This is a genomic window from Longimicrobium sp. (assembly GCF_035474595.1).
Taxonomy (GTDB): domain Bacteria; phylum Gemmatimonadota; class Gemmatimonadetes; order Longimicrobiales; family Longimicrobiaceae; genus Longimicrobium.
Map to the genome: position 1 here is coordinate 113,011 of NZ_DATIND010000044.1, position 55,045 is coordinate 168,055.

The following is a 55,045-nucleotide window of genomic DNA, read 5'->3' on the forward strand; positions in this document are numbered from 1 at the left end:
ACGGAAAGGGGACGAGGACTACTTCTCCGGCTGAAGGTGTTCCCACGCGGCATCCTCCTCTTCGCGGTTCCAATCTTCGGCAAGGGCTGCCTCGCTCAGGAGCGCGGTAAGATTAGGGTCCTCTGCGGCCTCGTCCAGGATCGTGACGAGTGCGCGCCGCGGCTCCGGGAGGCTGACATCTTCCAGCAGTCGAACATGGCCGCCGGATTCGACAACTGCTTCAACGGTGCGCGGCATCATTTCCTCCCTCATCCGAGTTACCGTGCAAGAATACTTGCACATGAAAGATGCCATACCCAACGAGATTAGCCAAGTTCGGATGCCTTGCGCGCTTCCGGGGCATCCGGTATCCTCCGCGCCATGCCGAACCACGCCTGCACGATGCGGATGCGCTGTTGCTGGTGTCTCCTCCACGCGGAGGGGGCGGGCGGCGGCGTGCGCGCGAGGCGGCGAACCGGCATGATCCGGCGGGGGTAACAGCCCCGAGCCCCACGACGGCAATCCGGCCGCGGCTCCCTCAATCTGACGGAGCGGCGGCTTTTTTCTTTCGGCAGACCCGAGGAGATCCGAATGCCCGCCACGCAGGAGCGCCCGATCGCGCTCTTCCACGAGCACCCCGACTGGTTCCGCCCGCTCTTCACCGAGCTGGAGCGGCGCGGCACGCCCTTCGTCCGCATCCCAGCGGCCGAGCACCGCTACGATCCCGAGGCGGCGCCGCCGTACTCGCTGGTGTTCAACCGCATGAGCCCGTCGGCGTACCTGCGCGGGGCGGGGAACGCCATCTTCTACACCCAGAGCTGGCTGGACCACCTGGAGCGCAACGGCGTGCGCGTGGTGAACGGCCGCGGCGCGTACGCGGTGGAAACCAGCAAGGCGGTGCAGATCAACCTCCTCCGCCGTCTGGGGCTGCCGCATCCCAGGACGCGCGTCATCAACCACCCGTCGCAGGCGTTCGCCGCGGCCGAGGGGCTGCGCTACCCCATCGCCGTGAAGCCGAACATCGGCGGGAGCGGGGCGGGGGTGCGGCGCTTCGACTCGCCGGAGACTCTGCGGCAGGCGTCGGAGGACGGTTCGCTGGACCTGGGGATCGATTCCGTCGGCCTGGTGCAGGAGTTCGTGCCCGCCGAGGAGGGGCGCATCACCCGCGTGGAGGTGCTGGGGGGCAAGTTCCTGTACGGCATCCGCATCTACACCCCCGGCGACACCTTCGACCTGTGCCCCGCCGACGTCTGCCAGCGGGTGGACGGCGCCGAGCTGAACCGCATCGCCTGCGCGGTCGACGCGCCGAAGAACCGGCTGCGGGTGGAGGGCTACACCCCGCCCGCCGAGATCATCGGGCAGGTGGAGCGGATCATGGCCGAGGCGGGCATCGAGGTGGGCGGGGTAGAGTACTTCGTGGACTCGCGCGACGGGAAGCACTACTTCTACGACGTGAACGCGCTGTCGAACTTCGTGGCCGACGCGCCGCAGGTGGTGGGCTTCGACCCGTTCCAGCGGCTGGCCGACTACCTGGAAGCGGAGGCCCGCTGATGCGCTTCGGCTACTGGATGCCCGTGTTCGGCGGGTGGCTGCGCAACGTGGACGACGAGGGGATGGAGGCCAGCTGGGAGTACGTGAGCCGCCTGGCCCGCCGCGGCGAGGAGATCGGGTTCGACCTGACGCTGATCGCCGAGCTCTTCCTGAACGACATCAAGGGCGCCGACGCGCCCACGCTGGAGGCGTGGTCCACCGCGGCGGCGCTGGCGGCGGTCACGAAGACGCAGGAGATCATGGTGGCGGTGCGGCCGACGTTCCACCCGCCGGTGATCTTCGCCAAGCAGGCGGCCAACATCGACCGCATCAGTGGCGGGCGGCTGTCGCTGAACGTGGTCAGCAGCTGGTGGGCGACCGAGGCGCGGAAGTACGGCGTGCAGTTCGACGTGCACGACGACCGCTACGCCCGCACCCGCGAGTGGCTGGAGGTGGTGAACGGCGTGTGGTGCAGTCCGTCGTTCACGCACGAGGGGCGATACTACAAGGTGGATGAGGCCGTGCTGGAGCCCAAGCCCGCCTCGCGCCCGCGGCCGACGATCTACGCCGGCGGCGAATCTCCCGCGGCCAAGGAGATGATCTCGTCGATGTGCGACGGGTTCCTGACGCACGGCGACCCGCCGGAGAACATCGCGCCGAAGGTGGCCGACATGCGCGCCCGCCGCGAGGCGCTGGGGCTGCCGCCGATGGTGTTCGGCGCCGCGGGCTACGCCATCGTCCGTCCCACGGAAGCCGAGGCGAAGCGCGAGCGGGAGCGCATCACCGACGTGTCGAGCGGGAACGCGTACCACAGCTACCAGGACTGGCTGAACAACACGCAGCTGGAGCAACGGGTGAGCCTGGAGGACTACTCGGTTTCCAATCGCGGGCTGCGCACCGGCCTGGTCGGCACGCCGGAGCAGGTGGCCGAGCGGCTGATCGCGCTCGAAGAGGCGGGGCTGGACCTGGTCCTCCTCCAGTTCTCGCCGCAGCTGGAGGAGATGGAGCGCTTCGCCGAGGAGGTCATCCCCCTCGTGAACGGAAGCCACACCGAGGCCGTCGCGGCCTGAGGAAGGGAAGATCTCGTCGCGAATCCGGAACTCCAATTCGTGCATCCTCGCCGCATCAACCCGACGTCATCCTGAGGCCGTCCACACCGTAACCAGCGGCTACACAAGAGGTTGCAGGCCGAAGGGTCTATCGTGAGCGAAGGAATCGCACCGAAGCCCGGCGCGTTCCCCCCAACTCACGTGCGATACGGGCGATAGATCCTTCGGCCCGCGGGCGCTTGTGCGGGGTCGGGCGACGGCGTGGCTGGCCTCAGGATGACGTCTTCCTTGTGCGTCTTCCTTGTGCGTTCTTTCGATCTACACTCCGCAGCCGGCGGTGGCGAGCATTCGGGGGGTGGTGCCGCGGATGCGGTAGACGGTGCTCCAGTCGCCCTCGTAGTACTGCCCGTGCACCAGGATCTCGTACTGGCCGTCGCCGTCCAGGTCGTAGATGCCGCCCAGCGTGAAGGTGTTCAGGATCTCCTCCTCGCTCGTGCGGGGATGGTACTCCTCCTCCAGCATGATCGTCCGCGCCACGCCGCCCACCAGCTTGCGGACGATGACCAGCGAGTAGTCGCCGGCGCGGACGCGCGTCGACTCCCCGGCGGCCTGCGAGCGGGTGGCGCTGAGGACGGCCTCCTCCGTGCCGTCGCCGTCCAGGTCCGCGCGCAGGATGCCGGTGATGCGCACCACCGGGTTCCGGATCCCGTGCCGCACCAGCATCTCGCGCACGGCGTTCTGGTACGCGGGGAGGCTCGCGTCGCCGCGCGTGACGGGGCGCGGGCGCACGTTCCAGCTGCCGACCACCGCCACGTCCCCCACCCCCTCCTCCATCTTCGGCGTCAGCTCGACCAGGTAGGTGTCCGGGCACGGCTCCTCGATGGAGTTCGCGCGCGACCCCGTGGCCACGCCCCGCGCGGCGCCGTTCGCGAACACGCGGTAGCGCTCGCCGCCGCGCACCAGCGACGCGTTGTGCTCGGCGTCGCGCCAGGTGCCGTCCACCACCACGGCCAGCAGGCGGCCGCTCCCCACGTCCAGCACGGGCCGCACGCGCTGCGCGGCGGACGGCGTGGCGGCGAGCGTGAGCATCACGGCGGCAGCGATGGAGATGCGCATGGATGGATTCCGTGGAGGCGGAAACGAAAGCGGCCCCGGGCGCGGTGCCCGGGGCCGGTCTCTCGCGAGGATCACTCCGTGGGCGTCGGCCTGGCGGGGACGGAGCGGATGTACAGCCACACCGCGCGCATCTCGTCGTCCGTCATCAGCCCGCTGAGCGCCCAGGGCATGGGCGGGCGCAGCGCGGTGCCGTTGGGGCGCTTGCCAGTGCGCAGCGCGTTGAAGAAGTCCTGCTCCGTCCACTTCCCCACCTCGCCCGCGGCGGTCAGGTTGGCGGCGGGCGGCATCCCCGGGCCCTCGCCCTCGGCCGCGCCGTTCAGGTCCTTGCCGTGGCACCCCCGGCACCCGCCGATGGTGGCCAGGTACTGGCCGTACTCCACCGTCACGCCCGCCGCGGGCGGCTCGGCGCGAGGCGCGCCATGGGTGATGTGCTCGGCGGGGAAGAGGGGGAGCTTGCCGGCCAGGTACAGCGCCCGGCCCAGCGCCCGCACGTTGGTGGTGGGCAGCTCGCGGTCCACCGGCGGCAGGGTGCGGACGTAGGCGATCACCGCCTGCACGTCGGCGTCGCCCATCGCCCAGTAGTCGGCCGAGGGCATGATGGCCAGCGCGTGCCCGTCTGCGTCCACGCCGTGGCGGATGGCGCGCTCCAGCTGCCCGTCGCTGTAGCGGGCAAGGACGCCGCCTTTCCCCGCGGTCAGGTTGCTGGCGTACACCACGCCCAGCGGTCCCGCGTCCATGAACAGCTTGCCGCCCAGGTCGGCGCCGTGGCAGTCCACGCACTTGGCGATGGCCGTGGCCAGGTGCCGGCCGCGCTCCAGCGCCGCCGGGTTGCCCTGCCCGGTGCGCAGCGGCGCCACCGCCACCTCGTCGTACGCGCGGCGGAAGCGCACCTCGCTGGCGGCGTACACCACCAGCACGGCCAGCACGACCACGAGGGCGAGGGAGCCGACGCTAAGGCCGGTCCATTTCAACAGCTTGCGCATCGCGAATACTCCGGGGGATCGAGCGTGGGCCGGCACGCGCGCGGCGCCGGGGCGGGATGACGGGATGGAGATGGGGATGGCGGTGCCCCGCGCCGGGCTGGAGAGGCGCGGTTGGGGTACAGCGTAAACGGATGGCCTCGCCCCGTCAAGGGAGTCCCCTCCGCCGATCGCCATGCGGGGCCACGGGTTGCGGCCATTTCGTGCCGCCCCGGCACCGGAGGTTCCGCATGGCGATGGGGCGCATCGTCTCCTTCGTCACAAACCCTCACGCGCGCCCGTTCTTCGCGCTTTCATGGGCTCCCCACCGCTCTCCACCTTCCCCGGCTCCCCCCGCCGATGACGCTCCCGCTGAAGACGATCCGCACCGTCGCGGTCGCGCTGGCGATGGCGGCCGCCGCCTCGCGCGCGGCGGCGCAGGAGGCCGCGCTGGTGCTGACGGTGACCGCCTCGGAGACGCAGGCGCCGCTGCCTGGCGCGCAGGTGAAGCTCGACGGCCGCGGCGTGGCCGTCACCGACGCCGGGGGCACGGTGCGCGTGGCGATGGCGCCCGGCGCGCACCAGGTGGAGGTGAGCGCCATCGGCCGCCACGTGCAGACGCTGCGCGCCACTTTGGCCGCCGGGCGGACGGAGGACGTGGAGGTGCAGCTGATGCCCGACGCGGTGCCGCTGCGGCCGGTGACCGCGTCAGAAAGTCGAGGATGGGAACAGGACTTTCTCAGGAGGCCGGCCATGCCGTCGCTGGACCCCGCACCACCGTCTGCAGGCCGATGGATTTATCGCCCCCGCACGTGATGAGGATCCGCTCCACCGACGCGCCCGCCGCGCCGAGAATGCGGTCCCTGATCCGGCAGGCAGCCTGGAGATCGTTCGCAATACTCAATGGTCGCCCCAAGCGTGTGGATCGCGTGGAAGAGGGAAGATTAACGTCCCGCGCGTGCCGGGATCAGCTCCCCGATCCGCCGCCTTCCTCACGTTCCAGGTCCTGCATGCGCAGGCGGAGGAAGTCGTCCAGCGAGTCGTCGGGGACGCGGTAGATCTCGGCCAGGAAGCGGCGCGTCTCGGACTCGTTCCGCTGGAGCTGGCGCAGCATGGCGCCCAGGCGCTCCAGCGGCATCCCCAGCCGCCCCGCCGCGCCGGCCAGGCGCTCGTAGGCATCGCGGCGGGCCTGCCGCTCCTCGTTGGTCTCACCCTCGAACCATGGCTCGCGCACCAGCATCTCCCTCCGTCCCTTTCGCTGTCCCCTGTCCCCTGTCCCCTGTCCCCTGTCCCCTGTCCCCTGTCCCCTGCCCCCTGTCCCCTGCCCCCTGCCCCCTGCCCCCTGCCCCCTGCCGTTCAGCTCCGCGCCCACTCGCCGTACAGCGGGAAGCGCGAGCACATCTCCCGCACCTCGCCGCGCACGGCCGTGGCCACCTGCTCGTCGTCCGGCGCGGCGATCACGCGTTCGATGAGGCCGGCGATGGCGCGCATCTCCGCCTCGCCCAGGCCGCGCGTGGTGAGCGCGGGGGTGCCGATGCGGATGCCGCTGGTCACGAACGGCGACTCGGTCTCGCCGGGAACGGTGTTCTTGTTCACCGTGATCCCCGCGCGGTCCAGCGACTTCTCGGCCACCTTCCCCGTCACCCCCTTGTTGCGGAGGTCCACCAGCATCAGGTGGTTGTCGGTGCCGCCGGACACCAGGTTGAAGCCGCGCTCCATCAATCCCCCGGCCAGCGCCTTGGCGTTCGCGATCACGCGGCCCGAGTAGTCGGCGAAGTCCGGCCGCAGCGCCTCCTCGAACGCCACCGCCTTGGCGGCGATCACGTGCATCAGCGGGCCGCCCTGGATGCCGGGGAAGATCTGCTTGTCGATGGCCTTGCCGTGCTCCTCGCGCGCCAGGATCAGCCCGCCGCGGGGGCCGCGCAGCGTCTTGTGCGTGGTCGACGTCACCACGTCGGCATGGGGGACGGGGGAGGGGTGATGGCCGGTGGCGACGAGACCCGCGATGTGCGCCATGTCCACCATCAGCTTCGCCCCGCACTCGCGGGCGATCTCGGCGAACACCTCGAAGTCGATGATGCGCGGATAGGCGCTGGCGCCCGCGATGATCATCTTCGGCTTCACCTTCACCGCCTGGTCGCGCAGGGCGCCGTAGTCGATGCGGTGGTCGTCGGGGCGCACGCCGTAGGCCACGATGTTGTACAGGCGGCCGCTGAAGTTCACCGGCGAGCCGTGCGTCAGGTGGCCGCCCTCCGACAGGTTCATCCCCAGCACGGTGTCGCCGGGCTCCAGCAGCGCGAAGTAGGCGGCCATGTTGGCCTGCGCGCCGGAGTGCGCCTGCACGTTGGCGTGGTCGGCGCCGAAGAGCTGCAGCAGGCGGGAGATGGCCAGCCGCTCCACCTCGTCCACCACCTCGCAGCCGCCGTAGTAGCGCTTGCCGGGGAGCCCCTCGGCGTACTTGTTGGTCAGCACCGAGCCCATGGCCTGGAGCACCGCCTGCGAGGTGAAGTTCTCGCTGGCGATCATCTCCAGCTGGTTCTCCTGGCGTTCGGCCTCGGCCACCAGCAGCCGGTGGATCTCGGGATCGGCCTGCTTCAGGGCGTCCATCTATCGTCCTCGCACGGTCTCGCGTTCGTGGCTGGTCGGGATGGCGGAAGGTAACCGGACGGGTGCGAGAGTGCGAGAGTGCGGAAGTGCGGAAGTGCGGAAGTGCGGAAGTGCGGAAGTGCGGAAGTGCGGAAGTGCGGAAGTGCGAGAGTGCGAGAGTGCGAGGAGATCGGTCGTGAGCGCCGATGTCGCGGAGTGAGCCGAACACCCTCGCGCAGTTTGCGAGGCTTCCCGTGGTTGTTGCTGCGACTTCAGTCGCCGGTAAGTGGCCAGCCTCCGCACATGAGTCGGCGGCAGGCACCGATTCTTCCCTGAAACCTGCTTTGGGGGATGGAGATGCGGAGATGGCGCGACCGCGTCGGTATCTTCATCTCCATACGTTATCGGTATCGATGGATATGGATTTGTGGATTGGACATATGTGCGCGGCGCTGCTAATCTCCTAGCACCATCTGTTTGCGCGACCCACCCGCCTGTCATGGAGCCCCGCCCGATGCGCTTCTCCCGAAGCATCTTCCGTCTTCCGCTCGTCCTTGCTGCCGCGGCGGGGTGCGCGACCGCGGCCGTGCCCGCCGCCACCGCGCCCGAGGCGGGGAGCGGAGCGCCGTCCCGGCCGCTCGCCGTCACGGGCGGGCGGGGGATCGACCCGGCGAACATGGACACCACGTGCAAGGCGTGCCAGGACTTCTACCGCTACGCCAACGGCGGCTGGCTGGACGCGAACCCCATCCCCGCCGACCGCTCCACCTGGAGCAGCTACGACGAGGTGGGCGACCGCACCACGGCCACCCTCCGCCAGATCCTGGAAGACGCGGCCGCGACCGCCGCGTCGCGCCCGGGGACGCTGGAGGGGCGGCTGGGCACCTTCTACGCGGCCTGCATGGACACCGCGCGCGCCGAGGCCGACGGCGCCGCGCCGGTGCAGGGCGACCTGCGGCGCATCGCCGGGCTGCGCGACCGCGGCGCGATCCTGGGCGAGGTGGCGCGGCTGCAGCGCGCGGGGATGGGCATCCCCTTCGCCTTCTTCGCCACGACGGACGACCGCGACGCCACGCGCAACATCGCCTCGGTGTGGCAGAACGGGCTGACGCTTCCCACCGCCGAGTACTACCTGCGCGACGACTCGGCCTCGCGCGCGCTGCGCGACGACTACCGCCGCCACGTGGCGCGGATGCTGGTCCTTGCCGGCGCGCCGCAGGCCGCGTCCGACGCCGACGCCGCGCGGGTGCTGGAGATGGAGACGCAGCTCGCGCGCGCATCCATGACGCCGGTGCAGATGCGCGACCCCGAGGCCGTGTACCACAAGCTGGCGCCTGCCGGGCTGGCCGCGCTCACGCCGCACCTGGACTGGCCGGCCTTCCAGCGCGCGCTGGGCATCCCCGCCGCGGCGGAGGTGAACGTGGGCCAGCCCGAGTACCTGCGCGCCGTGGACCGCCTCCTGGCCGAGGCGCCGGTGGAGGCGTGGTCGGCGTACCTGCGCTGGCACGTGCTGAACTCCGTGGCCAGCTATCTGTCGAAGCCGCTCTCCGATGCGGACTTCGCCTTCGACCGGCACTTCTCCGGCGCGGCCCGGCGCGCGCCGCGGTGGCGCCGGTGCGTGGGGCTGACCAGCGGCGAGATGGGCCCGGCGCTCGGGCGGCTGTACGGCCAGCGCGTGTTCACCCCGGCGGCGCGGGCGCGCGCCGAGGGAATGATCGCCAACCTGCGCGCGGTGCTGCGCGAACGGATCTCCGGGCTGGAGTGGATGGGGCCGGAGACGCGCGCGCGGGCGCTGGAGAAGCTGGCCACGCTGGAGGCGCGGCTGGGCTACCCCGAAACCATCCCCGACTACAGTGCGCTGCGGATCGAGCCCGGCTCGCTCATCCCCGCCATTCGCGCGGTGGAGGCGTTCGAGACGGCGCGCAACTGGGCCAAGATCGGCCAGCCGGTGGACCGGTCGGAGTGGAGCACGGTGCCGCAGCGGGTGAGCGGGAGCTACAACCCGGTGCGCAACACGCTCACCTATCCCGCGGCCAAGTTCCAGCCGCCCTTCTTCGACCCCGAGGCCGACGACGCGGTGAACTACGGCGCGCTGGGAAGCACCATCGGCCACGAGATCTCGCACGGCTTCGACGACGAGGGACGGCAGTACGACGCCCAGGGCAACCTGCGCGACTGGTGGACGGCCGAGGACGCGGCGCGCTTCAACGCCCGCGCCGACCGGATGGTGGCGCAGTACAACGGCTACGTGGCGGTCGACACGGTGCACGTGAACGGGCGGCTGACGCTGGGCGAGAACATCGCCGACCTGGGCGGGGTCACGCTGTCGTACTACGCGCTGCAGCGGGCGCTGGCCGGCAAGCCGCGGCCGCTGATCGACGGGCTGACGCCGGAGCAACGCTTCTTCATCTCCTGGGCTCAGAACTGGCGCAACAACACGCGCGAGGCATCGGCCCGCACCTCGGTGCGCACCGACCCGCACGCGCCGGCGCGCTGGCGGGTGATCGGCCCGCTCTCCAACCTCCCCGAATTCGCGCGCGCTTTCGCCTGCAGGCCCGGCGACCCCATGGTGCGCCCCGACAGCGTCCGCGTGGAGCTGTGGTGATGGAGATGAGAAGAAGATGATGATGACGAGATTCGTCCGCGCTTCCGTGCTGGGTCTCGCGATCGCGGCGATGCCGGGCCGGGCGGCGGCGCAGGGGGATGCGGAAATCGCGTGGTCGATCGCCCCCACCGGCCGGATGGCGGCGGACACGCGGATGATCACCTTCCGCTACCCCGCGGAGGGTGGACGCACCGGGAGCACCGGCTCCGCGCGCTCGGTGGACGAGATGGCGGGGCTCGATGCGGCCGCGCTCGCCGGCCCGGCCGAATCCCCCGTGCGCTTCACCCTGGCGGGCGATCCGGGGCGGCTGGAGTGCGAGGGGACGGCGGGCGGCGGGCGGGGCTCCGGCCGGTGCGCGTACCAGCCGGCGCCGGGCTTCGCGGGGGAGATGGAGCGCCTCGGCGCGCCGCGTCCGTCGTCCGCCGACCAGCTGGAGCTGCTGATCCACGGGGTGGAGCTGGCTCAGATGCGCGAGCTGCGCCGCCTGGGCTATCGCGACCTGGAGCCGGACCGGCTCATCGCCATGCAGATCTTCTACGTCACCCTCGATTTCGCGCGCGAGGCGACGGCGTTCGGCGACCCGGACCGCTCGCTGGACGAGCTGGTGAGCCTGAAGCATGGCGGCGTTTCCCTCGCGTACCTTCGCGCCCTGCGCGAAGCGGGCTACACGCGCCTCACCTTCCGCCAGATCGAGGAGATGCACCGGCATCGCACCCGGTGATCTGAACAGATGGGGTTCACGCAGAGACGCGGAGCCGGGGAGAACTCTCCGCGGCTCCGCGTCTCTGTGTGCCAGGCAGTTTGAAGCGTCAGCCCCGCGCGCGGGCGGCGTCGCGCAACGCGGCGGCGAATCGCTCCCCTGCGGGCGGCAGGTCGTCGGCGCGGTGGCAGAGGGCGACGAGGGTGGTGCGGTCGGCCGGCCCGGTGAGCGCCGCGTAGGCCACGCCGCCCCAGCGCAGCCGCCGGAACGACGCCGGCGCCAGCGTCACCCCCAGCCCCGCCTCCACCAGGCCGACGATGGTGAGCCATTCGTGCGCCTGCTGCACGATCCGCGGCTCGAACCCCGCCGCCCGGCAGAGCGCCGCCACGCGGTCGTGCAGCCCCGGCGCCACCGCGCGGTGGAAGTGCACGAACGGCTCGTCCGCCAGCGCCGCCAGCGCGATCTCGTCGCTCCCGGCGAGCGCGTGGCCGGGCGGGAGGACGGCCACCAGCTCCTCGTCCATCAGCACCTCGCGCGCGATCCCCTCCTCCGGCGGTGGCTCGCGCGCCACCGACACGTCGATCGTCCCGTCGCGCAGCGCGGCGGCGTGCGCGGCGGACGGGAGCTCGCGCAGGCGCAGCTCCACGCCCGGCGCGGCGTCGCGGAAGGCGCGGATCGCGGTGGCCAGCAGCGCCGGCAGCGTGGACGCGGCGAAGCCGACCGCAAGCACGCCCGACTCGCCCCGCGCGGCGCGGCGGGCCTCGTCCATCCCCCGGTCCGCCTGCGCGATGAGCCGCCGCGCGTGGGCCAGCAGCACGCGCCCGGCCTCGGTGAGCTGCACGCGCGGGCGGCGGACCAGGAGCGGCGCGCCGACGACCGCCTCCAGCCGCTGGATCTGCTGCGTGAGCGGCGGCTGCTGGATCCCCAGCCGCTCCGCCGCGCGGCCGAAGTGCAGCTCCTCCGCGACCGCCACGAAGTAGCGCAGGTGGCGGAGCTCGGGCGTCCGGTTCATCGCGAGGGGATGGGATCGGCGGGCGTGAGGAACGGCGCGGATGCGGACCAACGTAGCCGCCGCCGCATCCCGGCGACAACAGCGCCGCGTCGGAGGGTCGGGGAACAGGAAAACGGAAAAAGGCGAGACGCGGCCGCGTCTCGCCTTCTTCTTCTGGTGCGCCCCGCGTTCCGCGCCAACGGGTCCCCCGGGGCGCGGGAGATCCACATCACCGCGCCCGGTCGTTCATCCTTCCCCCGCTCCCCGCGGCCGGCGAACCGGCGCCGGTCAGGCCTGCGGCGGGCCGGCCTCGTTCGGCACGCGGCGGCGCGTGCCGTCGTCGCGCATCAGCCCCCCGAAATACTGATGCTTCCCCTTCTCCGCGGCGCGAGCGGGCCGGTCGAACGGCGTGGCGCCGAACACCGAGTTCCACATGCGCTGCAGGAACGAGCCGCGCGGGTCGGCGCCGGGCGTCTGCACCGGGACCGCGTGCGAGGGTCCGAGCGGAAGCGCGTCGTCTTCGCGGGGCGAGAGGGCCTGCGGGTCGTTGGGCGTGGGCATGGTACCTCGTTCTCGAGAGGGCCTGCGCGGCCGCCGCGGAAGACGGCCGTCCACTCCATACCCCCCGATCCGGAAAGGGTCCGTTTCTGTTTACCGCACCCGCACGGTCACCCGCACCGGCGTGCCGTCCGGCGCGGGAAGCTCCAGGTGGCGCACGCGGCGCCAGGGCTGGCGGAGGTAGCCCTTGATGGCCATCGACTCGGTCATCACCCGCTCGTCGCGCGGCAGGGCGCGCAGCACCTCGTCGCTCATCAGCACCACCAGCTTGGCGCGCGGGCGGGTGATGGAAACGTTGAAGCGGTGCGGGTCGAGAAGGAATTCCGCCTCGCGCTCGGCGTACTCGCGGTCGGCCACGGCGTACGAGACCACGATCATCTCCCGCTCGTTCCCCTGCATCCGCTCCACGGTGTCGACCACGGGAAGCTCGCCGTACGCCCAGCCCAGCGTGGCCAGCTCGTGCAGGATGGCGCTGTTCTGCGCGCGGTGCGGCGAGAGAATGGCCAGCGCCTGCTCGCGGAACCCGTCGGCATCGTACGCCGCGCCGGTCGCGGGATCGCGCAGCCCCGCGCGCGCCAGCGTGGCGATCCGCGCCGCCAGCCGCGCCTCGAACGGGTTCCGCGCCGTCCCCCGGAAATCCGCGTACGTCAGGAAGACGACGGAGTCGCGCGCATCGAACACCATCTCCCACAGCAGCCGGTCGATGGGATCGGCGAGGTCGACGGACTCGGGCGCGGTGAGGAGGCGCCGCTCGGGGACCATCGACACCAGGCCCGGATAGAAGATGCGGCGCGGGTAGCCGACCAGGGCGGCGTTCATCCGCCGGCTCTCGCGCAGCGCCAGCCGCCCGAAGCGCGCGGCGAAGTGCGCGAACGCCGAGCCGAACAGCGTTTCCGCGTCGTCGTAGCTGCCGCGCACGATGGGCGCGAGCTGGCGGTCGTCGCCGCACACGATCACGCGCCCGCCGCGGCGGATGGACGAGAGGGCGATCAGCGCATCGGCCACCTTCATCTGCGACGCCTCGTCGATCACCACCACGTCGAACATGGGCGACACGGGGACGTCGGCCCCCGCGTCCTCGTCCGCCGCGTCGTTCGAGGCCGCGCGCATCCGCTTCCACAGCGACCACACGGTGGAGCCGACGACCACGGGAAGCGCGGTCTCGTCGGACTCGGCCAGGACCGCCTCCAGCCGCTCGTCGCTCACCAGCTCCACGCCGGCGTCGCCCGCCTCGCGGTCGGCCTCGCTCCCGCGCCCCTCCAGCTTCACCAGCCGCAGGGGGGATGGGATCAGCTCGCGGGCGACGCGGACCAGCACGTTGGCGATGGCGCGATGTGTGGCCGCGCTCACCAGGATGCGGAGCGGCTTCCCCGCGGCCCGCGCGGAGGCGGCCAGGCCCAGGAGCGTCCACGCCAGCAGGTACGTCTTCCCCGTTCCCGGCGGGCCCCAGATCACCGTCACCGCGCGCTCGAAGGCGGCGCGCCAGGCGGCCTCCTGCTCGGCGTTCAGCACCGGGCGCCCGGCGCGCGCCACCGTCTCCGCCCATCCCGCGTCCGCGTCCAGCGGCGCCAGCAGCCACTCGGGGGAGATGGCTCCGTCCAGCAGCCCGCGGACAAAGCGCGCCTCGCCGTGACCGTCGGCCAGGTGGCGGAGGGTGGAGACGACGCGGCGGGTGTTGAAGTCGGCCTCGGCGCGGTCCAGCACGCAGCGGAAGTCGAACTTCAGCAGCCCTTCCTTCTTCAACCGCTCGAACCCGTAGTCGCTGGCGAGCGTGACGCGCGGCGGATCGTGCGCCAGGTCGTACGCGGCCAGCTCCACCATCAGCTTGCGGCGCAGCCACGGCTTGCGGTCCGTTTCCGCCAGCATCTCGCCGTTGTCGTTGGTCAGGACCAGCGCGAACTCGCCGGGGCGGAACTTGGCCTCGCGGCACTCGGGGTCGAACTCGAACACCCACTCGCGGTCGCTCACGCGCTCCACCGGCTCCAGCCCGGTGATGCACTCGAAGCGGCGCGCCCGGTCGCGCGAGGGGAGCGTGTGCAGCGCGCGGATGGAGAGCGCCTCGGCCGCCGCCTCCAGCTCGGTGAAGATGCGCAGCGCCTCCAGCGTCGCATCCGGGATCGGCGTGGCCGACGTCGCGGGCGCGGGGCCGCCGCCCTCCATCCGCATCCGCGGGACGCGGGCGCGCGACGCCTGCTCGCGCACGCCGCGGACGACGGAATCCACCGCGTCGAGCTTGGCCGCCACCGTGCGCTCGATCTCCGCGCGCACCTCGTCCCCCGTCTCCTCGCCCCGCTCCGTGGCGTGCGGGCGGGCGCGCCAGACGTTGTGGATGCGCTCGAAGGCCACCTGGCTGCTGAGCGGCCACCCGTAGTCGGCGCGCGGATGCCAGGCGTGCGCCCGCTCCGCCGGCTTCAGCGCGGCCGAGACGGCGGCGAGGTCGAGGGCGTAGGCGACGGGGAGCGCGAAGAGCTCGGAGACGGCGTCCACGACGACGGTTCCCGGCGCGGCGGCGGCGGCGCGGAGCCCGGCCGAGGCGCCGGCGGTGGAGGGAAAGACGAGGCCGGCCAGCGCGGCGATCCCCGGCTGCGCGGCGGGGTCGGACATGTGGCGGTGCAGCACGCCGCGCAGCAGCTCCAGCTCCTGCCGGTCGTAGACGAAGACGTGCAGCGCCTTCTCCGCGCGCCCGCCGCCGTTCCCCGTGCCCAGCATGGCCACCGCCGTGTCGCGGAGGCGGGCCAGGAAGCCGCGCAGCATCTCCCCCTCGCCGCGCGCGGAGCCCTCGCGGCTGACGACGACGTCCGCCTGCGGGCGCGCCCCGGCCCGCTCCGCGCGGAAGCCGAGCGCGAACACCGTTCCGCTCACGGGGTCGCCCTCGGCGGAAAGAACCACGCGCACGCGCTCGCCGCCGCCCAGCAGGTGCGTCTGCTTCTCCTGCTCCACCAGCTTGCGGTAGGAGAGCGCCTGCGCCCGCTTCTTCAGGCTGGACTCGGCCGATTCAAGCGCGTGGCACCCGGTGTAGGTGTCGCCGCGGATGCCGCGCAGGTTCAGCTGCTTCACCGTGGTGATGCCGCGCCCGCGCAGCACCTGCCGGGCGAGCGGGGTGATGCCGGGAACGCGCGACACGTCGTCGGTCGCGTCGGCCTCGGCGCGGCAGTGCTGGAAGAAGCCGCACCCGGCGCACGCGGGCGACAGGTGCCACGCCGCCTCCTCGGCCCGCAGCGCGGCGATGCGGGGCAGCTCCTCGCGCAGGAAGCGCCCGACGTGGTGGCGGTACGCGGCCAGCGCGAAGCGCCGCGGTGCGCGCGAGCCGCGGTTCCACACCCACCCCCAGCGCGTGTCCACGCGCGCGTCCACCCCGGTGGCGCGGACGATCTCCTCCAGCACCATCGTGTAGAAGGCCACCTGCGCGAAGTGGTGCACCGCGCGCTCGCGCGAGAGCTTCACGTCGATCACTCCCAGCCGCAGCCGCCCGTCGGGCCACCGCCCGATGCGCACCAGGTCCGGCTGCGCGGCGGCGAAGTCCAGCGGCAGCGCGGGGTCGATCCCCCAGCGCGCGGCGAAGGCTTCGGGGTCGGGGATCTCGAGCCGGGGCTGCACCAGGAACTTCACCGGGCCGGGATCGCACAGCGTTTCCAGCACCGCCGCGAAGTCCAGCGGCCGCGCGTCGCCCGCCGGCGTGAAGCCGGCCACGCGCACCGCGTCCGGGCCGAAGCGGCGGGCCAGCGCGGCCGTCTTGCGGCGCTCGAACGCCTTCCCCGCCGCGCCCAGCAGCCCCATCCCCGGACGCACGTGCTGCGGCGGGGCGTCACCCGCGGGCGCCAGCTCCCACCGCAGCTTCCGCTCGCAGCGAAAGCGGAAGAACTGCGCGAGCTGGGTTCCCGTCAGGCGCATGGGCGTGGTTGCCGCGGGGCTGCTCATCGGCAGGATGGCGGTCCTTCGAAAGTGGGGCGGAAGACAGGTATCCTCCTCCGCGCCTGATAAACGCGAAAGCGGACGAAGTTCGCCGGAGCGATGCACATCCCCCCAAAAGACCGCAGCCCCGGCACCTGCGCCGGGGCTGCGGGGTCGGTCCGGCGATGCCGCGGCCGGAAGGGCCTACCAGAACCCGAAGGTGCCGGGGGCGCGGCTGGGGCGCGCGGTGGTCTCCCCCATCTGCTCGGGAAGCTGGTAGCTGCGCCCGTCGCGCGTGGCGAAGTAGATGTGCGACACCGAGCGGGCCAGCGTGTTGCCGTCGGCCCAGAAGGCGTAGAAGCCGGGGTCCGCGTTCACCGGGCCGCGCGCGTAGGTCTGGTTCATGGCCCCGGGGCTGATCCCCATCTCCCGCGTCCAGGTGAGCCCCTGGTCGGTGCTGCGCAGGTACACCATCGACCCGCCGGTGGTGTACGGCTGCGGCCCCGGGTCCATCGGCGCCACCACGCGCCAACTCCCGTCGCTCTCCAGGTACAGCGAGCCGTGGTCGTAGGCGTGGTCGCTGGCGGCCACGTCGCGGTACACCCACTCCGTGCCCGTCCACCGCGCCGTGTGCCACATGCGCGGCACCGCCGACGGGCCGGGAAGGTAGGTGCTGGTGGTCAGGTACAGGATCACCGGGTGCCCCTGCTCGTCGAACTTCAGGTCCTTCAGGTACACCAGCAGTCCCTCTGCCTGGTAGTCGCGCACCAGCGCCGGGTTCTTCGGCGTGGTCACCGGCAGCGTAACCGGCGCGCCCTGCACGGTGGTCCAGGTGGCGCCCAGGTCGCTGCTCTCCAGGTAGTACAGGTTGGTGCGCCCGTTCAGCCCCGTGGCGTTGGGGTGGAAGTCGAACACCGTGCCCACCCGCGAGCCCTGCGCCCAGCTCACCTGGTAGTCGCCCCGCTGGATCAGCGCCAGGCGCCGCGGCTCGGCCCAGGTGGAGCCGTCGGTGCTGCTGGAAACGTAGAGCGCGCGGTAGTTGTACTGCTGGTAGCGCGTGTGCAGCCACACGATTCCCTGCGGCGTGGCCCACGGCTGCGAGTACGAGAAGATGTCGCTGCGCACCCGCCGGAACGCCTCGGTCGAGTACGGGCAGGTGCTGCGGTAGATGTACGATTTGGCGAAGGTGCTGTCGGACGGGCTCTGCTCCAGCCCGTTCCCGTGCGCGTTGGCGAACACGTACAGGTACCCCTGCGCGTCCATCGACAGCGTGGGGTTGAAGTGCCCGTCGGTGGAGGTGCGCGTGAGCACCTTCGTGGGGCGCGGAACGGTGCCCGTGGCGTGGTCGTAGTACGACACCATGTCGGTCAGCTGCCCGCCCGAGTCGCCGCCATACGCGAAGAAGGTGCGCCGCGCGCGCGCCGAGTAGATGGCCATCGGCACGATCTGCTGCGGATAGGTGCCCAGCCCGCCGCTGTACTTCCAGCGGTACGGCCCGGTGACCTCCTCGTTGGAGTACCAGATCCCGCGGTAGCCGGTCTCGTGCGCGTGGATGGCGTTCAGGGTGTCGGTGCAGGGGGGCAGCCCCTGCTCGGCGGGGTCGGCGGGGGGCGTCGTGGAGGCGCCCGTGGGCTCGGCGCACGCCGCCACGGCGTACGCCAGCGCGCAGCAGGCCGCCGCGCGGAGAAGTCTGCGAGTCATCGGGGCAGGAACGGGGGAACCGCGGCGGGTGGCCGCGGGTGGGGAACGGACGACGGATGCGGGTGGTGAGTGCGGGCAAAGATGCCGCAGTTCCGGGGCATCGTCAAGGTCTGCAACAGGGCCGGAACGTCCGGATTCCGGCGGCCCCCGCCGCGGCTGGAAATCTCCCGCAAAAGCCTTGGGGGATGGGGATGGGAGGTACCCGGGCGGACCCGCATCGCCGCGCTTGCGTGCACGCGTGAGAATCGGTATCATTCAGGTCCGGATGAAATCGATTCTCATCTTCACCCGCAGTCCCGACCGATGCTGCTGAAGCGCATCTTCTCCCGCACCAGGGCAACCGCGGCGCCTGCGCGCTGCGCTGGCTGCCCGCTGGCCGCCTGCGCGAGCGGGTGCCAGGCCGCGGTGCTGCGGATGGAGTGCGACGACCACGAGGCGCACCGCCTGCGCGGGCTGGGGCTGTTCGAGGGGAGCTGCGTGCGCGTGCTGGACTCGCAGAACGGCATGCTGCTGGAGGTGAAGGGGTCGAAGCTGGCGCTGGGCCGCAAGCTGGCCGACGCCATCACCGTGCTCCCCTTCGGGGCCTGACGCCTTGGCGCGAAGCCTGTCGGCGCTGGAGCCGGGGGAGCGGGGAAGGGTGACGCAGGTCGGCGGCGACGCCGACGCCGCGCGCCGGCTGATGGACCTGGGGCTGATCCGGGGGACCACGGTGGAGGTGATCCGCCGGGCGCCGCTGGGAGACCCGATGGAAGTGCGCCTCCGCGGCTTCATGCTTACCCTGCGCCGCGCCGAGGCGGAGCACATCACGGTGGAGTAGATGGACCTGATCGAGGCCGGGGCGCCCCCGGCCACCCGCGCACCCTCGCCCGCCCAAGCGCGTGGCGGGGGTTTGCTGCATGTGGCCCTGGTCGGCAACCCCAACACGGGAAAGAGCACGCTCTTCAACGCGCTGACCGGCATGCGGCAGCGCGTGGGCAACTATTCCGGGGTGACCGTGGAGCGCGTCGAGGGCCGGTACCGCGACGCCGCCGGGCGCCCCGTGTCGGTGCTCGACCTTCCCGGCACCTACTCGCTCTCGGCCAACTCGCCGGACGAGGAGATCGCGCTGGCCGTGCTCCAGGGGCGCGCCGAGGGCGTCGACATGCCCGACGTGGTGGTCGTGGTGGTGGACGCGCAGAACCTGGAGCGCAACCTGTTCCTGGCCAGCCAGGTGCTGGAGCTGGGGCTTCCCGCCGTCATCGCGCTGAACCAGGTGGACGCCGCGCTGGCGGCCGGCATCCGCGTGGACCCGGTGGAGCTCACGCTGGAGCTGGGCGCCCCCGTCGTCGCCACGGTGGCCACCAGGGGCGAGGGGCTCGAGCTGCTGAAGCAGGCCGTCGGCAGGGCGGTGGATCTCCCTCCGGCGGAGCGCCACTTCGAGCTCCCGGCCGAGGCCGCCGCGGTGCTCCGCCCGCTGGAGGCGTGCCTCGTCGCCGGCGGGCTGAACCCGTCGGCCGCGGGGATGGAGGCGCTGCGGCTGCTGGCGGTGAACACCATCGGCCCGCACCTGGCGCACGTGGCCGGGCTGGCGGACGCCGTCGAGCGCGCGCGCGCCGGCGCCGAGGCCGCCGGCGTCTCGCCGCGCTCGCTGGAGGCCGAGGCGCGCTACGGCTGGATCGCCGACGTGGTCGAGCGCACGACGACGCGGACGGCGACGGGGAAGAAGACGCTCACCGACCGCATCGACGCGGTGGCCCTGCACCGCGTGTGGGGGCCGCTCGTCTTCGTGCTGCTGATGGCGCTCGTCTTCCAGAGCATCTTCTCGTGGGCCGAGCCGCTCATCGGCCTGGTCGAGGGGCTGTTCAACGGGCTGGGGAGCGCCGTCGGATCGATGCTCCCGGCGGGCGACCTGCGCTCGCTGGTGGTCGACGGCGTGATCGCGGGGGTGGGCTCGGTGCTGGTCTTCCTCCCCCAGATCACCATCCTCTTCCTCTTCATCGGCATCCTGGAGGACAGCGGGTACATGGCCCGCGCGGCCTTCATCATGGACCGCTTCATGAGGAGCGTGGGGCTGCACGGGCGCTCCTTCATCCCCCTCCTCTCGGGCTACGCCTGCGCGGTGCCGGGGGTGATGAGCACGCGGACGATCGAGAACCCCAAGGACCGGCTGGCGACCATCCTGGTCCTGCCGCTGATGAGCTGCTCGGCGCGCATCCCCGTGTACACGCTGCTGATCGGCGCCTTCATCCCGCCGGTGGCCGTGGCGGGGATCTTCAACCTGCGCGGCGTGACGCTGCTGGCGATGTACCTGCTGGGAACGCTGACCGCGCTGGGGATGGCGGCGGTGTTCAAGAAGACGCTGCTGAAGGGGCGCGCACGGCCGCTGATCATGGAGCTGCCGCCGTACCGCCTGCCCAGCCCGCGCTCGCTGGCCATGTCGGTGGGGCACCGCGCGTCCATGTTCATCCGCCGCGCGGGCACGGTCATCCTCTCGCTCTCCATCGTCCTGTGGGCGCTGGCCACGTTCCCGCGGTCGCACCCCGCGCCGGGGTTGACGGAAGAGGCGGCGCAGGAGCAGCAGCTGGCCAACAGCGCGCTGGGGCGGATGGGGCGCGTGATCGAGCCCGCCGTGCGCCCGCTGGGGTACGACTGGAAGATCGGGGTGGGGATTGTGAGCAGCTTCGCCGCGCGCGAGGTGTTCGTGTCGACGATGGGCACCATCTACGGCATCGGCTCCTCCGCCGACGGCACCAGCGGCGCGCTGCGCGAGAAGCTGCAGGCCGAGCGCAACCCGCGCACCGGCGGCCCCGCGTACACGCCGCTGATCGCCACGGGGCTGATGGTGTTCTACGTGTACGCGCTGATGTGCATGAGCACCATCGCGGTGGTGGTGCGCGAGACGGGCGGGGGGCGCAAGGGGATGCAGTGGGCCGCGTTCCAGTTCGCGTACATGCTGGCGCTGGCGTACACGGCCGCGTTCATCGTGTACCGCGGCGGCCTCCTCCTCGGCTTCCACTGATCGGCCGGGCGACCCCAGGAGACGTCATCCTGAGGTCGCCGCCGCACCGAATCGGACGGATGCGCCAGAGTCTGGCGGCGGCCGAAGGATCCATGGCAGGCTCCGGCACTCAGCCTGGAGAAGAGAGGGGATGATGGATTCGCAACTTCTGCAGACGTTCATCGTCGGGCTGATCGTGCTGGCCGCGGCGTTCTTCATCGGCCGCCGCGCCTGGCGCACCGTGTCCGCCGCGCGCGCGCCGAAGGGCGGCAGTGGCGGTACGGGATGCGGCAGCGATTGCGGCTGCGGCCACTGAGCGGCTGGCCGCCGGTGCTCCGCACCCGCCGCCCAGCCGATGCTTTTGCAGCATCCGGAGGCGCCCACGGCATGGGAGCAGCCGTTGCAGAGGATAATTCCCGCATCTATTCTTCAAGTGTTCCGATTGGCACAGCTCGTCTGGCCAGTCCAATTCGTAGTCCCGAGCAGGGAGTCCTCATGAAGAAGAAGCTGACGCTGGACGTGACCACGCTTCGCATCGAGCCGTTCGTGCCTTCGGCGGCCGGTTCGCCGGTCTACGGAACGATCAACGGCTACGAGGGGATGGCCCTGTCGGGCACGTCGCTCTGCAAGCCTACGTTCACGGATGCGCAGCTCTGCGGTCCCTTGACCACGTACCGCTGCGCCTGACGCAGCCCCGGTCACCGCTTCCGCCTTTGGTCCGGCGGGGGACGCCACGAAGCGAGGGCCGGCATCGCGACGATGCCGGCCCTCGATCCATATCCTCACCGCACTTCCGCACTTCCGCACTTCCGCACTTCCGCACTTCCGCACTTCCGCACTTCCGCACTTCCGCACTTCCGCACTTCCGCACTTCCGCACTTCCGCACTTCCGCACTCTCGTACTCCTCGTACTTCCCTTATCGCGCCGTCACCAGCTGCCCGTTGCGCACCATCCCGACCGCGACCTCCTTGCCCACGACGTCGCCGTTGCGGTCGAACTTGATGGTGCCGGAGACGCCCTCGAAGGCGGCGCGGCCCATCCCGATCCCCGCCACGTAGTCGCGGATCTGGCGGCGGCCCGTGCCCGCGTTCTCGATCGCGTCCTTCAGCATGTAGATCACGTCGTACGTCATCGCCCCGCGGTGGTCCGGCAGCTCCCGGAAGCGCTCGCGGTACGACTGCACGAACTGCTGTGCCTTGGGCGCCGGCCGGTCGGGGAGGAAGGCGGAGGAGACGTACACGCCCTCGGCCACGGCGCCGCCGTCCTTCACCCCGGTCAGCCCGTCGCTCCCCAGGATGGGCCCGGTGAAGCCCAGCCGCCGCGCCGCCGCGATGATCTTGATCCCCTCCGGCGCCTGCCCGCCGATCACCAGCGCGTCGGCGCCGCGGCGGAAGGCGCGCTGCAGGTACGGGTCCAGCGCCCCCGCGTCGCTGTACACGGCGGGGAGGAAGGGGTCGCGGCTGACCACCGCACCACCGCCCCGGCCGAAGGCGTCGGCGAAGGTGGCCATCACCCCCTGCCCGTAGTCGTCGTTGGCGTACAGCACCGCGGCGCGGCGGCGCCCCAGCCGCGCCGCCCACCGCGCCAGCGCCGGCGAGAACTCCAGGTCGGTGGGGCAGATGCGGAAGGTCCAATCCCCCGCGCCGGTCAGCTGCGGGCTGCTGGAGGCGGGGGAGATCTGCACCACCGGCGAGCCGCCCACGCTGTCGTTGTTCACCGCGTTGTAGATGGTGGCCGCCTTCAGCGACGCGGCCGAGTTCACGTGGCCGACCACCGCCACCACCGCGGGGTTCTCGCGCAGCTTCTTCGCCACCTCGATGGCCTTCGACGCGTCGCCCTCGTCGTCGCCGAACTCCAGGCGCACGTGGCGGCCGCCGATGCCGCCGCGGGCGTTGATCTCGTCGGCGGCCATCTGCGCGGCCAGCTTCATGGAGCGGCCGTTGGGCTTCTCCAGCGGCCCGGCGATGCCGATCACCACCTCGCCGCCGGACTTGCGGCACCCCGCCAGCGCGGCGGCGGCAAGGAGCGGAAACAGAACCAGTTTGCGGATGTTCATCAGGCTTGCGTGAGGCGCACGGCCGTGTCTTCGGTCGCCGCCGTCGTTCGTGACGGGGACCCGCCAGGGTCGGCGGGGGCGGGACAACGATCTACGGGACTTCGGGACTCCACCTGCTCGACTCCGACCTGCTCGACCCTGCCTACTCCAGCTCCACCCCGCCCACCGCTGCGCGCACCTCGCCCAGCCAGCCGGGCTGCGGGAGCCGCGCGGTGCGGTAGGCCTCCTCCAGGCTCTTCACCAGCGCCTCCAGCGTGGGCCGGTGGCGGGCGGGCGACAGGTCCTGCACCAGCACCCGCAGCACCGCCATCGCACTTTCCGCCGTAAGTCCGCTCTCCAGCCTCCCGGGGCCGTGCAGCACGTACCACCGCTCGACCCTGCGGCGGGTGGCGGTGAGGGGGTGGCCGCTCTCCAGGAACTTCTGCAGCCCGGTGGGGCTCATCCCCACCTGTCGCGAAACGTGCCGGAGCGACGTGGCCGCGATCTCGTCGCGGAGCGCCTGCCTCAGCAATGCGACGGATGTGACCGCGCTGTTCGACACCATTGACGCGGGGCGGCGGGAGAGCTATACTTCAGCCCTGTCCACTTTGTCCACTTGTTGCGGGAGCTACCTACAGGTTAGGACGCCGGACCGGTGCGCGTCAAGAGGAGCGCCCCACGGCGGCTCGCGCAACGCGGAGAACGCGCGGCCCCGGCCGCGCCGGGCGACGGAGAGGGAGATGGAGAAGGACATGGAGACGGTGACGGAAAAAAAAGCGGTACACAGGGCGCGTGTCTCACGCCGTAGCGCTTCGCGGCGGTGGTGCGTTCCGCCCGCGCTGCAGCACGAGCCCGACGAGCTGCTCGAGGCCGTGCAGGTGCTGCAGGAGATGCCCACCCCGGTGGGCGCCATCCTCTGGCAGTCGGTGCGCGACGTGACGCTGTGGGCCGAGATCGCCGAGGACGAGCGCGACGAGCTGTTCGGCATCAACGCCGCGCACCGGCGCCTGAACGAGCTGCTGGCCGCGGGCGCCGAGCCGTCGCTGGAGGTGTCGCTCACCACGCTGGCGGCGCTGGTGGGCTCGCCCGCCACGGCCAACCCCGAGATCGTGTCGCTGGTGTGCCAGCAGATCGCGCGGTGGGCCGAAGGGCGCGGCGCGTGGGGCACGGCCATGGCGTACGCGCAGGCCGCGGCGCTGGCCACGCCGCTGGAGGCGGGGCCCGCGCTCTTCGCGGGGAGCCTGGCGCTGCGCTGGCGGCGGAGCGCGCGCGCGGAGACGTGGCTGCGCCGGGCGATCGGGCTGGCGCGGCGCGGGCGCGTGTGGGAGGCGTACGCGCAGGCGTACGTGGAGATGGGCGCGCTGTACACCCGCCGCGGCCAGCCGGGAACGGCGCACCGCTTCTACGTGCAGGGGCTGCGCGCGGCGCGGCGCCACGGGCTGATCCTGATCCGCGGGACGGCGCTGCACGGGATGCTGCTGCTGGCGCTGGAGGCGGGGCACCTGGACGACGCCGAGCGGTACGCGCGCGGCGCCATGCGCGCGTACGGACGCGGCCACCCGCGGCTCTCGGAGCTGCTGCACGACGTGGCGTTCCTGTTCGTGCGCAAGGAAAGCTACTCGCGCGCCATCCCCATGCTGCAGAAGCTGCTGCCGTCGCGGGTGGAGCCGGTGGAGCGGGCGCTCACTCTCTCCATCCTGGCCCACGCCGCCGCGGGCGACGAGAACCAGCGGCTGTACCAGGAGGCGTGGATGGACGCGTGGTCGCTCATCAACCGCAACCCGGCCGAGGCCGACCGGCACGCCCGCGCGCTGCTGGAGCTGGCGCGCGCCTCCACGCTGTTCCGCGACTGGGCGCACGTGGAGCAGGCCGTGCGCCTGGCCACCTCCGCCGCCACCCCGCATACCGAGCCCGTCCTCACCGCCCAGGTCGACGAGCTCGCCGCCGCACTGCGCTCGCGGCGGGGGTGATCCCGGTGCGGGTGATCCCGGCGCGGTTCCCAGCATCCCCTCCACCCTCCACCTCCCACCCGGCGAATGAATTCGCGGGCAACAACAGCACAAAGTCCCTTCGGGACTGCCGCCTGACCTGGGGGGTGATGAGCCCGCCGCGGTGCGGGGGAGATTCATATCACATCCGGGAACGATGAGGGCCGGCATCGCGGCGATGCCGGCCCTGACGTACTTCCGCACTCACGCACTCACGCACTCACGCACTTTTGCACTTTCCTCAGTCCGGATCGTCGCAGCCCTTCCGCAGCTCGTTCTTCACCCGCTTCCAGGTGCCGCCGTCGTCCTTGCGGTAGGTGACGCGCTGCACGCGGCGGCAGATGCCGGTGGGCCAGACGCGGCGGTCGGTGGCGTAGCTGGTGATGGTGGCGGCGATCTCGCGGTTGTCGGCCTTCACCATGTTCAGGTGCAGCATCACCCCGTACCCCTTGATCCACCGGCCGCCGGTGAAGCCCGCCATGGCCTCGGGGGTGGCGGCCACGGTGCCGGTGTCCTCGAGCATGATGGCTTCCTGCGGCTTGCCGATCTTCTGCGCGCCGGGAACGCCCAGGTGCGCCATCACGCTGTCGCGCTCCAGCCGGGTTTCGGTGAGCTGCCAGCCGCCGCCCGCGAACGAGTTCACGTCGATCCAGAGCGGCCCCTGGGGCGGCTTGGGGGTGGCGGCCTGCCGGGCGTCGGCGTCGGCGAAGCGCACCAGGTCGGGAAGGAAGGCGTAGAAGTCCTGCGCGGTGTAGTCGCGCCCGCCGCAGGCGGCGAGCGTGGCGAGCAGGAACAGGGCGAACGGTCGGACGCGCTTCATCACGTCTCCGGGCGTGGCACGGTGGATGATCCGGGGCATCAGCATGCTACACCTCGCGGGCGGCGGCGCAACCGGCGCCCTTCCCGCGGGGCGGCGCAGGGCGATACAATCTCCCCCGCGTTCCGGTTCCCCGCGATCCCCTTTGGACGAAGCGAGCGATGAAGTTCTGGAGGCTGGCCCCCCGGCACGACACCCTGTGGTGGTGCGTGGAAGGCAAGGACCCGTGGTCGCCGTACCGCGAGCGCGCGTTCGGCTTCGTGGTGCGCGCCGAGGACGGCGAGGCCGCGCGCTGGCTGGCGCACGAGGCCGGCGGCAAGGAGAACGAGACCATCGACGGCGTGGCCCCCTGGCTGGACGCCAACTACAGCACCTGCGAGGAGCTGCGCGACGACGGCAATGCCGAGGTTCTGCTCGTCAACTTCCGCCATTAGAAGAGAAGTGCGGGAGTGCGTGAGTGCGGAAGTGCGCTGGCTCCGTGCGAATAGCAGGCTGCTGCGCTAAAAACGCACTCCCGCACTTCCGCACTTTTTTGCTTCGTCTCCCGAACGCATCGCCGCGGCGGATTCTGACGAAGCTGAAACTCTCCCGCGGCATCCGCCGTACGGTCGAATGCGGAGGCGGTGGGGACACCCGCCCGAGGGGACGGTGGACGTCCACCGCACACACGACTTTCTAGATCAAGGCCGCAATGGCCGGGGAGATACAGATGTTGGAGCAGATCCACGCGACCGCCGAGGACCAGCGCAAAACGCAGGTGATCGTGGCGCTGGGGATGGTGATGTTCGGCCTCTACGCGCTGGCGAGCGCCGCGCTGGGCGGCTGGAGCGGGCTGGCGACGGTGGGAGCGATGGTCGGCGTCGGCGGCGGCGCGCTGCTGGCCGTGGTCCGCAGCCACCCCACGTACGCCACCAAGCGCTTCGCCCACTGAGCGAGCGCGGGGCGCAGCATGACGAAAGGGACCCGGGTGGCCGGGTCCCTTCGTCGTTGACAGAAGTGCGGAAGTGCGTGAGTGCGTTCCGGCGCGCGGCAGAGCTTCTCTCCGCACGGAACCAGCGCACTTCCGCACTCACGCGCTCACGCACTTCGGTTCATCACACCCACGTCCGCTGCAGCGCGCCCACGCCCTGGATGCGGTCCTCGGCCAGGCGGTCCGCGGCCTGGTAGGTGGGCAGGCCCTCGGCCTCGCTGAGCTCGAAGAGGCGCAGGAGCGTGGTGTAGATCTCGCCCGCCTTGCGCATCGAGCGCTCCGGCGTCCACTGGTTCAGCTCGCCGCAGACGTTGATCAGGCCGCCGGCGTTGATCACGTAGTCCGGCGCGTACAGGATCCCGCGGCGGTGCAGCTCGTCGCCATGGCGCTCCTCGGCGAGGACGTTGTTCGCCGCGCCCGCCACGACCTGCACCTTCAGCACCTTCAGCGTGTCGTCGTTGATGGTGGCGCCCAGCGCGCTCGGCGCGTACACGTCCGCCTCGACGGCGTAGATCTCGTCGGGGCCGACCGCGGTGGCGCCGAAGTCGTGCACCACCTTCTGCACGCGCGCGGCGTCGATGTCGGTAACCACCAGGCGCGCGCCCTCGCCCGCCAGGTTCTGGCAGAGGTAGTAGCCCACGTGGCCGACGCCCTGCACGGTGATGGTGCGGCCGCTCAGGTCGTCGCTGCCGAACCGGTGCTTCGCGGCGGCCTTGATGCCGCGGTACACGCCGTACGCGGTGACGGGGGACGGGTCGCCCGACGCGGCGGCGCGGCCGGTGACGTGCTCCGTCTCCATCGCCACGAACTCCATGTCGTCCACCGAGGTGCCGACGTCTTCCGCGGTGATGTAGCGCCCCTTCAGCGTTTCCACCGCGCGGCCGTGCGCGCGGAAGATGGCCTCGCGGTCGGTCGCGCGGTTGTCGCCGATGATCACGCTCTTGCCGCCGCCCAGGTTCAGCCCCGCCACCGCCGCCTTGTACGTCATCCCCCGCGACAGCCGCAGCGCGTCGATGAACGCCTCGCGGTCGTTGTTGTACTGCCAGAAGCGCGTGCCGCCCAGCGCCGGCCCCAGCACGGTGTTGTGGATGGCGATGATCCCCCTGTACCCGCAGGACGGCTCGTTCCAGAAGACCACCTGCTCGTGGCCGTGCTCGTTGATCAGCTCGAAGAATTCCATTCCCGTTTCCGTCTGTCCGGGTGTAGATCGTGGCGCCGGTCATGGCCGGCGGTCTTGCTGGAGGCCCTTTCGTCCCGCTCCGGCGGCCGCCTACCGGTACAGCTCGCGCGCGATCACGGTGCGCTGGATCTCGCTCGTCCCCTCGTAGATCTCCGTGACCTTGGCGTCGCGGAACAGGCGCTCCACCGGGTACTCCTTCATGTACCCGTATCCCCCGAACACCTGCACGGCTTCGGTCGTCACGTACATGGCCGTCTCGCTGGCGAAGAGCTTGGCCATCGAGGCCAGCTGCACCGCCTTCTCCCCGGTTTCCTTCGCCTCGCCGGCGCGGTGGAGGAGGGCGCGCGCGGCCTCGATGCGCGTGGCCATGTTCGCCAGCTTGAACTGCATCCCCTGAAAGTCCCGGATGGCGGTGCCGAACTGCTTCCGCTCGGCCGCGTACGCCAGCGAGTGCTCCAGCGCCGCCTGGGCGATGCCGATGGCGAGCGCGCCGATCCCCAGGCGCCCGCCGTTCAGCCCCTGCAGGGCGTAGATGAAGCCCTGCCCGGGCTCGCCCAGCAGCTGGTCGTCGGGGACGAACATCTCGCGGAAGGCCACGCCCACCGTTTCGGATGCGCGCTGCCCCATCTTGTCTTCCTTCTTGCCGACGATGTAGCCCTCGGCGTCCGTGGGGACGATGAAGGCGCCGATCCCCTTGGCGCCGCGCCGGTCGTCCGGCGTGTCGGTGCGCACCATGGTGACGGTCACGTCGCCGAAGCCGCCGTTGGTGACCCACGCCTTGGCGCCGTTCAGCACCCACCCGCCGTCGACCTTCCGCGCCTGCGCCGCCATCGACGCGGCGTCGGAGCCGGAGTCGGGCTCGGAGAGCGAGAAGGCGCCCAGCAGCTCGCCCCGCGCCATCGGCCGCAGCCAGCGCTCCTTCTGCGCGCCGGTGCCGTGGGCGAGGATCATCTGCGTGGGCAGCGAGTTGTGCACGCTCATGGCGACGGCCACCGACGCGTCGCCGCGGGCGATCTCCTCCAGCGCGATGAGGTAGCTCGTGGTGTCGAGCCCCAGGCCGTCGTGCTCCTCGGGGATGAGCATCCCCAGGAAGCCCAGCTCGCCCAGCTTGGCGACCACGTCGCGCGGGAGCTCGCCCTCGCGGTCCCACGCTTCCGCGTGCGGGCGGAGCTCGTTCTCGGCGAACTCGCGGGCCAGGTCGCGGATCTGCTGCTGTTCCGGCGTCATTTGCTCATTCGTTGAACCATTGTGGACGAGGGAAAAACCATCCCGCCCCTCGCGCCGCTTCCGCCGCGCGCGAGGCCTCGCCCTCCTGCGTCTTCCGATCTGCCTACTCTCCCGATTCCTTCGGCCGCGCCTGGCGGAAGAGGGCGAGGATGGAATCCTCCGGCCCGCCCTCCAGCTGCTTCCGCGCGGCGGCGAAGGGCCAGACGGCGGTGTCGTCGGGCATGCGGACGATCCACGCCTCGCCGGTGTGGCGCCACTCGCCGGCGTACGCGGCGATCAGCGACTCGCCCAGCGCGGCGCCCACCAGCGCGGTGTACTGGTCCAGCAGCTCGGTCTCGACGGGGCGCGCGTTCTCGATGAAGGTGTCGACGAACGCCACCAGCGCCTCGCCGTACTCCGCCGGGCCGCCGTTTCCCTCGATCACCGCGCGGAAGCGCTCCGCCGTCTCCCGCAGCGCCTCCGTCGGATCCGCCTCCGGCGCGGCATCCTCGTCCACCCGGTCCCATGCGTCCCCGAAGGAGCGGAAGAGGGTGGCCAGGGAACCGCCGTCGCCCCCGCGCAGCCGCTCCTCGGTTTCGCGGAAAGGGTGCACGCGGCCGCGCTCGCCCAGCTCCACCGCCCACTCTCCGTCCGCGTCGCTCCACGCGCCGCCGTAGACGGCGATGAGCGACTCGCCCAGGAACGCCCCGACCAGCGCGGTCTGCACGCGCAGCTGGTCGGGCGATTCGACGGGGCGCACGGCGGCCACGTACTGGTCCGCCCACTCCACGCCGGCCGCGTCCAGCTCCAGCTCGCGGCCGGCGTCCTTCGCCAGCTTCACGAAGAGGTCCGACGCCTGGCGCAGGCGGGCGGGGTCGCTCACGGGGCGTACGAGTAGAAGCCCTCGCCCGTCTTGCGGCCCAGCTTGCCGGACGCGACGTACTTCCGCAACAAAGGGCACGGGCGGTACTTGTCGTCGCCCAGGCCGCGGTGCAGCACCTCCATGATGGCCAGGCAGGTGTCCAGCCCGATCAGGTCCGCGAGCGCCAGCGGCCCCATCGGGTGGTTCATCCCCAGCTTCATCACGGTGTCGATGGCCTCCTTCGTGGCAACACCCTCCATCAGGCAGAACACCGCCTCATTGATCATCGGCATCAGGATCCGGTTGGAGACGAAGCCCGGGTAGTCCTGCGCCTCGGCCACCGTCTTCCCCAGCTTCTCCGACATCTCCACGACCAGCCGCGTGGTCTCGTCGCTCGTCGCCAGCCCGCGGATGATCTCCACCAGCTTCATGACGGGGACGGGATTCATGAAGTGCATCCCGATGACCTTTTCGGGGCGCCTGGTCCGCGCGGCGATCTCGGTGATGGAGATGGAGGAGGTGTTCGTGGCCAGGATGGCGTGCGCGGGGGCCGCGGCGTCCATCTGCTCGAAGATGCGGAACTTGAGCTCCGTGTTCTCCGTCGCCGCCTCGATGACGAGATCGGCATCCGCGACGGCGGAGAGGTCGCTGGCGGCGGCGATGCGGCCCAGCGCGGCGTCGCGGTCGGCCTCGGACAGCGCGCCCTTCCTGATCTGCCGGTCCATGTTCCCGGCGATGGTCTTCCGCGCCGCGTCCAGCGCCTCGGCGCGCACGTCGATCATGGTGACGTCGTAGCCGCTCTGGGCGAAGACGTGGACGATGCCGTTCCCCATCGTCCCCGCGCCCACCACCGCCACCTTCCGGATATCCGCCATCGGTTGGTCTGCTCCGATTCGGGTGATTCGATTGATCTGCGTCTCAAGATGCCGCGCGGGCCCTCTCCCTCGCGGGCCCTCTCCCTGGCTGGCCCGGCGCGACTTCCGTCGCTTCGCCGGGCCGCCTGTCCCTCCCCCAAAACTGCCTGGGGGAGGGACGGGCTTCGGCGCGGCCTGCAACCTACAGCTCACTCCGCGGCTACACCGTGGCCGGAGGGAACGGCAGGATGCGGCCCAGCAGTCCCGCAGGGACTTTGTGCTGTTGTTGCCCGCCAATTCCATTGGCGGTTGCCGTGCTGTTGTTGCCCGCCAATTCCATTGGCGGTTGCCGTGCTGTTGTTGTCCGCCCATTCCATTGGCGGGACACCTGAGCCGCGCTCAGAGCACGGCCAGCAGGACGAAGTAGATCACGATCAGGCTCGCGCCCGCCGTGACCGTCCATGCGCCCGGGTTCCTGCGGCCGCGGGCGCGCGAGCCGTCGCGCGCCTGCCGCTCGCGCTCGATGGCGATGGTGGCGCTGCGGTGCTCCAGCACGTCGCGCAGCCCCAGGAAGCGCCCGCCCAGCAGCCCGCTTACGCCGAACAGCAGCACCATCACCCCGGCGCAGAACACCGCCAGCAGCCAGACGCGCGGCCGGTCCACCGCCGGGTCCATCCCCAGCGCGCGGAAGGGGAAGAGCAGCGGCACCAGCGCCGCGAACACCGCCGCGGCCAGCGGCGCGCTCCCCCAGAACACCAGCGCGCGCTTCACGCCGGCACCTCCACGAGTGAGCCGGTGCCGAGGCGGTCGTCCACCAGCGGCCGCAGCGCGCGCATCCGGGCGGACTCGCGCAGGCCGGGCCAGAGCAGGATGAGCGCCGCCAGCGCGAGGATCACGACCGTCGCGGCGATCCCCGCCTCCGGCCCGAAGTCGCCACCGGTGAGCCAGCGCGGGCCGATGGAAACCTCGTTGTACAGCGGCGTGTCGCGCGTCAATCCGCTCACCGGAAAGTCCAGCAGCGCCGACATGGTCCAGTTCCACCCCAGGTGCAGCGCGGTGCAGAACCAGAGCGAGCGCGTGCGGAGATACGCCGCGCCCAGCATCACCCCCGCCAGGAAGATGTTGGCCAGCGCCACCGCGTCGACCGCCGGGTTGCGCGCGTGCCCCAGCGCGAACAGCGCGCTGGAAAGCAGCAGCGCCGGCCAGGCGCCGATCCCCTGCACCAGCGCCTGGAACGCGTATCCGCGGAAGAGCGCCTCTTCGGCGGCCGCGGCCACGGCGAAGAAGACCAGCCCCTGTGCGAGAGCGGCGACATATTCGGTCGTGCTCCCCCCGTCGGCAACCCACCGCGCGGTTCCCGCCACCGCAAGGACGCCCCCGGCGAGCCCGATCGCCGCCGCGCCGAGCGCGAAGCCGATCCCCGCGTCGCGCGCGGCTTCCGGGTCCGCCGCGAAGCCCAGCGCGCCGATCGGGCGCCGGTCCACCAGCCGCAGCATCCCCCATCCCGCCAGCACCGCCGCGGCCAGCTCGACCGCCACCTGCGCGCCGAAGCTGGGGCGCACGCCGGCCGCCATCACCCCCGCGCCCAGCAGGGTGAGGAGGAAGAAGACGCCGCCGCACCACATCGCGATCCGCCACCCGGCGCGCACGCCGTACGGGCCGAAGAAGATGCGCTGCACCGGCGAGCGTCCCGGTGACGGGGCGCCGCCGGCGTTTCGATCGGGGGGATGGAGAACGGGTGCCTCGATGCTCAAGACGCCAATGATGGATGATGCTAAAAAGCGAGCGCCGCCCGGTCGGTGGACCGGGCGGCGCGGATGCTTCGCGTCAGACGCGCTCGACGCTGAGCGCCACGGCGTCGCCGCCGCCCAGGCAGAGCGTGGCGAGGCCCGTCTCCGCGTCGCGGTCCTTCATCGCGTGCAGCAGCGTGGTCAGCACGCGCGCGCCCGAGGCGCCGATGGGGTGGCCCAGCGCCACCGCGCCGCCGTTCACGTTCACGCGGTCCCAGTCCCACCCCAGCCCCGCGCCGTCGGCCAGCGCCTGCACGGCGAACGCCTCGTTGGCCTCGATCAGGTCGTAGTCGCCGATCTCGGTCCCCTGCTTCGCCATCAGGTTCCTCACCGCCTGGATCGGCGCGAAGAACAGCTCCTTCGGTTCCACCGCGCCGGTCGAGTAGCCGGTGACGCGGGCCAGGATCGTGAGGTTGTGGTCGCGCGCGTACTGCTCGCTCACCACCACCACGGCCGACGCGCCGTCGTTCAGCGCGCTGGCGTTGCCGGCGGTCACGCTCAGCTGATCGGCCGTCAGCTCCTTCGGCGCGTCCTTCGCGAACGCGGGGCGCAGCTTGCCCAGGCTCTCCGCCGTGGTGTCCTCGCGCGGGTTCTCGTCCGTGTCCACCGTCACCGATCCCTTGCGGCCGGCGATCTCCACGGGGACGATCTCCTCCCTGAACTTCCCGGCCTTGATCGCCTCGACGGCCTTGCGGTGCGAGGCCACCGCGAACTCGTCCTGCATCTGCCGGGTGATCCCCGCCTTCCTGGCCGTGTACTCGGCGTGCCCGCCCATGTGCACGTCACAGAACGCGCACCACAGGCCGTCGCGGATCAGCCCGTCCACCAGCTCCTGGTCGCCGAACTTCACCCCGTTGCGCATCCCGTAGATGTAGTACGGCGCGTTCGACATGCTCTCCTGCCCGCCGGCGACGAGGACTTGGTTGTCGCCCGCGCGCACCGACTGCGCCGCCAGCATCACCGCCTTCAGCCCGCTGCCGCACACCTTGTTGATGGTGAGCGCCGAAACGGTCACCGGCAGCCCGGCCTTGATGGCGGCCTGCCGTGCGGGGGCCTGCCCCACGCCGCCCTGCACCACGTTGCCCATGATGACCTCGGCCACGTCCTCGACCGCGATGCCGGCGCGGCTCACCGCCTCGCGGATGGCCACGGCGCCCAGGTCCGGCGCCTGCAGGGTGCTCAGGCCGCCCAGGAACTTGCCGATGGGGGTGCGGACCGCGCTCACGATCACGGGCGTCGTCCGCGGGTCACGTGCGATATCGATCATCTCCGCCTTCCGGTTGTGTTGGTCCCGCGCCTCAAGCTCACCTTCGGTGCCGCCCCGGTCTCAGGCGGCTTCCTCCACCTTCGTCCCCCTGCCGTCCGCCACCGCGTATCCCCACGGGGTGAACGGGTCGTGCGTGCTCACCAGCAGCCACCGCTCGTCGGTCGCGCGCTTCAGCAGCGCGCGCTTGCTCTCCAGCGTCACCAGCGGCTCCACGTCGTATCCCATGATCCACGGGAGCGGAAGATGGGCCATCGTGGGCACCACGTCCGCCAGAAAGCACCCGACTTCTCCGTCGGACGAAATCAGGACGGACTGGTGGTGCGGGCAGTGTCCGGGCGTCCGGTACACCGAAACGCCCGGGATGATCTCCACATCCCCTTCCACCAGTTTCATCCGCCCGGCCTCCATCACCGGGTCGAAATTGTGCGGCAGGTAGCTGGCCGAGGTGCGCTCGTTTGCGCGGTGCGCCCACTCCCACTCGCCGCGCTGCACGTGGTAGGTGGCGTTGGGGAACGAGAGCCGCACCTGCCCGTCCGTGTCGCGGAAGGTGTTGCCGCCCGCGTGGTCGAAGTGGAGATGGGTGTCGATGACGATGGAGATGTCGTCCACCGAGAATCCCGCGGCGGCGATCGCCTCCTGCAGCCGGTCGGGATAACGGGCCTCGGAGGACGCGTTCTCGACGCCGTAGATGTCGATGAACTTCTCGTTCTCCTTGTTCCCCAGCCCGGTCTCCACCAGCACCAGCGCGTCCGGTGTCTCGACGAGGAGGCAGCGCAGGGCGAGGGGGATGCGGTTCCGCTCGTCGGCGGGGATGCGCTTTTCCCACAGCGGCTTGGGGACCACGCCGAACATGGCGCCGCCGTCCAGCCGCTGCAGCCCCGCCTCCAGCGCGTGGATGCGCACGCGCCCGAGGGTGCGGGTGCGCACCAGCGTCTCCGTTGCCAGCGTCCGCTCCGTCACCACGCCGCCTCCATCGACTTCGGCGATTTCGTCCGCTTCTTCCGCTGCGCGCGCTTGCCCAGGACCACCTGCAGCGCGTCCCAGTCGCTGGCGCCGCGGTCCTCCAGGATGTCGATCAGCCGCAGCAGGATCTTCGCCGTGGCCACCGCGTCGTCCAGCGCGCGGTGGCGGTTCTCGATCTCCACCCCGAAGTAGTACGAGAGCGCGTCCAGCTTCCGCGACGGCAGCTCGGGAAGGAGCTTCCGCGCCAGCCGCACCGTGCAGAGCTGGCGGCCGGCGGGCGTGGTCCCCGTGGCCTGCTGCATCTCGTGCGACAGGAAGCGCCAGTCGAACGCCGCGTTGTGCGCGACGAAGACGCGGCCGGCGATCGTCTCGGAGACGCGCGCCGCCACCTCGTGGAAGTGCGGCGCGGCGGCCACCATCGTGTCGCTGATCCCCGTGAGCGCCGTGATCATCCGCGGGATCGCGCGGCACGGGTTCACCAGCGACGAGTACGTTTCGGTGATCCGCCCGCCGCTCACGCACACCGCCGCCACCTCGGTCACCCGGTGCCCGCGCTTTGGCGACCCGCCGGTCGTCTCCAGGTCGACCACGACCCACTCTTCGTCCCGCAATGTCCGCAGCGGAAAGGAGATCTGCTCCGGCTGCTCCCCGTTCCACGGCTCCGTCTTCCGCGACCACCAGGGCGGGCGGGCGGCGGGCGGCGGGGCGGGGGAGACGGACGGGACGCGCGGCGCGGCGAGCGTCCACACGCCGTCGGCCGAGACGGCGAAGCGCGGATCGGTGCCCAGAAGCGAAAAGACCGCGGCCGCCGCGGCGCCGTTGCCATGGACGATGCCGAGCACCTTCGCCGCGACTTCCGCCGTCGGCGTGGGCGACTGCAGGAGATCGAGGGCGCGGCGCACCAGCACCCCGTCCTGCTCGAAGCGGACGTTGTCGAGCGGAAAGGCCAGGCTGCTCACCAGATGTCGTCCCGGCAGATGGGGAGCGTCATGCAGCGGCCGCCCCCGCCGCCCCGCACCAGCTCGGCTCCCTCGAAGGCGATCACCGCGCGGTCGCCGTCCTCGATCTCCACCTCGCCGGTCAGGAACTCGATGGCGTCCACCAGCCGGTATCCCGCGCTTTCCATCTCCCGCATCGTGGCCTCGTTGCGCGTGTAGCCCAGCACCACGCCCGGGCGCACCGCCACGAAGTTGCACCCGCTGGACCACTGCTCGCGCTCCTGCCGCGTGGGGTGACGGCCGCCGCACCAGATGGGGTCCAGCGGCAGGTCCACCTTCTTCAGCGCGGTGAACACGTCGTCGTACGCCTTCACCCCCTTCGCGTCGGGCTTGTAGTACAGCACGGGAAGCCGCGCCGGGCCGAAGAAGTAGGGGGGATAGACCACGCACTGGTCGCGGTCCACCATGGTCATGATCATGTCCAGGTGGATCGCGGGGCTCTCGGCGGGGAGGACGACGACCAGCACGTGCTCGATCCCCGCGGTGCCGCGGAGGCCGTCCACCAGCCCCTCGATGGCCGCGGGGCTCGAGCGCTCCGACAAGCCCACCATCGCCAGGTCGGGGCGCAGGATCAGCACGTCGCCGCCCTCGATGGTGTAGTCGCTGCGGTGCTCCTCGGTGCCGTCGTAGATGAAGCCGCCGTTCTTCAGCTGCGGGTGATACAGGAAGAGCGCCTTCATCAGCAGTTCCTCGGTCCACCGCACCGCGTACCGCATGGCGCCGATGATCACCGCGTCGTTCACCACCATCGCGGCGTCGCGGGTGAAGAACAGGTTGGGAAGCGGCGGCAGCTCCCAGCTCACCTTGTGCAGCATCTTCGAGATGGGGCCCATCGGCGCCTCGACCCCCTCCACGAAGCGGCGGATGAGCTCCGGCCCCGGCATCTCCGCCAGCTCGCCCACCAGCGGCTCCGAAGAGGCCACCTCCATCACGCGATTGACGAGAAAGCGGCGGACCTCCGGCTCGTCCACGATGTCGGCCAGCAGCTCGCGCACGTCCAGCACCTCGCAGAAGCGCGAGAGGATGGCGCGGAAGCGCTGGTGCTCGCGGCGCGCCAGCTCCAGGTCGATGATGTCGTCGTAGAGGAACTGCTCGCGGTTCGACGGCGTGACGGCCAGCAGCTCGGCCCCCGGCGTGTGGCAGAGGACCGTCCGGAGCGCCCCGATCTCGGAGGTGACGCGAACGTGGGGGGTGGTCGATGGGCTCGGCATAGGGCGAAAAACTTAGCCGCGCGCCGGAGGGGCGGCAACACGGAAGCCGCCGCGTGGGACGAATGGAGGACGGGGAGTGCGGATCTGCGGAAGGCGGGGACCCGTGATTCGCGCGATCTACATCATAGGAGGCGGGGTGCGGAAAACGTAGACTTCGATCGGACCGGTAGCGGCGCCATCTTCACACCGGAGGAACCCATGGAAGACGTCCTCTACGTGATCCTCATCGTGATCATCGTCCTGGTCGTGATTGTGGTCGTGCTGGCGCTCGTATCGTACGCCCTGGGAGTCTGGTATTCGTTCACTATCCCCAAGAGCGATCCGGTTCCTCCCGGCGGGACCACGCCCCCCGCGGACAAGCCGTGCAGCCAGTGCGACCGCGACAAGGCCTGGTACGCCGCGCAGCCGGGCTGGAAGCAGGTCGCGGTCGCCGTCTGGTGGGCCGCGGACCGCTCCGCCTGCGCGGCGAAGGGGTGCAGCTAAGTAAGCAGTCCTGAGTCCCAGGTCCTAAGCGACGTCGTCCACATCTCCCGTGGGGTCAAGGACTCAGGACTTAAGACTGAGGACTTAGGACTCAGGACTCAGGACTTTTAACTCGACAGAACTTTTGCGCACCGGCTTGGAAGGCGGTCTATCCGTCCTTCCCGTTGGACAGCGCGAAGGAGAGGCCTTCCAGCTCCAGCGTGGGATCCACGCTGCGCAGCGTGACGCCGCGGGGAACGCGCAGCCGCACGGGGGCGAAGTTCAGCACCGCCTTCACGCCGGCGGCCACCACGCGGTCCACCACGCCCTGCGCCGCCTCGGCGGGAACGGCCACGATGGCGATCTCCACGCGGCGCTCGCGGAGCGTGGCGTCCAGCGCCTCGTCGGGCTGCACGGTCAGGCCGCCCCAGCTCTGGCCGATCTTGGCGGGGTCGTTGTCGAACACGGCGCTGATGTGGAAGCCGCGCCCCTCGAAGTCGCGGAAGCTGCTGAGCGCGCTGCCCAGGCGCCCGGCGCCGATCACGGCCACGTTCCACGGCCGCGTGAGCCCCAGGATCTGCCGGATCTCGAGCAGCAGCTCGGGCACCGAGTACCCCATCCCGCGCTTGCCGAACGACCCGAACAGCGACAGGTCCTTGCGCACCTGCGCCGACGTGGTGCCGCCGCGGCGCGCCAGCTCGCCGCTGGAGATGGTGTCGGCCCCCGCGGCCTCGGCCTCCTGCAGAAAGCGAAGGTAGAGCGAAAGCCGGCGCACCGCCGACTCGGAGATCTTCTTCATGCCCCGAATTGCACTGCGACGCGCGGGCCGCCGCGCAAACACCGCCGCCCGCACAAAAGCTTGTGAAACTATTCACAAGATATGCGCGCACCCGGGGCTCGTCAACGTGCGCGTCACGCATGCGGGTGATCCGGTGCGGGGTCCGTCGGTGGAGTTCTACCCACCCTCCTCTGCCCGGCGAATGAATTCGCGGCAACAACAGCACAAAGTCCGCCTTCGCGGACTGCTCCCATGTACTCGTGCGGGCCAGCCGGCACCGCTGTGTGGATGGTTCGGCCGCATGGGAGCCATCCCCGCACCGGGATGCCGGGGGTGAGAGTCCGCGAAGGCGGACTTTGTGCCCTTGTTGCCGCGAATTTATTCGCCGGGCAAGACCGGGGCGGAGCGCGCCGCCTTCCGTCACCCCGCGGCCGCCTGTCCGGCGAGCTCCTTCTTCGCGATGTCGATCCAGGGCTTCTGGGCCTTGCGGTAGTGGCCGGGCGAGAGCCGGGCGTGGCGCACGATCTCGTCGAACAGCGCGTGCGCCTCGGCGGTGCGGCCCAGCTGCTTCAGGACCAGCGCGTACCGGCAGCGCGCCTCCTCGCCGATCACGGGGCGGGCGAGCAGCGCCCGGTACTCGCGCGCGGCGCCGTCCAGGTCGCCGGCGTCGTCGTAGATGCGGGCGCTCAGCAGGAGGTGGTCGTTGCTCAGCATCGACGCGTTGGCGCGCAGCTGCTCGAAGGTGGCGCGCGCCTCGTCCAGCCGGCCGACGGCGTGGTAGGCCGCCGCCAATTCGAAGAGCAGCGGCACGTCGTCCTCGTACATCCCCACTAGCGACTGGCGGTAGAGGGCGATGGCGTCGTCGGCGCGGCCCGCGCGCAGGTAGCCGCGCGCCAGCTCCATGCGGTTGTTGTGGCTGTTGCTGACCGCCACCTGGTCTTCCAGCCGCTGGATCTCGGCGGCGGGGTTCAGCCGCTCCTTCACCCTCCGCGCGGTGGTGCCGATGGTGTTCCGCGCCCGCATCTCCGGCAGGTACTCCACGAACAGGTACACCAGGCTGCCGACGAAGGGGAAGAAGATGATGATGATCAGCCACCCCGGGTTGCCGCGGCGGATGCAGTGCACGGCGAAGAACACCTGCACCGCGATGACCAGCAGCGATACGCCGTAGAACGGGTAGAAGAACATGGATCGAGAGTGTCGCGGGTGGGGCGCTGGCGGGGCGGAGGATCGGATAAAATCAAGGCAAACGCCCCGCGCCGCAACACTCCCGGCGCGGGGCCATTCTTCTATCGCCCTTCACGGTGTCTCGACGATCCTTTCCCCCGGAGGATGCCGGACTCGCGCGAACCGGACGGGCCGGCGCTCCAGCCTCAGTACCGAATCGCGGGGGTCTGGCCGATCTGCTCGTTGCGCTCCAGCACGTGCAGCATGAAGTCGGCGACGTCGGCGCGGGAGATCCTGGGGAGGAGCTTCTTCTTCGCCGCCGCCTCGGCGCCCGTCCTGTACTTCGCGGTCAGGCGGCCGTTGTTCAGACTCCCCGGGCGCACGATGGTCCAGTCCAGGCTGGCCTCGCGGATCAGCTCCTCCGCCTTCTCCTTGTCGGCGAAGATGTTCTTCAGCAGCGACGGGAGGAGGATCCAGTTGTAGAGCGGCCCCAGCTGCCCCTTGCTGTCGCCCACGCCGAGCGACGAGACGAAGATCAGGCGCCGCACCTTCTGCTTCTTCATCGACGCCAGGATGTTGCGCACGCCGTCCGACAGCACCGTGTTGGGCTTGCGGTCGTTCACCCCCAGCGCGCTCAGCACCGCGTCCTGCCCGCGGATGGCCTCGGCGACGGCCTTCCTGTCGGTGACGTCACCCTGCACCACCTCCAGGCGGTGGTGGATCACCTTCAGCTTGTCGGGGTTGCGCACAAACGCGCGGACCGTGTGCGCGTGCCCCAGCGCCTGCTTCACCAGCTCGCGCCCCGTGCCGCCCGAAGCCCCGAAGACCACCAGGTTCATCCGCCCCTCCTCCGCCGTCGGCCGTTGGTCGTTTCGCGCGCGTGCCTCCGCGAACCGTGTGCCGCGATCTCACATCGACCGGCGAAGAGGATACGGATTCGACAGCGGGGGCGGGGATTCGGTATGATGTGTGTCCAGCAGCCTGTTCATCTTCCCGACGCGAGCGCCGCATGCCCGAGCTGCCGGACGTCACCGTCTACATCGAAGCGCTGGAGAAGCGGATCGTGGGCGATACGCTCCTCGGCATCCGCCTGGCCAATCCGTTCGTGCTGCGCACCGTGCAGCCGCGGCCGGCGGAGATGGCGGGGCGGCGCGTCGTCGCCCTGCGGCGCGTGGGGAAGCGAATCGCGATGGAGCTGGAGGAGGAGCGCTTCATCGTGGTCCACCTGATGGTGGCGGGGCGGTTCCGCTGGCTGGCGGCGGGCGCGAAGGTGCCGGGGAAGATCGGCCTGGCGGCGTTCGACTTCACCCGCGGCACGCTGGTGCTGACCGAGGCGGGAACGAAGCGCCGCGCCTCCATCCACCTGCTGGCGGGTGCGGACGCGCTGGCGGCGCTGGACCCCGGCGGGATGGACGTGATGGCGGCCACGGAAGCCGGGTTCGCGGCCGCGCTGCGCGGCGGGCGCCACACGCTGAAGCGCAGGCTCACCGACCCACACGTCTTCAGCGGCATCGGCAACGCGTACTCCGACGAGATCCTGCACCGCGCCAAGCTGTCGCCCGTGCAGCTCACCACCAACCTGTCGGACGGCGAGGTCGCGCGCCTCTTCGCCGCCGTCCGCGACACGCTGGCCGAGTGGACCGAGCGCCTGCGCCGCGAGGCGGGAGACGGGTTTCCCGAGAAGGTGCGGGCGTTCCACCCGGAGATGGCGGTGCACGGGAAGTACGGCCAGCCGTGCCCCGTCTGCGGCGCGCCGGTGCAGCGAATCGTCTACGCCGAGAACGAGACCCACTACTGCGCCCGCTGCCAGACGGGCGGCCGCCTCCTCGCCGACCGCTCCCTCTCGCGCCTGCTCAAGGGCGATTGGCCGAAGTCCATCGACGAGCTGGGGTGAAACGGCGGCGGCGGAAGTTCCACCCGTGGAACTTCCGCCGCTGGAACTTCCATCGCTGGAAGCTCCATCATCTCCCTACCGCTTTACCGCCCGGCCGTGCCCGTGGCGGGGACGAGGCGCGCGATCCACAGCCCCGAGTTGAAGTCGGTGGCGAACACCAGCCCGTTGTGCGGCACCGCCGACCAGGCGAAGGGAAAGTCGCGCACGGCGGCGTGCTCGTCGGTGGTGGTGATCGCCGCCAGCTCGCGGCCGCGCAGCTCGCCGTTCAGGTCGCCGGAGACGTCCACGGCGCGGAGGCCGCCGCTCCACGCGGCCGCGTACAGCGTGTCGTTCTGCACCCAGAACGAGTGCACGCCGCTGTTCGGCACCGTGTAGCTCGCGATCTCCTTCGGCACGCCGGGGTTCGACACGTCCAGCACGTGCACGTAGCCGCCGGTGTCGAAGCGGCGGTTCAGGTCGGCGTTGGGCGGCAGGATCTGGTCGCCCACGAACACGTAGCGCTTTCCCGCGCGGCTGGTGTAGGGGAAGGCGTACGCCGTGTTGCCGTAGCGCTCGCCGTGCCACTGCGTGCGGTAGCGGAAGAGCGAGACCAGCTTCGGCCGGCGCGGCGTTCCCTCCTTCACCCCGTTCCCCACGTCCACGATGGCCAGGCCGTCGTCCCAGTAGCTCAGGTAGGCCAGGCCGTCCTTCACCATCACGTCCTGCAGGAAGCGGTTGGGGCTCTCGGGCACCCCCCATCGCCCCACCTCGCGCGGGTCGCGGGGATCGGTGAGGTCCACGATCGCCATCTCCGACGTGCCGTGGTCCACCACGTAGGCGTAGGTGCCGTCGATCCACACGTTCTGCACGCCGCCGGTGAGCGTCTCCCAGTAGTCGGCGACGGGCTTCGGGTGCGCGGGATCGGCCAGGTCCAGCACCACGATGCCGTTGCGGCGGCTCTGCGCGCCGTCGCGGGTGAGCACCGCCAGCGTGCCGGCCGCGTTCACCGCCACGCCGTTGATCCGCTGCGCGTCCACCATCACCGAGTCGGTGATGCGCGGGCGAGCGGGGTCGCTCACGTCCCACGCGTACATGCGCCCGGCCGCGCACCCCGCGCACGCGCCGAAGGTGCCCGTGTACGCGTAGTCGCGCCCGTCGGCGCCGCGGAACACCGCCAGCGCGGTGGAGCGGGTGTGCGTCACCGGCCCGCGCCCCACCAGCTCGAAGCGCGCCTGCGCCGCGGCGGGCACGGCCGTCACCAGCAGGGTGGAGATGAGGATGATCGTGCGGATCGGGTTCATGTGCGGCTCGGAATCGGTGGATCGCGACGGATGGCGATGCGGGGATGAGCCCGCCGGAAAAGCATTGTCCCGCCGGCCGCGCGCGTCAACAGAACGTCCACCCCGCCGCCCGTCTGACGCGGATCGCCGCGAGGCCTGCAGGGGCCGATGCACAGGGCTCCTGCAAGGGCGACTGAAGTCGCGGCAACACCAGCACAAAGTCCCTTCGGGACTGCACCCCAGCTTTGGCCCCGGCCGGCTACACCGGTGCGGGAAATCTCGGCTGCACCGATACCGGTTGAAGGCCAGGATGCATGACAGCAGTCCCGAAGGGACTTTGTGCTGTTGTTGCCCGCGAATTTATTCGCCGGGTATGGCTGGGACGCGACGAAGCCGGCACCCCCGCGGGATGCCGGCTTCGCTCGTCGATCATCAGTCGACCGTGATCATCGGCGGCGGCATCCGTCAGGAAGACACGGAAGCCGGCGCCCACCCTCGTCTACCGGATCCGCTCCTCCAGGTAGCGCACGACCTCGTCCTGCGAGATGCGGGTCTGCTGCATGGTGTCGCGCTCGCGGACGGTCACGGTGCCGTCGGCCATCGTCTCGCCGTCCACGGTGATGCCGAACGGCGTGCCGGCCTCGTCCTGCCGCCGGTAGCGCCGCCCGATGGCGCCGGACTCGTCGTAGAAGCTGGGGATGCCGCGGGCGCGCAGGTCCTCGTGGATCTGCGTGGCGCGCTCCGGCATCCCGTCCTTCTTCACCAGCGGGAACACGCCGGCCTTCAGCGGCGCCAGCGACGGCTTGATGCTCAGCACCGTGCGCACCTCGCCCTCCACCTCTTCCTCGCGGTAGGCGTTGGCGAGCACCGCCAGCGTCACGCGGTCGGCGCCGGCGCTGGTCTCGATGATGTACGGCAGGTAGCGCTCGTTGGCCTGCGGGTCCACGTACTGCAGCTTCTTGCCGCTGTACTCCTGGTGCCGGCCCAGGTCGAAGTCGGTGCGGTTGTGGATTCCCTCGATCTCGCCCCACCCCTCGTCGCCGATGGTGCCGCCGAAGAAGAACTCCACGTCGCCCGCGGCGCTGGCGTAGTGCGCCAGCTTCTCGTGCGGATGGTAGCGCAGCCGGTCGGCCGCCAGCCCGATGGTTTCCTGATGCCACTTCCAGCGCAGCTCGCGCCAGCGCTCGAACCACTCGCCGTCGGTGCCGGGCTTCACGAAGAACTGCATCTCCATCTGCTCGAACTCGAGCGTGCGGAAGGTGAAGTTCCCGGGGGTGATCTCGTTGCGGAACGCCTTGCCGATCTGCGCGATGCCGAAGGGGATCTTCTGCCGCGCGCTCTGCTGCACGTTCAGGAAGTTCACGTAGATCCCCTGCGCCGTTTCCGGGCGCAGGTAGATGACGTCGGCCGAGTCCTCGGCGGCGCCCTTCTGCGTCTTGAACATCAGGTTGAACTGGCGCGGCTCGGTCCACTGCCCGCTCTTGCCGCAGCTGGGGCACTGCGCGTGCTCCAGGTCCGCCGCGCCCGTCTCGGCCAGCAGGATGTCCACGCGGAAGCGGCGGTGGCAGTTGCGGCACTCCACCAGCGGATCGGTGAAGTTCTCCACGTGGCCGCTGGCCTCCCACACGCGCGGGTGCATGAGGATGGCCGCGTCCAGCCCCTCGATGTCGTCGCGCATGTGCACCATGGCGCGCCACCAGGCCTCCTTCACGTTCCGCTTCAGCTCCACGCCCAGCGGACCGTAGTCCCACACGCTCCCGGTGCCGCCGTAGATCTCGGAGGACTGGAAGACGTATCCCCTGCGCTTGGAAAGGGATACGAGCTTGTCCATGAGTTCGGTGTCCGCCATGCCTGCCTTGCGTCCGTCCAGATTGAAGGCGCGTTCCCAGCGCCGGATGATTCCCGGGGATGTGAAGCGGGGGATATTAGCCGACGCGTCAAGGGACGGCAATCGCGAGGCGGGGCGGCGGGCGGAGCGTGGACGGTGCGTGTGGATGCGGCCCCGTCCGGGGAATGGAATTCCCCGGCAACAACCGCACGAAGTCCCTGCGGGACTGCACCCCGGCTTCACCGCGAGCGGGCGACGGGCGCGGAAAGGTCCGGCCGCACCCAAGGTGCCGCCGCGCCCGGATGCTCGCCAGCAGTCCCGCAGGGACTTTGTGCCCTTGTAGCCCTCCAATTCATTGGAGGGAGCGGGGGCGCCGGATCGGGTTATTCGCTGTTGGGAGCGGACGGGTAGGACCGCCTCAGGCCGCCATCTGCTGCGCCGCCACGGGCAGCTCCAGCCGCGTGAACAGCTCGAAGAGCCGCGGATCCAGGCGGGTGCCGGCCTCGGCGGCCATGATGGAGAGCGTGCGCTCGTGCGGAAAGCCGCGGCGGTACGGGCGGTCGCTGGCCAGCGCGTCGTACACGTCGGCCACGCACAGGATGCGCGCGGGAAGGGGGATGGAGTCGCCCGCGAGCCCGGCCGGGTACCCGCTCCCGTCCCACGCCTCGTGGTGGTGGCGCACCATGGGGCGGATGTCCCACGGGAACTCGATGTCGCCGATCAGCTCCACGCCGGCGTCGGGGTGGCGCTCGATGACCGCGCGCTCGTCGGGCGTCAGCTTCCCCGGCTTGTTCAGGATCTCGGGCGGGACCACGATCTTCCCCACGTCGTGCAGCAGCGCGCCCATGCGGAACCAGAGCAGCACGTCCGGATCCAGCCCCGCCGCCGTGGCCAGCGCGCAGGCGTAGCTGGCCACGCGCTCGCAGTGGCCGCGGGTGTAGTGGTCGGCCGACTCGATCGACTGGCCCCACGCCGCCACGATGTTCACGAAGGTGGACTCCAGCTCCCCCAGCTGCCCGTCCACCTCGGCCAGGTCGCGCCGGGCCTGCAGGCGGGAGAAGAGCCCGTGCGCGCGGTTCAGCGCCTGCAGCGTCTCCCGGTGCTGGTGCCGCGTCCAGTGCAGCCGCGCCTGCTCGCGCGCCGTCTCGGCGCCCAGCAGCAGGTCGCCGCGCTCGTCCGCGATCCGCGCGGCGCGCCCCAGGTTGCGCGCGGCGGCGCCCCAGTCGCCCGTCTCCCGCGCGATGACGCCCAGGTGCTTGGACACCTCGGCCAGCGTGGCCGTCTCGCCGGTGGACACCGCCAGCCGCCGCGCCCGCGTGCACGCCATCCGCGCCTCCGCCCACCGCTTCTGCGCGATCAGCACCTCGATGCGGTTGCCCTCGATCTTCGCCCGCCCCGCCGCGTCGCCCAGCTCGTCGCACACCCGCAGCGCCTCGGCGAAGGCGCGGTCGGCCGCGCGCCACCGCCGCAGGTCGGTGAAGAGCATGGCCAGGTTGTTCAGCGCGTGCGGTAGCGAGGGATTGGTGCCGAGCGTCCGGTGCACGGCCAGGCTCGCGCGATACCTCTTCAGCGCGGTGCGGTACTCGCCGCGGATGTTGGCCACGATCCCCAGGTTCGTCTCCGCCATCGCCACCACGGGCGGAAGGTCGGCCGCCCTCGCCAGGTCGCGAGCGAGCGAGTGGAGACTCTCGGCCCGCTCCAGATCGCCCCGCTCGCGCTCGATCAACCCCAGCAGGTTGTTCGCATGCGCCTCGCCCGCCAGGTCGCCCGCCAGCTGCGACACCGCGAGCGCCGTTTCGGCGATCTCGCCGGCGACTTCGATGGTCCCGCCGTCGAGGTGCGTGCGGGCGATCCACCGCAGCAGCGAAGCCGCCAACGGCTCCTGGCCGGGAGCGCGCAGGCGGAACAGCGCCGCCTCGTAGTGCTCCCGTGCAGCCGGGCGGTCACCATCGCGTTCGGCAACCTGGCCGGCCTCGATCAGCGCGTCGAGCGTGATCGGAGCAGCCGTATCTTGACTGGGGATCATCCAGGAGGAGAGACGAGGCGCGGAAGAGAGAACCGGGGAGGAAGTTCCCGTCTGCCGCGCCTCAGCGCAAGTGCTTCAAAATCGAGGAGATACGTGGTGGCGCAAGCGCAGCGGCCACGTCGTGCACCCCTGTTCCGGATTTCTCAGCGTCCGCCCGCCATGCGGCTTCCCGAGGCCCCCATGTACCCGCTCTTCCTCGTGACTGCGTAGCCCGAGAAGTGGCGGATGGTGAAGGTGGTGCGGAGGCGGAGCAGGTCGAGCGTGGCGGGGCGGGTCTCGCTGATGGTGGCCACGCCGTCGCCCAGCAGCGACGCGTCGGCGAAATAGCCGCCCTGCAGCGGGGTGGAAAGCAGCTGCCCGAGCACGCTGGTGAGCCCCAGGTCCTGCGAGATCACCGGCTCCCTGGCGAACACGATTCCGTGCGGCTCGAACTCGTACGCCACGTTGCTCCCCGCGAGCGCCGTGGCCCGCACCGTCACCGGCGCCGATACCGCGCCCGCCGGGAAGGTGATGCGGAACCCCGCCTGCGGGATGGCGATGGTGCCGCCGGCGCTGCCGATGGTGGCCGTGGCAGTGTAGTTCTGCTGCAACGGTAGCGTGCGCTGCACCACGCTCACCAGGAGACCATCGATGAGCCCGCCGGCGCGGCCCGCCGGGGTGCGCGGCGCGTCGCCGGAGGTGACCGTGTCGTTGCAGCCGGCGGCGGCAACAAGCAGCGCCGCCGCGGCAATTACGCGCAGTGCCGGAGATCTCATGGGAATCGTTCTGGAGAAGGGGAACCGGATTTCGAAGGACGCCGGGAGTGCGGCGGGAGCATAATTATGCATCCGGGCGAATCATCGCGCCAGAGTCTTCTGCTCCCGTCCTGCGTAGCAGTGCAGGCTCCGTGCCGCGGGATGAGCAGCGCTCAGTTGCCCGCGGGTCCGGACGAAAGCTCCGCGATCGCCCGCGCCAGCGCCGCGGCCGGGTCCGCCGCGGCGGTGACGGAGCGGCCCAGGACGACGTAGTCCGCGCCCAGCCGCGCGGCCTCGGCCGGCGTGGCCACGCGCGACTGGTCGCCCGCCGCGTCGCCGGCCAGGCGGATGCCGGGGGTGAGGACCAGCATCTCCTCGCCCGCGGCGCGGCGCACGGCGGGGAGCTCGCGCACCGAGGCGACGGCGCCGGGGATGCCGCACGCCTTCGCCAGCGCGGCGAGCCGGGCGACCTCGTCCTCCGCCGTCACCGCGCCCCGCCCCCACGCCTGCGCCAGCCCGGCATCGTCCAGCGAGGTGAGGACGGTGACGGCCAGGAGCTTCAGCGGCGACCCCGCCGCCGCGTCCGCCGCCGCGCGGAGCATGGCCGCGCCGCCCGAGGCGTGCACCGTCAGCAGCTCCACGTCCAGCTCGATGGCGCTCTTCACCGCGTGGGCCACGGTGTTGGGAATGTCGTGCAGCTTCAGGTCGAGGAAGACGCGGATGCCGCTTCCCCGCAGCGCGTGGACGATGGCCGGGCCCTCGGCGGTGAAGAGCTGCAGGCCCACCTTCACGAACTCCACGCCGCGGCCCAGCCGCTCCAGCAGCGCGAGCACGCCGTCCGCGTCCGGCACGTCGAGGGCGATGATCGGCACGGGCGTCTTCACATCCATCTCCCTGTGGCTGGTGAGAAAACGGCCCGCCGGATGATTCCGGCGGGCCGCTGGCGTCTCGGCCGGGGGGCGAATCTACCCTACTCGCTGGCGGGGCGCACGCCCGGGCGCTCGAAGTAGGCGCGCACCGCGTCGGCCAGCTGCTTTGCGATGGTGGCCTCCATGTCGCGGTCGTTCAGGATCTGCTCCTCGCGCGAGTTGGAGATGAACCCGATCTCCACCAGCACCGCGGGCATGAAGGTGCCGCGCAGCACCGCGAACCCGGCCTGCTTCACCCCGCGGTCCGGGCCGGGGTGGATGGCGCGCAGCCCGTCCTGGATGCGCTGCGCCCACTCGCTGCTCTCGCGCAGGTAGTGGTTCTGGCGCAGGTCGGTGAGGATGAAGCCCAGCGCGTCGCCGTTCGCGGCGTGCTCCTCGTACTGCACCGAGGCGTTCTCGAAGTTGGCCACCCGCTGCGCGTCGGCCGTGCGCGCCTCAGACAGGAAGTACGTCTCGTACCCCTTCTCGGCGCGGCTCTCGTTGGCGTTGCAGTGGATGGAGATGAACACCGCCGGCTGCCCCTCGCCGCGCCAGCGGTTGGCGAAGCGCGCGCGGTCGTGCAGGGCAATGAGGGTGTCGCGGTCGCGCGTCATCCGCACGTCCAGCGTGGGATCGTCGCGCAGCAGCTCCGCCACCATCCGCGCCACCCGCAGCGTCACGTCCTTCTCCCGCGTGCCGCCGGGCCCGCGCGCGCCGGGGTCCACCCCGCCGTGCCCCGCGTCCACCACCACCAGCCGTCTCACCGGCCGCGCCGAGGCGTTCTGCACCGGCATGGCGGACGGCTGCGCGGGGGCCGCCGCTTCCGCGGACGGGGCGCCGGACGTCGCCGCGTCGAGCTTCGCCAGGACGGGGCGGATCGCGTGGTGCTCCGCGTCGGCCATCATTGCCCCGCGCGACCAGTCCAGCAGCGGCCGGCCGAAGAACTCGACGGGGACGTAGAGGATGCCGTCTTCCAGGTAGACCGGATGCTCGAGCGTCCGCGTCTGCCCGGCAATGCGGACGTCGGCGGAGCCCGCGGCGAAGCGCGCCTCCACCCCGCCGAAGCGGGCGGTCACGGCGTCGTCGCCGTACGCCATCTCGGCGCCCATCGTCACCAGCACCGACGCGGGAAGGGCGGCGTAGCCGCGGGAGGTGGATTCGCGCACCTCGACGGGCGTGCGGGCCGTCTCCAGCCGCCACGATGCCGGGGCGGCCTGGGAAGCGAGGGAGCGGGGGACGGCGAGGGAGAGCAGGGCCAGCAGGAGGGCGGCGGGGCGACGGATCATCAGAACTCCTTCTCCTTGAATCCGCGTTCCACGTCGCGCTTCTCGGCGCGCTCGCGCAGCGCGTCGCGCTTGTCGTGCAGCTTCTTCCCGCGCACCAGGGCCAGGTTCACCTTGGCGATCCCGTTGCTGAAGTGGATGTCCAGCGGCACCAGCGTGAGCCCCTTCTGCTCCACCTGGCCCACCAGCTTGCGCAGCTCGGAGCGGTGCATCAGCAGCTTGCGGGGGCGCAGCGGGTCGTGGTTGAAGCGGTTGGCCTGCTCGTACGGCGAGATGTGCAGGTTGTACAGCCACAGCTCGCCGCCGCTCAGCGTGGCGAAGGCGTCGGACATGTTGGCCTTGCCGTCGCGCAGGCTCTTCACCTCGGTGCCCTGCAGCACGATCCCCGCCTCCCAGGTTTCCAGCACGTGGAATTCGTGCCGCGCCTTGCGGTTCTGTGCGGCGATGCGGTCACCGGACCGCTCTTTGGGCTGGGGATTGTTCATCTATCTATGACGCGTGATGTCGGCGGAGTCAATGCCGGTGAATGTTACGTGATTGCAACGAAGTGCGAAAGTGCGAAGGTGCGAGAGCGCGAAAGTCAACGGCGGGTCTCCGCGGGCACCTCGTTCTCCATCGCACATTGCGGGGCCATGACCAGCCGGAGCATCGAGATAGCAATGATGCGAGGCGGATTCGCCCGCCGTCCGCCGTCTCTCTGCCGCCACCGGCCCGGAACGCGGCGCGATGTGCGATTCGTCTGTTTGTGGAATGTATCTCAACATCCTTCACTTCAACAACTTACGGCAGATTTGGAACGCGATGTGCGACGGCGCCCGCCCCGCCTTGGGGGCGGAGGTGCCGCCCCCGCCGGAGGACCCGCCGCACCCGGAGGATTCATGCGCCGCGCCGTATTCCTGCCCCTCGCGCTCGCCACGCTGGCGGGGTGCTCGGATTCCATCGTCGCCCCTGAGCCGGGGCCCGGTCCCGCGCCGGTGCATCTCTCCGCGTCCGCCGAGGCAGGGGCGGTCGTCGCCACCGATGCGCGCACCATCGCCTGGAACGAGGGCGGGGTGCTGTTCGGGCAGAACCTGCCGCTCCCCGACGTGGGCGGCGGGCGGGTGGTGTGGCAGGACGCGTCGTCCGGCGCGGCGGCGGTGCTGGCGTACGACCTGGCCTCCGGCGCGCGGGCGCAGTACGCGACGGTGTCCGGCACCTTCGCGTGGCCCGCGACGGCGGGGCGGTACACCGTCTGGAGCGACGGCACCACGATCTACCTGCGCGACGCCTCCACCGGCACGGCCCGCGCGATCGGCAGCGGGGCGGGGTACACCGCGCAGGTGTCGCCGCAGGGGCGGGTGGCGTACGTGGAGTTCAGCGCCGGCGTGGGCAACGTCGCCGTGTACGACGCGGCCACCGGCGCGACCCACATCCTGACGCACTACACGCCCGACTCCGGCCAGGCGGCGCGCGAGGTGGACGTGGACGGCGATCTCGCCGCGTGGTCCAGCTTCACCACGCGCTCGCCGTACACCACCGCCATCCGCGCCGCGAACCTGGCGACCGGCGAGGAGCGGGAGGTCGTGGCCGTGAACAGCCAGGCCATCGGCGCGCCCTCGGTCTCCACGGGCCGCATCGTCTGGTCGGACGAGCGCAGCGGCAGCTACGACGTGTACCTGTACGACTTCGCGACCGCGACTCAGCGCCGGATCACCACGGACCCGTCGGGACAGTTCAACGCGCGCATCTCCGGCGGCCTGATCGTGTGGGAGGACGGGCGCAACTCGGCCAGCCACTATCTCCCCGAGAACGACATCTACCTGTACGACCTGGCGAGCGGAACCGAGGTGCCGGTGGCGACCGGCCCCAACCACCAGGGGTGGCCGCGCATCGACGGCAGCCGCGTGGTGTGGACGGAGCGCGCCAACGAGCGCTGGGAGATCCGCACCGCCGTGGTCCAGGCGCTCACGCTCGCCACCCTGTCGTCGACGGTCGATGCGATGCTGGCCTCGGGCGACATCGCCAACGCCGGCGCCGCGCGCAGCCTGCAGGCGTTCCTCGCGCAGGCCGCCCGCGCCCACGATGCCGGCGACACCGCGGGCGAGCGCGCCGCGCTGCAGCGCTTCCGCCAGCACGTGCGGCAGCTCGCGGGCAAGCAGGTGAGCGCCGCCGCCGCCGAGCGCCTCACCGCGATGGCCGACACGCTTCTACGCGCGCTGGCCGGATAAAGGAAGCAGGGAGATGAAGAAACCCGCGCCGGGCGAGAAATCTCCCGGCGCGGGTTCGTTGTATCACGAGACTGATCCGTGTCAGTCCGCCGCCTCTGCCGCGCGCTCGAACTGGTCGATCCGGTACTCCGCGTCCGGGAAGTGCGCGATGATCTGAAGCTCGCCCCCCATCGCCTCGATCACGTCGCGCAGCGTGCTCACCCGCACGTCCGTGCGCCGCTCCAGCCTGGACACGTTCGACTGGCGCGTGCCGAGCCGTTCCGCCAGCTCCTCCTGCGTGATCTTCCGCGCGCGGCGAAGGTCGTTCAGCTCCATGGCCGCCAGCATCGCCTCCGTCTTGCGGGCCGCTCGCTCGATCGTCTCCGGAGCGGCCTTTGCCTTGATCTCTTCCCAGTCTTTCGTGGGCATCAGTTGATCTCCTCCTGTGTTCGCAGCTCCGCGAGGTGCTCGTCGTACAGACGGTCTGCGAGCCTGATCGCACGGTCGTACCAGCGGTTGTCTCCGGTCTTGTCTCCGCCCATCAGAAGAATGGCCGCCCGTTTGGGATCGAACGCGTACAGGATCCGGTATGGCCGTCCCGCATGCTGGATGCGAAGCTCGCGCATGTGGGGGTGTTTCGATCCGTTGATCGCGGAGCTGTGCGGGAAGCCGAGGTGCGGGCCGGCTGCTTTCAGCAGATCGACCGACGCGATCACGTCTTCGCGCTCCCGCTCGTTCAGCTCGTCGTACCACGCATCGAATATCAGCGTGCCTCGAACTCTCCACGCCATCAATATACCCCTCCTTGCATATGCAGTAAAGGGAATATCTCTCCTCACGCCGACCCACGCGGCGGGAAGCGCCGCCATGGCCGGCGTCATGGATACGGGAGCGGGAAGGTTAACGTAGTAGATGGATGCACGCGCACTCTGGACAGCCGCAAAGCGCACGCGAGCCGACAGCTTGGAAAGGGTGGCGCGGAGCTTCAGCCGGGGGGATTCGACCGGTCGCGGAGAACGCGGGCGAGGTCGATGAACTTGAGGGCGGAGAAGGTTTCGGGGCGCTGGACCAGGTCCATGCCGGCCGCGCGGCCCACGGCCCCGGCCTCGTCGGGGGTGAGGTCGTACGCGTCGCGGAGGATGCGCTGGAACTGCTTGCGGCGCTGCTGGAAGGCGGCGCGCGTGAGCTCGCGGAGCGCGCCCTCCTCGTCCGGCGCCAGCCGCGGCGGGTCGTGCGGAACGATCTTCACCACGCTCGACATCACGTCGGGCACCGGGCGGAAGGCCTCGCGGCTCACGTTCAGCACGCGGGTGGCGTCGGCCACGGCCTGCACGCCCACCGCCAGCGCGCCGTACGTCTTCGTCCCCGCCTTTTCCAGGATGCGGTCGGCCACCTCGCGCTGCACCATCAGCACGATCACCGCCGGGCGCGGGCGGCGCTCCAGCAGCGAAAAGAGGATGGGGGTGGTGATGTTGTACGGGATGTTGCCGATCACCTTCAGCCGCGCGGGGTCGGTCGTGATGCGCTCCAGCGGGACATCGAGGAAGTCCTCGTTGATGACCTCCACCGAGGGCTCGCCTGCGAACTCCGCGCGCAGGCGGGCAGCCAGGTCGTTGTCGAGCTCGACGAGCACGAGGCGCCGCACCGTCCCGGCGAGATGCTTCGTGAGCGCCCCCACGCCGGGGCCGATCTCCAGCACCTCGTCGTCCGGCCCGGGGTCGAGCGCGGCGACGATCTTCCGCTGGATGTTGGGGTCGATGAGGAAGTTCTGCCCCAGCGCGCGCTTGGCGCGGGGGAGGTCGTCGGGGTAGGGAAGCTGCTTGCGCGGCGGCACCGTCAGAAGCGCAGGACGACGGCCGTGCGGTCGTCGGGGGGCACGCTCCCCGCCTCGCCGATGCGCGAGAAGAGGCGGCGCACGATCTCGTCCGTGGGCTCCGTCCGGCGGCGCGCGACCTCGTCCACCAGCACCTTCTCCCCCTCCACCTCGCCCTTCCCCAGCGCGTCGGACAGGCCGTCGGTGAAGAGGAAGAGGATGTCGGTTCCCCCGATCCACGGCGCCGTGGCCTCGCCGTACTGCGAGCGGTCGATGATGCCGAAGGGCGGATCGGTCACGTTCAGCCGCTGCGGATCGCCGTCGCGCGGGATGCGCCAGGCGTGCGAGTGCCCGGCGTTGGCGTACACGATGGTGTTCTCGGCCGGGTCGATGACGCCGTAGAACAGCGTCAGGTACATCTCCGTGGTCTCCAGCTCGTCGATCAGCGCCAGGTGCGTGCGGCGCAGCACCTCGGCGGGCGGGTCGCCCTCGCTGGCGTGGATGGCCACGGCGCTCATCGTGAGCGCCATGATCAGCGCCGCGCCGAAGCCGTGGCTGCTCACGTCGCCGATCAGCACGCCCAGCCGGTTGCCGGGAAGGCGGAAGAGGTGGTAGAAGTCGCCGCCCACGCTCTCGGCCGGAACGCATCGCGCCGCCACCTCGGCGTAGTTGGCGAACTGCTCCAGCGGGGGGAGGAGCTTCAGCTGCAGATCGTGCGCGAGCTCCATCTCGCGCACGATCCGCTCCTGCCGCAGCGACTCCTCGATCAGCCGGTTGTTTTCCACCGCCGCGCCGATCTGGCTGGCGATGGCCGCGAGCAGCTTCAGGTCGCCCGCGCTGAACCCGCCGGGCCGGCCCGTGAGGTTGATGACGCCTACGGTGCGCGGCTCGCCCTCGGGGGGCGTGTAGGAGACGGGGACGGAAAGGAAGGCGCCCTGCTGCGGCTGCTGCTCGGTGCCGCACTCGGCGCGCGCCCACATCTCCCCCGGCGCCAGGATGATGGGCCGCCCCTCGCGGAAGACCGACGCGGTGACCGAGCAGCGGTCGTCCACGGCGATGGGGCCCACGAAGCCGTCGCCTCCCTCCACCGCAGCCAGGGCGAGCTGGTTGCGCTCGGCGTCGTGCACCCAGAGCGCGGCGCGGCTGGCGCCCAGGATGCTGGCCACCTCGGTGATGATGGTTCCCGCCGCCTGCTCCAGCGAGATGATGGAGCCCAGGATCTCGCTGATGGAGTAGAGGAGGTTGATCTCCTCGTAGCGCTCGGAGATCTCGCGGCTGAACGAGCGGATCTCGTCGTCGTGGCGCAGCACCCTGGCCAGCGTGGACGCCAGGAAGCGCGCCGCCCCTTCGGTGGCCGCCGGGTCGGCGCCGGGGAGCTCCAGCCGGTACTCGGTTCCCGGCACCTCGGCGGTGGCGGCGCCGGGTGCGGTGGCGCCGTCGGCCTCGGAGCCCATCACCACGCGCCACGCGTCACCCGCGCGGGCCCACACGCGCACGTCCTCGCCCCACGCGCGGCGGAGGTCGTCCAGCACCTCGCGGGCGGGGCGGGCCAGCGCGGGGGCGGTGGCGGCGGCAGGCATCGGGGTCAGGAGGCGCGTGACAGCGGCTCGTGGCGGTACAGCACCAGGCGCACGCAGTTGCCGCACCCGGCGAAGTCCACCTCGTCCATCAGCTCGCGGATCAGGAAGATGCCGCGGCCGCCGGGCTCCTCCAGGTTCTCGGGAAGGGTGGGGTCGGGAATGGAGCCGGGGTCAAAGCCGTTCCCCTGGTCGTGCACGACCACGGTCACGTGCTCCAGACGCAGGTCCACCTCCACGCGCACCTTCTTGGCGGGGTCGCGGCCGTTGCCGTAGATCATGGCGTTGGCCAGGGCCTCGGACACGCCCACGCGGAAGTTCAGCGTGAGCCGCGAGCCCTCGTAGC

At 71.1% G+C, this 55,045-nt stretch carries 54 protein-coding genes (2 of these 54 running past the window's edge); 16 read left to right on the forward strand and 38 right to left on the reverse strand.

Annotated features, from left to right (window positions below; translation table 11 throughout):
* Together VLK66_RS07410 and VLK66_RS07415 are read right to left on the reverse strand one after the other, a co-directional pair.
* Positions 1-46 carry the beginning of a type II toxin-antitoxin system PemK/MazF family toxin gene (locus VLK66_RS07410; RefSeq protein ID WP_325308748.1) on the reverse strand. The gene continues 290 nt to the left of window position 1, outside the view, so only the first 46 of its 336 coding nucleotides appear in the window; its start codon is at positions 44-46; its stop codon lies off the left edge, out of view.
* On the reverse strand, positions 19-240 hold the full coding sequence (locus VLK66_RS07415) for a hypothetical protein (protein WP_325308749.1): 222 nt from the start codon (positions 238-240) through the stop codon (positions 19-21). The genes VLK66_RS07410 and VLK66_RS07415 overlap by 28 nt, the downstream gene beginning before the upstream one ends.
* 330 nt (positions 241-570) lie before the next feature.
* On the opposite strand from VLK66_RS07415, the gene VLK66_RS07420 reads away from it, so the two are divergent.
* Together VLK66_RS07420 and VLK66_RS07425 are read left to right on the forward strand one after the other, a co-directional pair.
* The gene (locus VLK66_RS07420) at positions 571-1,530 is read left to right on the forward strand and encodes a hypothetical protein (protein WP_325308750.1); all 960 of its coding nucleotides are present in this window, start codon (positions 571-573) and stop codon (positions 1,528-1,530) included.
* Positions 1,530-2,579: an LLM class flavin-dependent oxidoreductase gene (locus VLK66_RS07425; protein WP_325308751.1), complete on the forward strand. Its 1,050-nt coding sequence runs from the start codon at positions 1,530-1,532 to the stop codon at positions 2,577-2,579. The genes VLK66_RS07420 and VLK66_RS07425 overlap by 1 nt, the downstream gene beginning before the upstream one ends.
* Before the next feature lie 297 nt (positions 2,580-2,876).
* On the opposite strand, the gene VLK66_RS07430 is transcribed toward VLK66_RS07425, so the two are convergent.
* Together VLK66_RS07430 and VLK66_RS07435 are read right to left on the reverse strand one after the other, a co-directional pair.
* On the reverse strand, positions 2,877-3,674 hold the full coding sequence (locus tag VLK66_RS07430) for a hypothetical protein (RefSeq protein WP_325308752.1): 798 nt from the start codon (positions 3,672-3,674) through the stop codon (positions 2,877-2,879).
* Positions 3,675-3,745: 71 nt separating this feature from the next.
* Entirely contained in the window at positions 3,746-4,657 is a 912-nt protein-coding gene (locus VLK66_RS07435) for a c-type cytochrome (protein WP_325308753.1), read from the reverse strand.
* Between the two features lie 336 nt (positions 4,658-4,993).
* Between VLK66_RS07435 and VLK66_RS07440 the strand changes: the two genes are divergently transcribed.
* Positions 4,994-5,449, forward strand: a complete 456-nt coding sequence (locus VLK66_RS07440) for a carboxypeptidase regulatory-like domain-containing protein (protein ID WP_325308754.1) — start codon at positions 4,994-4,996, stop codon at positions 5,447-5,449.
* 151 nt (positions 5,450-5,600) lie between these two features.
* On the opposite strand, the gene VLK66_RS07445 is transcribed toward VLK66_RS07440, so the two are convergent.
* Both VLK66_RS07445 and glyA read right to left on the reverse strand, forming a co-directional pair.
* The gene (locus VLK66_RS07445) at positions 5,601-5,873 is read right to left on the reverse strand and encodes a hypothetical protein (protein WP_325308755.1); all 273 of its coding nucleotides are present in this window, start codon (positions 5,871-5,873) and stop codon (positions 5,601-5,603) included.
* A gap of 116 nt (positions 5,874-5,989) precedes the next feature.
* Complete coding sequence (gene glyA, locus VLK66_RS07450) at positions 5,990-7,240, reverse strand: serine hydroxymethyltransferase (RefSeq protein WP_325308756.1); 1,251 nt, start codon at positions 7,238-7,240, stop codon at positions 5,990-5,992.
* A gap of 493 nt (positions 7,241-7,733) precedes the next feature.
* Here glyA and VLK66_RS07455 point away from each other — a divergent pair, with 493 nt between their 5' ends.
* The gene (locus VLK66_RS07455) at positions 7,734-9,824 is read left to right on the forward strand and encodes a M13 family metallopeptidase (protein WP_325308757.1); all 2,091 of its coding nucleotides are present in this window, start codon (positions 7,734-7,736) and stop codon (positions 9,822-9,824) included.
* 16 nt (positions 9,825-9,840) lie between these two features.
* Positions 9,841-10,545, forward strand: coding sequence for a hypothetical protein (locus VLK66_RS07460; protein WP_325308758.1), 705 nt, complete (start codon positions 9,841-9,843; stop codon positions 10,543-10,545).
* 88 nt (positions 10,546-10,633) lie between these two features.
* On the opposite strand, the gene VLK66_RS07465 is transcribed toward VLK66_RS07460, so the two are convergent.
* The 4 genes from VLK66_RS07465 to VLK66_RS07480 form a co-directional block, all read right to left on the reverse strand.
* Entirely contained in the window at positions 10,634-11,536 is a 903-nt protein-coding gene (locus VLK66_RS07465; RefSeq protein WP_325308759.1) for a LysR substrate-binding domain-containing protein, read from the reverse strand.
* 267 nt (positions 11,537-11,803) lie between these two features.
* Positions 11,804-12,076, reverse strand: coding sequence for a hypothetical protein (locus VLK66_RS07470; protein WP_325308760.1), 273 nt, complete (start codon positions 12,074-12,076; stop codon positions 11,804-11,806).
* Between the two features lie 90 nt (positions 12,077-12,166).
* A complete protein-coding gene (locus VLK66_RS07475; RefSeq protein WP_325308761.1) occupies positions 12,167-15,991 on the reverse strand; it encodes a bifunctional RecB family nuclease/DEAD/DEAH box helicase in 3,825 nt (1,274 codons plus the stop codon).
* 177 nt (positions 15,992-16,168) lie between these two features.
* On the reverse strand, positions 16,169-17,665 hold the full coding sequence (locus VLK66_RS07480) for a BNR-4 repeat-containing protein (RefSeq protein ID WP_325308762.1): 1,497 nt from the start codon (positions 17,663-17,665) through the stop codon (positions 16,169-16,171).
* Between the two features lie 303 nt (positions 17,666-17,968).
* On the opposite strand from VLK66_RS07480, the gene VLK66_RS07485 reads away from it, so the two are divergent.
* The 5 genes from VLK66_RS07485 (at position 17,969) to VLK66_RS07505 (ending at position 21,329) form a co-directional block, all read left to right on the forward strand.
* Positions 17,969-18,253: a FeoA family protein gene (locus VLK66_RS07485; protein WP_325308763.1), complete on the forward strand. Its 285-nt coding sequence runs from the start codon at positions 17,969-17,971 to the stop codon at positions 18,251-18,253.
* A gap of 4 nt (positions 18,254-18,257) precedes the next feature.
* Positions 18,258-18,482, forward strand: a complete 225-nt coding sequence (locus VLK66_RS07490; protein WP_325308764.1) for a FeoA family protein — start codon at positions 18,258-18,260, stop codon at positions 18,480-18,482.
* A complete protein-coding gene (gene feoB / locus VLK66_RS07495; RefSeq protein ID WP_325308765.1) occupies positions 18,483-20,663 on the forward strand; it encodes a ferrous iron transport protein B in 2,181 nt (726 codons plus the stop codon). It abuts the gene before it with no gap.
* 130 nt (positions 20,664-20,793) lie between these two features.
* Positions 20,794-20,958 (forward strand): hypothetical protein, encoded by a 165-nt coding sequence (locus tag VLK66_RS07500; RefSeq protein ID WP_325308766.1) that lies wholly within the window; start codon positions 20,794-20,796, stop codon positions 20,956-20,958.
* A 179-nt stretch (positions 20,959-21,137) separates the two neighbouring features.
* Positions 21,138-21,329 carry a hypothetical protein gene (locus VLK66_RS07505; RefSeq protein WP_325308767.1) on the forward strand — a complete coding sequence of 64 codons (192 nt, stop codon included), beginning with the start codon at positions 21,138-21,140 and terminating at the stop codon, positions 21,327-21,329.
* A 230-nt stretch (positions 21,330-21,559) separates the two neighbouring features.
* Here the strand turns inward: VLK66_RS07505 and VLK66_RS07510 are convergent, their stop codons facing one another.
* Both VLK66_RS07510 and VLK66_RS07515 read right to left on the reverse strand, forming a co-directional pair.
* On the reverse strand, positions 21,560-22,699 hold the full coding sequence (locus tag VLK66_RS07510) for an ABC transporter substrate-binding protein (RefSeq protein ID WP_325308768.1): 1,140 nt from the start codon (positions 22,697-22,699) through the stop codon (positions 21,560-21,562).
* A gap of 142 nt (positions 22,700-22,841) precedes the next feature.
* The gene (locus tag VLK66_RS07515) at positions 22,842-23,210 is read right to left on the reverse strand and encodes a hypothetical protein (RefSeq protein WP_325308769.1); all 369 of its coding nucleotides are present in this window, start codon (positions 23,208-23,210) and stop codon (positions 22,842-22,844) included.
* Between the two features lie 208 nt (positions 23,211-23,418).
* Here VLK66_RS07515 and VLK66_RS07520 point away from each other — a divergent pair, with 208 nt between their 5' ends.
* Positions 23,419-24,648 carry a hypothetical protein gene (locus VLK66_RS07520; protein WP_325308770.1) on the forward strand — a complete coding sequence of 410 codons (1,230 nt, stop codon included), beginning with the start codon at positions 23,419-23,421 and terminating at the stop codon, positions 24,646-24,648.
* A 259-nt stretch (positions 24,649-24,907) separates the two neighbouring features.
* Here VLK66_RS07520 and VLK66_RS07525 read toward each other — a convergent pair whose 3' ends face one another.
* A complete protein-coding gene (locus VLK66_RS07525) occupies positions 24,908-25,486 on the reverse strand; it encodes a hypothetical protein (RefSeq protein WP_325308771.1) in 579 nt (192 codons plus the stop codon).
* Between the two features lie 158 nt (positions 25,487-25,644).
* On the opposite strand from VLK66_RS07525, the gene VLK66_RS07530 reads away from it, so the two are divergent.
* Complete coding sequence (locus tag VLK66_RS07530; protein ID WP_325308772.1) at positions 25,645-25,917, forward strand: hypothetical protein; 273 nt, start codon at positions 25,645-25,647, stop codon at positions 25,915-25,917.
* 275 nt (positions 25,918-26,192) lie between these two features.
* On the forward strand, positions 26,193-26,414 hold the full coding sequence (locus VLK66_RS07535) for a hypothetical protein (RefSeq protein ID WP_325308773.1): 222 nt from the start codon (positions 26,193-26,195) through the stop codon (positions 26,412-26,414).
* Between the two features lie 163 nt (positions 26,415-26,577).
* Here VLK66_RS07535 and VLK66_RS07540 read toward each other — a convergent pair whose 3' ends face one another.
* From VLK66_RS07540 to VLK66_RS07585, 10 genes are all read right to left on the reverse strand, one after another.
* Positions 26,578-27,633, reverse strand: coding sequence for a Glu/Leu/Phe/Val dehydrogenase (locus VLK66_RS07540; RefSeq protein ID WP_325308774.1), 1,056 nt, complete (start codon positions 27,631-27,633; stop codon positions 26,578-26,580).
* Between the two features lie 90 nt (positions 27,634-27,723).
* On the reverse strand, positions 27,724-28,860 hold the full coding sequence (locus tag VLK66_RS07545) for an acyl-CoA dehydrogenase family protein (RefSeq protein WP_325308775.1): 1,137 nt from the start codon (positions 28,858-28,860) through the stop codon (positions 27,724-27,726).
* Positions 28,861-28,963: 103 nt separating this feature from the next.
* A complete protein-coding gene (locus VLK66_RS07550; protein WP_325308776.1) occupies positions 28,964-29,722 on the reverse strand; it encodes a hypothetical protein in 759 nt (252 codons plus the stop codon).
* Entirely contained in the window at positions 29,719-30,576 is an 858-nt protein-coding gene (locus VLK66_RS07555) for a 3-hydroxybutyryl-CoA dehydrogenase (RefSeq protein WP_325308777.1), read from the reverse strand. The genes VLK66_RS07550 and VLK66_RS07555 overlap by 4 nt, the downstream gene beginning before the upstream one ends.
* Before the next feature lie 378 nt (positions 30,577-30,954).
* Positions 30,955-31,326: a hypothetical protein gene (locus VLK66_RS07560; RefSeq protein WP_325308778.1), complete on the reverse strand. Its 372-nt coding sequence runs from the start codon at positions 31,324-31,326 to the stop codon at positions 30,955-30,957.
* A complete protein-coding gene (locus VLK66_RS07565) occupies positions 31,323-32,234 on the reverse strand; it encodes a CPBP family intramembrane glutamic endopeptidase (RefSeq protein WP_325308779.1) in 912 nt (303 codons plus the stop codon). The genes VLK66_RS07560 and VLK66_RS07565 overlap by 4 nt, the downstream gene beginning before the upstream one ends.
* Positions 32,235-32,382: 148 nt before the next feature.
* Complete coding sequence (locus VLK66_RS07570; RefSeq protein WP_325308780.1) at positions 32,383-33,612, reverse strand: acetyl-CoA C-acetyltransferase; 1,230 nt, start codon at positions 33,610-33,612, stop codon at positions 32,383-32,385.
* A gap of 60 nt (positions 33,613-33,672) precedes the next feature.
* Positions 33,673-34,572 (reverse strand): MBL fold metallo-hydrolase, encoded by a 900-nt coding sequence (locus VLK66_RS07575; RefSeq protein WP_325308781.1) that lies wholly within the window; start codon positions 34,570-34,572, stop codon positions 33,673-33,675.
* Complete coding sequence (locus tag VLK66_RS07580) at positions 34,569-35,534, reverse strand: 3'-5' exonuclease (protein ID WP_325308782.1); 966 nt, start codon at positions 35,532-35,534, stop codon at positions 34,569-34,571. The genes VLK66_RS07575 and VLK66_RS07580 overlap by 4 nt, the downstream gene beginning before the upstream one ends.
* Complete coding sequence (locus VLK66_RS07585) at positions 35,531-36,784, reverse strand: arginine deiminase family protein (protein ID WP_325308783.1); 1,254 nt, start codon at positions 36,782-36,784, stop codon at positions 35,531-35,533. The genes VLK66_RS07580 and VLK66_RS07585 overlap by 4 nt, the downstream gene beginning before the upstream one ends.
* 198 nt (positions 36,785-36,982) lie before the next feature.
* Between VLK66_RS07585 and VLK66_RS07590 the strand changes: the two genes are divergently transcribed.
* Positions 36,983-37,267 carry a hypothetical protein gene (locus VLK66_RS07590; RefSeq protein WP_325308784.1) on the forward strand — a complete coding sequence of 95 codons (285 nt, stop codon included), beginning with the start codon at positions 36,983-36,985 and terminating at the stop codon, positions 37,265-37,267.
* Between the two features lie 148 nt (positions 37,268-37,415).
* Here VLK66_RS07590 and VLK66_RS07595 read toward each other — a convergent pair whose 3' ends face one another.
* The 3 genes from VLK66_RS07595 to VLK66_RS07605 all read right to left on the reverse strand — a co-directional run bounded on the left by VLK66_RS07595 (position 37,416) and on the right by VLK66_RS07605 (position 40,030).
* On the reverse strand, positions 37,416-38,099 hold the full coding sequence (locus tag VLK66_RS07595) for a redox-sensing transcriptional repressor Rex (RefSeq protein ID WP_325308785.1): 684 nt from the start codon (positions 38,097-38,099) through the stop codon (positions 37,416-37,418).
* Between the two features lie 345 nt (positions 38,100-38,444).
* On the reverse strand, positions 38,445-39,212 hold the full coding sequence (locus tag VLK66_RS07600; protein ID WP_325308786.1) for a tetratricopeptide repeat protein: 768 nt from the start codon (positions 39,210-39,212) through the stop codon (positions 38,445-38,447).
* 185 nt (positions 39,213-39,397) lie between these two features.
* Positions 39,398-40,030: an SDR family oxidoreductase gene (locus tag VLK66_RS07605; RefSeq protein ID WP_325308787.1), complete on the reverse strand. Its 633-nt coding sequence runs from the start codon at positions 40,028-40,030 to the stop codon at positions 39,398-39,400.
* A gap of 170 nt (positions 40,031-40,200) precedes the next feature.
* Here VLK66_RS07605 and VLK66_RS07610 point away from each other — a divergent pair, with 170 nt between their 5' ends.
* A complete protein-coding gene (locus tag VLK66_RS07610; RefSeq protein WP_325308788.1) occupies positions 40,201-41,085 on the forward strand; it encodes a DNA-formamidopyrimidine glycosylase family protein in 885 nt (294 codons plus the stop codon).
* 83 nt (positions 41,086-41,168) lie between these two features.
* Here VLK66_RS07610 and VLK66_RS07615 read toward each other — a convergent pair whose 3' ends face one another.
* The 7 genes from VLK66_RS07615 to smpB all read right to left on the reverse strand — a co-directional run bounded on the left by VLK66_RS07615 (position 41,169) and on the right by smpB (position 49,608).
* Positions 41,169-42,365: a hypothetical protein gene (locus VLK66_RS07615; protein WP_325308789.1), complete on the reverse strand. Its 1,197-nt coding sequence runs from the start codon at positions 42,363-42,365 to the stop codon at positions 41,169-41,171.
* A gap of 478 nt (positions 42,366-42,843) precedes the next feature.
* Positions 42,844-44,175 carry a glycine--tRNA ligase gene (locus VLK66_RS07620; RefSeq protein ID WP_325308790.1) on the reverse strand — a complete coding sequence of 444 codons (1,332 nt, stop codon included), beginning with the start codon at positions 44,173-44,175 and terminating at the stop codon, positions 42,844-42,846.
* A 415-nt stretch (positions 44,176-44,590) separates the two neighbouring features.
* Positions 44,591-46,048, reverse strand: a complete 1,458-nt coding sequence (locus VLK66_RS07625; protein ID WP_325308791.1) for an HD domain-containing phosphohydrolase — start codon at positions 46,046-46,048, stop codon at positions 44,591-44,593.
* 293 nt (positions 46,049-46,341) lie between these two features.
* The gene (locus VLK66_RS07630) at positions 46,342-46,953 is read right to left on the reverse strand and encodes a hypothetical protein (protein ID WP_325308792.1); all 612 of its coding nucleotides are present in this window, start codon (positions 46,951-46,953) and stop codon (positions 46,342-46,344) included.
* 152 nt (positions 46,954-47,105) lie between these two features.
* Complete coding sequence (gene pyrF, locus VLK66_RS07635) at positions 47,106-47,822, reverse strand: orotidine-5'-phosphate decarboxylase (RefSeq protein WP_349260492.1); 717 nt, start codon at positions 47,820-47,822, stop codon at positions 47,106-47,108.
* An 80-nt stretch (positions 47,823-47,902) separates the two neighbouring features.
* Complete coding sequence (locus VLK66_RS07640) at positions 47,903-49,126, reverse strand: N-acetylmuramoyl-L-alanine amidase (protein ID WP_325308794.1); 1,224 nt, start codon at positions 49,124-49,126, stop codon at positions 47,903-47,905.
* Positions 49,126-49,608 carry an SsrA-binding protein SmpB gene (gene smpB, locus VLK66_RS07645; protein WP_325308795.1) on the reverse strand — a complete coding sequence of 161 codons (483 nt, stop codon included), beginning with the start codon at positions 49,606-49,608 and terminating at the stop codon, positions 49,126-49,128. Before smpB ends, VLK66_RS07640 begins: the two co-directional genes overlap by 1 nt.
* 393 nt (positions 49,609-50,001) lie before the next feature.
* Between smpB and VLK66_RS07650 the strand changes: the two genes are divergently transcribed.
* Positions 50,002-51,330, forward strand: a complete 1,329-nt coding sequence (locus VLK66_RS07650) for a TolB family protein (RefSeq protein WP_325308796.1) — start codon at positions 50,002-50,004, stop codon at positions 51,328-51,330.
* An 81-nt stretch (positions 51,331-51,411) separates the two neighbouring features.
* Here the strand turns inward: VLK66_RS07650 and VLK66_RS07655 are convergent, their stop codons facing one another.
* The 5 genes from VLK66_RS07655 to VLK66_RS07675 all read right to left on the reverse strand — a co-directional run.
* A complete protein-coding gene (locus VLK66_RS07655; protein ID WP_325308797.1) occupies positions 51,412-51,738 on the reverse strand; it encodes a helix-turn-helix domain-containing protein in 327 nt (108 codons plus the stop codon).
* Positions 51,738-52,100, reverse strand: a complete 363-nt coding sequence (locus VLK66_RS07660; RefSeq protein WP_349260494.1) for a type II toxin-antitoxin system RelE/ParE family toxin — start codon at positions 52,098-52,100, stop codon at positions 51,738-51,740. The genes VLK66_RS07655 and VLK66_RS07660 overlap by 1 nt, the downstream gene beginning before the upstream one ends.
* Positions 52,101-52,294: 194 nt before the next feature.
* Positions 52,295-53,143, reverse strand: a complete 849-nt coding sequence (rsmA, locus tag VLK66_RS07665; RefSeq protein ID WP_325308799.1) for a 16S rRNA (adenine(1518)-N(6)/adenine(1519)-N(6))-dimethyltransferase RsmA — start codon at positions 53,141-53,143, stop codon at positions 52,295-52,297.
* A gap of 2 nt (positions 53,144-53,145) precedes the next feature.
* Positions 53,146-54,702 carry a PP2C family protein-serine/threonine phosphatase gene (locus VLK66_RS07670; RefSeq protein WP_325308800.1) on the reverse strand — a complete coding sequence of 519 codons (1,557 nt, stop codon included), beginning with the start codon at positions 54,700-54,702 and terminating at the stop codon, positions 53,146-53,148.
* A gap of 5 nt (positions 54,703-54,707) precedes the next feature.
* Positions 54,708-55,045: the 3' portion of an ATP-binding protein gene (locus VLK66_RS07675; RefSeq protein ID WP_325308801.1), read on the reverse strand. The gene runs 133 nt beyond the window's last position; 338 of the gene's 471 nt are visible here — the last part of the coding sequence; the start codon falls outside the window, past its right edge; it ends in the stop codon at positions 54,708-54,710.

Excerpts from the sequence above, each read along its gene's own strand:
- VLK66_RS07415 (WP_325308749.1), bottom strand. The coding sequence starts at position 240 with ATGATGCCGCGCACCGTTGAAGCAGTTGTCGAATCCGGCGGCCATGTT.
- VLK66_RS07420 (WP_325308750.1), top strand. The coding sequence starts at position 571 with ATGCCCGCCACGCAGGAGCGCCCGATCGCGCTCTTCCACGAGCACCCC.
- VLK66_RS07425 (WP_325308751.1), top strand. The coding sequence starts at position 1,530 with ATGCGCTTCGGCTACTGGATGCCCGTGTTCGGCGGGTGGCTGCGCAAC.
- VLK66_RS07430 (WP_325308752.1), bottom strand. The coding sequence starts at position 3,674 with ATGCGCATCTCCATCGCTGCCGCCGTGATGCTCACGCTCGCCGCCACG.
- VLK66_RS07435 (WP_325308753.1), bottom strand. The coding sequence starts at position 4,657 with ATGCGCAAGCTGTTGAAATGGACCGGCCTTAGCGTCGGCTCCCTCGCC.
- VLK66_RS07440 (WP_325308754.1), top strand. The coding sequence starts at position 4,994 with ATGACGCTCCCGCTGAAGACGATCCGCACCGTCGCGGTCGCGCTGGCG.
- VLK66_RS07445 (WP_325308755.1), bottom strand. The coding sequence starts at position 5,873 with ATGCTGGTGCGCGAGCCATGGTTCGAGGGTGAGACCAACGAGGAGCGG.
- glyA (WP_325308756.1), bottom strand. The coding sequence starts at position 7,240 with ATGGACGCCCTGAAGCAGGCCGATCCCGAGATCCACCGGCTGCTGGTG.
- VLK66_RS07455 (WP_325308757.1), top strand. The coding sequence starts at position 7,734 with ATGCGCTTCTCCCGAAGCATCTTCCGTCTTCCGCTCGTCCTTGCTGCC.
- VLK66_RS07460 (WP_325308758.1), top strand. The coding sequence starts at position 9,841 with ATGATGATGACGAGATTCGTCCGCGCTTCCGTGCTGGGTCTCGCGATC.
- VLK66_RS07465 (WP_325308759.1), bottom strand. The coding sequence starts at position 11,536 with ATGAACCGGACGCCCGAGCTCCGCCACCTGCGCTACTTCGTGGCGGTC.
- VLK66_RS07470 (WP_325308760.1), bottom strand. The coding sequence starts at position 12,076 with ATGCCCACGCCCAACGACCCGCAGGCCCTCTCGCCCCGCGAAGACGAC.
- VLK66_RS07475 (WP_325308761.1), bottom strand. The coding sequence starts at position 15,991 with ATGAGCAGCCCCGCGGCAACCACGCCCATGCGCCTGACGGGAACCCAG.
- VLK66_RS07480 (WP_325308762.1), bottom strand. The coding sequence starts at position 17,665 with ATGACTCGCAGACTTCTCCGCGCGGCGGCCTGCTGCGCGCTGGCGTAC.
- VLK66_RS07485 (WP_325308763.1), top strand. The coding sequence starts at position 17,969 with ATGCTGCTGAAGCGCATCTTCTCCCGCACCAGGGCAACCGCGGCGCCT.
- feoB (WP_325308765.1), top strand. The coding sequence starts at position 18,483 with ATGGACCTGATCGAGGCCGGGGCGCCCCCGGCCACCCGCGCACCCTCG.
- VLK66_RS07500 (WP_325308766.1), top strand. The coding sequence starts at position 20,794 with ATGATGGATTCGCAACTTCTGCAGACGTTCATCGTCGGGCTGATCGTG.
- VLK66_RS07505 (WP_325308767.1), top strand. The coding sequence starts at position 21,138 with ATGAAGAAGAAGCTGACGCTGGACGTGACCACGCTTCGCATCGAGCCG.
- VLK66_RS07510 (WP_325308768.1), bottom strand. The coding sequence starts at position 22,699 with ATGAACATCCGCAAACTGGTTCTGTTTCCGCTCCTTGCCGCCGCCGCG.
- VLK66_RS07520 (WP_325308770.1), top strand. The coding sequence starts at position 23,419 with ATGGAGAAGGACATGGAGACGGTGACGGAAAAAAAAGCGGTACACAGG.
- VLK66_RS07525 (WP_325308771.1), bottom strand. The coding sequence starts at position 25,486 with ATGAAGCGCGTCCGACCGTTCGCCCTGTTCCTGCTCGCCACGCTCGCC.
- VLK66_RS07530 (WP_325308772.1), top strand. The coding sequence starts at position 25,645 with ATGAAGTTCTGGAGGCTGGCCCCCCGGCACGACACCCTGTGGTGGTGC.
- VLK66_RS07535 (WP_325308773.1), top strand. The coding sequence starts at position 26,193 with ATGTTGGAGCAGATCCACGCGACCGCCGAGGACCAGCGCAAAACGCAG.
- VLK66_RS07540 (WP_325308774.1), bottom strand. The coding sequence starts at position 27,633 with ATGGAATTCTTCGAGCTGATCAACGAGCACGGCCACGAGCAGGTGGTC.
- VLK66_RS07545 (WP_325308775.1), bottom strand. The coding sequence starts at position 28,860 with ATGACGCCGGAACAGCAGCAGATCCGCGACCTGGCCCGCGAGTTCGCC.
- VLK66_RS07555 (WP_325308777.1), bottom strand. The coding sequence starts at position 30,576 with ATGGCGGATATCCGGAAGGTGGCGGTGGTGGGCGCGGGGACGATGGGG.
- VLK66_RS07570 (WP_325308780.1), bottom strand. The coding sequence starts at position 33,612 with ATGATCGATATCGCACGTGACCCGCGGACGACGCCCGTGATCGTGAGC.
- VLK66_RS07585 (WP_325308783.1), bottom strand. The coding sequence starts at position 36,784 with ATGCCGAGCCCATCGACCACCCCCCACGTTCGCGTCACCTCCGAGATC.
- VLK66_RS07590 (WP_325308784.1), top strand. The coding sequence starts at position 36,983 with ATGGAAGACGTCCTCTACGTGATCCTCATCGTGATCATCGTCCTGGTC.
- VLK66_RS07600 (WP_325308786.1), bottom strand. The coding sequence starts at position 39,212 with ATGTTCTTCTACCCGTTCTACGGCGTATCGCTGCTGGTCATCGCGGTG.
- VLK66_RS07605 (WP_325308787.1), bottom strand. The coding sequence starts at position 40,030 with ATGAACCTGGTGGTCTTCGGGGCTTCGGGCGGCACGGGGCGCGAGCTG.
- VLK66_RS07610 (WP_325308788.1), top strand. The coding sequence starts at position 40,201 with ATGCCCGAGCTGCCGGACGTCACCGTCTACATCGAAGCGCTGGAGAAG.
- VLK66_RS07615 (WP_325308789.1), bottom strand. The coding sequence starts at position 42,365 with ATGAACCCGATCCGCACGATCATCCTCATCTCCACCCTGCTGGTGACG.
- VLK66_RS07620 (WP_325308790.1), bottom strand. The coding sequence starts at position 44,175 with ATGGACAAGCTCGTATCCCTTTCCAAGCGCAGGGGATACGTCTTCCAG.
- VLK66_RS07630 (WP_325308792.1), bottom strand. The coding sequence starts at position 46,953 with ATGAGATCTCCGGCACTGCGCGTAATTGCCGCGGCGGCGCTGCTTGTT.
- pyrF (WP_349260492.1), bottom strand. The coding sequence starts at position 47,822 with ATGGATGTGAAGACGCCCGTGCCGATCATCGCCCTCGACGTGCCGGAC.
- VLK66_RS07640 (WP_325308794.1), bottom strand. The coding sequence starts at position 49,126 with ATGATCCGTCGCCCCGCCGCCCTCCTGCTGGCCCTGCTCTCCCTCGCC.
- smpB (WP_325308795.1), bottom strand. The coding sequence starts at position 49,608 with ATGAACAATCCCCAGCCCAAAGAGCGGTCCGGTGACCGCATCGCCGCA.
- VLK66_RS07650 (WP_325308796.1), top strand. The coding sequence starts at position 50,002 with ATGCGCCGCGCCGTATTCCTGCCCCTCGCGCTCGCCACGCTGGCGGGG.
- VLK66_RS07655 (WP_325308797.1), bottom strand. The coding sequence starts at position 51,738 with ATGCCCACGAAAGACTGGGAAGAGATCAAGGCAAAGGCCGCTCCGGAG.
- VLK66_RS07660 (WP_349260494.1), bottom strand. The coding sequence starts at position 52,100 with ATGGCGTGGAGAGTTCGAGGCACGCTGATATTCGATGCGTGGTACGAC.
- VLK66_RS07670 (WP_325308800.1), bottom strand. The coding sequence starts at position 54,702 with ATGCCTGCCGCCGCCACCGCCCCCGCGCTGGCCCGCCCCGCCCGCGAG.